This is a genomic window from Aeromonas sp. S18(2024), assembly GCF_041402525.1.
Classification (GTDB): Bacteria; Pseudomonadota; Gammaproteobacteria; order Enterobacterales; family Aeromonadaceae; genus Aeromonas; species Aeromonas enteropelogenes.
This window is the reverse complement of sequence record NZ_JBGLQV010000007.1, coordinates 170,597-227,391: the sequence shown is the minus strand read 5'-3', so window position 1 is coordinate 227,391 and position 56,795 is coordinate 170,597. Positions and strand designations below refer to the sequence as shown.

General features: G+C 61.1%; 53 protein-coding genes (2 of these 53 running past the window's edge). 23 read left to right on the top strand and 30 right to left on the bottom strand.

What is annotated here, in order from left to right; genetic code table 11:
• Positions 1–107, bottom strand: partial view of an arylesterase gene (locus ACB034_RS13945; protein WP_342017560.1) — the start only. 493 nt of this gene lie to the left of the window's left edge; only the first 107 of its 600 coding nucleotides appear in the window; it begins with the start codon at positions 105–107; its stop codon lies off the left edge, out of view.
• Between the two features lie 110 nt (positions 108–217).
• Here ACB034_RS13945 and ACB034_RS13940 point away from each other — a divergent pair, with 110 nt between their 5' ends.
• Both ACB034_RS13940 and ACB034_RS13935 read left to right on the top strand, forming a co-directional pair.
• Positions 218–913 (top strand): ABC transporter ATP-binding protein, encoded by a 696-nt coding sequence (locus ACB034_RS13940; protein ID WP_042025769.1) that lies wholly within the window; start codon positions 218–220, stop codon positions 911–913.
• Between the two features lie 55 nt (positions 914–968).
• Complete coding sequence (locus tag ACB034_RS13935; protein ID WP_371173065.1) at positions 969–3,416, top strand: ABC transporter permease; 2,448 nt, start codon at positions 969–971, stop codon at positions 3,414–3,416.
• A 77-nt stretch (positions 3,417–3,493) separates the two neighbouring features.
• Here the strand turns inward: ACB034_RS13935 and ACB034_RS13930 are convergent, their stop codons facing one another.
• On the bottom strand, positions 3,494–4,399 hold the full coding sequence (locus ACB034_RS13930) for a TIGR01777 family oxidoreductase (protein WP_371173064.1): 906 nt from the start codon (positions 4,397–4,399) through the stop codon (positions 3,494–3,496).
• Between the two features lie 173 nt (positions 4,400–4,572).
• Positions 4,573–5,754 carry a PLP-dependent aminotransferase family protein gene (locus tag ACB034_RS13925; RefSeq protein WP_371173063.1) on the bottom strand — a complete coding sequence of 394 codons (1,182 nt, stop codon included), beginning with the start codon at positions 5,752–5,754 and terminating at the stop codon, positions 4,573–4,575.
• A 327-nt stretch (positions 5,755–6,081) separates the two neighbouring features.
• Between ACB034_RS13925 and trmB the strand changes: the two genes are divergently transcribed.
• The 7 genes from trmB (at position 6,082) to ACB034_RS13890 (ending at position 11,682) form a co-directional block, all read left to right on the top strand.
• Entirely contained in the window at positions 6,082–6,795 is a 714-nt protein-coding gene (gene trmB, locus ACB034_RS13920) for a tRNA (guanosine(46)-N7)-methyltransferase TrmB (RefSeq protein WP_371173062.1), read from the top strand.
• Positions 6,796–6,808: 13 nt separating this feature from the next.
• Positions 6,809–7,141, top strand: coding sequence for a YggL family protein (locus ACB034_RS13915; protein WP_042025764.1), 333 nt, complete (start codon positions 6,809–6,811; stop codon positions 7,139–7,141).
• Positions 7,142–7,244: 103 nt separating this feature from the next.
• Positions 7,245–8,165: a glutaminase B gene (glsB, locus tag ACB034_RS13910; RefSeq protein ID WP_042025762.1), complete on the top strand. Its 921-nt coding sequence runs from the start codon at positions 7,245–7,247 to the stop codon at positions 8,163–8,165.
• Positions 8,166–8,192: 27 nt separating this feature from the next.
• Entirely contained in the window at positions 8,193–9,485 is a 1,293-nt protein-coding gene (locus tag ACB034_RS13905) for a rhodanese-like domain-containing protein (protein ID WP_371173061.1), read from the top strand.
• 118 nt (positions 9,486–9,603) lie between these two features.
• On the top strand, positions 9,604–10,785 hold the full coding sequence (locus ACB034_RS13900) for a S8 family peptidase (RefSeq protein WP_371173060.1): 1,182 nt from the start codon (positions 9,604–9,606) through the stop codon (positions 10,783–10,785).
• Between the two features lie 99 nt (positions 10,786–10,884).
• A complete protein-coding gene (locus ACB034_RS13895; RefSeq protein ID WP_026456840.1) occupies positions 10,885–11,094 on the top strand; it encodes a YgdI/YgdR family lipoprotein in 210 nt (69 codons plus the stop codon).
• Between the two features lie 186 nt (positions 11,095–11,280).
• Entirely contained in the window at positions 11,281–11,682 is a 402-nt protein-coding gene (locus tag ACB034_RS13890; protein WP_061475635.1) for a DUF2541 family protein, read from the top strand.
• Between the two features lie 71 nt (positions 11,683–11,753).
• Here the strand turns inward: ACB034_RS13890 and mog are convergent, their stop codons facing one another.
• Entirely contained in the window at positions 11,754–12,284 is a 531-nt protein-coding gene (gene mog / locus ACB034_RS13885; protein WP_061475634.1) for a molybdopterin adenylyltransferase, read from the bottom strand.
• A gap of 396 nt (positions 12,285–12,680) precedes the next feature.
• On the opposite strand from mog, the gene ACB034_RS13880 reads away from it, so the two are divergent.
• From ACB034_RS13880 to proX, 7 genes are all read left to right on the top strand, one after another.
• Positions 12,681–13,013 carry a DUF3135 domain-containing protein gene (locus ACB034_RS13880; protein ID WP_026458495.1) on the top strand — a complete coding sequence of 111 codons (333 nt, stop codon included), beginning with the start codon at positions 12,681–12,683 and terminating at the stop codon, positions 13,011–13,013.
• 224 nt (positions 13,014–13,237) lie between these two features.
• Positions 13,238–14,035, top strand: a complete 798-nt coding sequence (locus ACB034_RS13875) for a threonine/serine exporter family protein (protein WP_042025757.1) — start codon at positions 13,238–13,240, stop codon at positions 14,033–14,035.
• Entirely contained in the window at positions 14,032–14,499 is a 468-nt protein-coding gene (locus ACB034_RS13870; protein WP_026456638.1) for a threonine/serine exporter family protein, read from the top strand. Before ACB034_RS13875 ends, ACB034_RS13870 begins: the two co-directional genes overlap by 4 nt.
• Positions 14,500–14,523: 24 nt before the next feature.
• Complete coding sequence (folA, locus tag ACB034_RS13865) at positions 14,524–15,021, top strand: type 3 dihydrofolate reductase (RefSeq protein ID WP_371143469.1); 498 nt, start codon at positions 14,524–14,526, stop codon at positions 15,019–15,021.
• Between the two features lie 681 nt (positions 15,022–15,702).
• Complete coding sequence (proV, locus tag ACB034_RS13860; RefSeq protein WP_371173059.1) at positions 15,703–16,899, top strand: glycine betaine/L-proline ABC transporter ATP-binding protein ProV; 1,197 nt, start codon at positions 15,703–15,705, stop codon at positions 16,897–16,899.
• On the top strand, positions 16,896–18,050 hold the full coding sequence (gene proW, locus ACB034_RS13855) for a glycine betaine/L-proline ABC transporter permease ProW (protein WP_371173058.1): 1,155 nt from the start codon (positions 16,896–16,898) through the stop codon (positions 18,048–18,050). The genes proV and proW overlap by 4 nt, the downstream gene beginning before the upstream one ends.
• Positions 18,047–19,018: a glycine betaine/L-proline ABC transporter substrate-binding protein ProX gene (gene proX / locus ACB034_RS13850; protein WP_342013484.1), complete on the top strand. Its 972-nt coding sequence runs from the start codon at positions 18,047–18,049 to the stop codon at positions 19,016–19,018. Before proW ends, proX begins: the two co-directional genes overlap by 4 nt.
• A gap of 129 nt (positions 19,019–19,147) precedes the next feature.
• Here the strand turns inward: proX and ACB034_RS13845 are convergent, their stop codons facing one another.
• Genes ACB034_RS13845 through ACB034_RS13835 form a run of 3 tightly spaced genes read right to left on the bottom strand, consistent with a single transcriptional unit; the run spans position 19,148 to position 23,458 of the window.
• Complete coding sequence (locus ACB034_RS13845) at positions 19,148–19,954, bottom strand: phosphoadenylyl-sulfate reductase (protein WP_371173057.1); 807 nt, start codon at positions 19,952–19,954, stop codon at positions 19,148–19,150.
• On the bottom strand, positions 19,944–21,668 hold the full coding sequence (gene cysI, locus ACB034_RS13840) for an assimilatory sulfite reductase (NADPH) hemoprotein subunit (RefSeq protein WP_371173056.1): 1,725 nt from the start codon (positions 21,666–21,668) through the stop codon (positions 19,944–19,946). Before cysI ends, ACB034_RS13845 begins: the two co-directional genes overlap by 11 nt.
• Positions 21,668–23,458 carry an assimilatory sulfite reductase (NADPH) flavoprotein subunit gene (locus ACB034_RS13835; protein WP_371173077.1) on the bottom strand — a complete coding sequence of 597 codons (1,791 nt, stop codon included), beginning with the start codon at positions 23,456–23,458 and terminating at the stop codon, positions 21,668–21,670. Before ACB034_RS13835 ends, cysI begins: the two co-directional genes overlap by 1 nt.
• Positions 23,459–23,656: 198 nt before the next feature.
• Here ACB034_RS13835 and ACB034_RS13830 point away from each other — a divergent pair, with 198 nt between their 5' ends.
• Positions 23,657–24,463, top strand: coding sequence for a PhzF family phenazine biosynthesis protein (locus ACB034_RS13830; protein WP_371173055.1), 807 nt, complete (start codon positions 23,657–23,659; stop codon positions 24,461–24,463).
• Positions 24,464–24,593: 130 nt separating this feature from the next.
• On the opposite strand, the gene lysS is transcribed toward ACB034_RS13830, so the two are convergent.
• Positions 24,594–26,129, bottom strand: coding sequence for a lysine--tRNA ligase (gene lysS / locus ACB034_RS13825; RefSeq protein ID WP_268855137.1), 1,536 nt, complete (start codon positions 26,127–26,129; stop codon positions 24,594–24,596).
• A gap of 16 nt (positions 26,130–26,145) precedes the next feature.
• A protein-coding gene (prfB, locus tag ACB034_RS13820; RefSeq protein WP_124239217.1) for a peptide chain release factor 2 occupies positions 26,146–27,244 on the bottom strand; the annotation gives its coding sequence in 2 pieces (ribosomal slippage) (positions 26,146–27,168 and positions 27,170–27,244; 1,098 coding nt in all).
• Positions 27,245–27,495: 251 nt separating this feature from the next.
• On the opposite strand from prfB, the gene ACB034_RS13815 reads away from it, so the two are divergent.
• Positions 27,496–29,367: a methyl-accepting chemotaxis protein gene (locus tag ACB034_RS13815; RefSeq protein WP_042072348.1), complete on the top strand. Its 1,872-nt coding sequence runs from the start codon at positions 27,496–27,498 to the stop codon at positions 29,365–29,367.
• A 246-nt stretch (positions 29,368–29,613) separates the two neighbouring features.
• Here the strand turns inward: ACB034_RS13815 and gltS are convergent, their stop codons facing one another.
• Entirely contained in the window at positions 29,614–30,813 is a 1,200-nt protein-coding gene (gltS, locus tag ACB034_RS13810) for a sodium/glutamate symporter (protein ID WP_026457592.1), read from the bottom strand.
• A gap of 508 nt (positions 30,814–31,321) precedes the next feature.
• Between gltS and ansA the strand changes: the two genes are divergently transcribed.
• On the top strand, positions 31,322–32,329 hold the full coding sequence (gene ansA / locus ACB034_RS13805; RefSeq protein WP_042025741.1) for an asparaginase: 1,008 nt from the start codon (positions 31,322–31,324) through the stop codon (positions 32,327–32,329).
• 91 nt (positions 32,330–32,420) lie between these two features.
• Here the strand turns inward: ansA and ACB034_RS13800 are convergent, their stop codons facing one another.
• On the bottom strand, positions 32,421–32,714 hold the full coding sequence (locus tag ACB034_RS13800; RefSeq protein ID WP_026457591.1) for a YeaC family protein: 294 nt from the start codon (positions 32,712–32,714) through the stop codon (positions 32,421–32,423).
• 59 nt (positions 32,715–32,773) lie between these two features.
• Complete coding sequence (locus ACB034_RS13795) at positions 32,774–34,207, bottom strand: glyceraldehyde-3-phosphate dehydrogenase (protein ID WP_042072347.1); 1,434 nt, start codon at positions 34,205–34,207, stop codon at positions 32,774–32,776.
• Between the two features lie 197 nt (positions 34,208–34,404).
• Between ACB034_RS13795 and ACB034_RS13790 the strand changes: the two genes are divergently transcribed.
• Positions 34,405–35,205 carry a DUF2989 domain-containing protein gene (locus ACB034_RS13790; RefSeq protein WP_371173054.1) on the top strand — a complete coding sequence of 267 codons (801 nt, stop codon included), beginning with the start codon at positions 34,405–34,407 and terminating at the stop codon, positions 35,203–35,205.
• 7 nt (positions 35,206–35,212) lie between these two features.
• Complete coding sequence (locus ACB034_RS13785) at positions 35,213–35,773, top strand: NUDIX domain-containing protein (protein ID WP_371173053.1); 561 nt, start codon at positions 35,213–35,215, stop codon at positions 35,771–35,773.
• Between the two features lie 62 nt (positions 35,774–35,835).
• On the opposite strand, the gene lipA is transcribed toward ACB034_RS13785, so the two are convergent.
• The 14 genes from lipA to leuS all read right to left on the bottom strand — a co-directional run bounded on the left by lipA (position 35,836) and on the right by leuS (position 50,199).
• Complete coding sequence (gene lipA, locus ACB034_RS13780) at positions 35,836–36,801, bottom strand: lipoyl synthase (RefSeq protein WP_042025734.1); 966 nt, start codon at positions 36,799–36,801, stop codon at positions 35,836–35,838.
• Complete coding sequence (gene lipB, locus ACB034_RS13775) at positions 36,798–37,475, bottom strand: lipoyl(octanoyl) transferase LipB (RefSeq protein WP_026457355.1); 678 nt, start codon at positions 37,473–37,475, stop codon at positions 36,798–36,800. The genes lipA and lipB overlap by 4 nt, the downstream gene beginning before the upstream one ends.
• Before the next feature lie 62 nt (positions 37,476–37,537).
• A complete protein-coding gene (ybeD, locus tag ACB034_RS13770) occupies positions 37,538–37,801 on the bottom strand; it encodes a DUF493 family protein YbeD (RefSeq protein WP_026457356.1) in 264 nt (87 codons plus the stop codon).
• Between the two features lie 270 nt (positions 37,802–38,071).
• A complete protein-coding gene (locus tag ACB034_RS13765) occupies positions 38,072–39,262 on the bottom strand; it encodes a D-alanyl-D-alanine carboxypeptidase family protein (RefSeq protein WP_042025733.1) in 1,191 nt (396 codons plus the stop codon).
• A gap of 182 nt (positions 39,263–39,444) precedes the next feature.
• Positions 39,445–40,377 (bottom strand): septal ring lytic transglycosylase RlpA family protein, encoded by a 933-nt coding sequence (locus tag ACB034_RS13760; protein WP_371173052.1) that lies wholly within the window; start codon positions 40,375–40,377, stop codon positions 39,445–39,447.
• A complete protein-coding gene (gene mltB / locus ACB034_RS13755; RefSeq protein ID WP_371173051.1) occupies positions 40,319–41,317 on the bottom strand; it encodes a lytic murein transglycosylase B in 999 nt (332 codons plus the stop codon). Before mltB ends, ACB034_RS13760 begins: the two co-directional genes overlap by 59 nt.
• Positions 41,317–42,420, bottom strand: coding sequence for a rod shape-determining protein RodA (rodA, locus tag ACB034_RS13750; RefSeq protein WP_371173050.1), 1,104 nt, complete (start codon positions 42,418–42,420; stop codon positions 41,317–41,319). Before rodA ends, mltB begins: the two co-directional genes overlap by 1 nt.
• Entirely contained in the window at positions 42,413–44,335 is a 1,923-nt protein-coding gene (mrdA, locus tag ACB034_RS13745; protein WP_026456716.1) for a penicillin-binding protein 2, read from the bottom strand. The genes rodA and mrdA overlap by 8 nt, the downstream gene beginning before the upstream one ends.
• Positions 44,336–44,438: 103 nt before the next feature.
• Complete coding sequence (rlmH, locus tag ACB034_RS13740; protein WP_026456715.1) at positions 44,439–44,906, bottom strand: 23S rRNA (pseudouridine(1915)-N(3))-methyltransferase RlmH; 468 nt, start codon at positions 44,904–44,906, stop codon at positions 44,439–44,441.
• A gap of 5 nt (positions 44,907–44,911) precedes the next feature.
• Positions 44,912–45,247 carry a ribosome silencing factor gene (rsfS, locus tag ACB034_RS13735; RefSeq protein WP_026456714.1) on the bottom strand — a complete coding sequence of 112 codons (336 nt, stop codon included), beginning with the start codon at positions 45,245–45,247 and terminating at the stop codon, positions 44,912–44,914.
• A 106-nt stretch (positions 45,248–45,353) separates the two neighbouring features.
• The gene (gene nadD, locus ACB034_RS13730; protein WP_234924530.1) at positions 45,354–46,022 is read right to left on the bottom strand and encodes a nicotinate-nucleotide adenylyltransferase; all 669 of its coding nucleotides are present in this window, start codon (positions 46,020–46,022) and stop codon (positions 45,354–45,356) included.
• A complete protein-coding gene (gene holA / locus ACB034_RS13725; protein ID WP_201940449.1) occupies positions 46,019–47,056 on the bottom strand; it encodes a DNA polymerase III subunit delta in 1,038 nt (345 codons plus the stop codon). Before holA ends, nadD begins: the two co-directional genes overlap by 4 nt.
• The gene (lptE, locus tag ACB034_RS13720; RefSeq protein WP_042025723.1) at positions 47,056–47,538 is read right to left on the bottom strand and encodes an LPS assembly lipoprotein LptE; all 483 of its coding nucleotides are present in this window, start codon (positions 47,536–47,538) and stop codon (positions 47,056–47,058) included. Before lptE ends, holA begins: the two co-directional genes overlap by 1 nt.
• A gap of 84 nt (positions 47,539–47,622) precedes the next feature.
• The gene (leuS, locus tag ACB034_RS13715) at positions 47,623–50,199 is read right to left on the bottom strand and encodes a leucine--tRNA ligase (RefSeq protein ID WP_371173049.1); all 2,577 of its coding nucleotides are present in this window, start codon (positions 50,197–50,199) and stop codon (positions 47,623–47,625) included.
• Positions 50,200–50,344: 145 nt separating this feature from the next.
• Between leuS and ACB034_RS13710 the strand changes: the two genes are divergently transcribed.
• Entirely contained in the window at positions 50,345–50,833 is a 489-nt protein-coding gene (locus tag ACB034_RS13710; RefSeq protein WP_371173048.1) for a zinc ribbon-containing protein, read from the top strand.
• 69 nt (positions 50,834–50,902) lie between these two features.
• Here the strand turns inward: ACB034_RS13710 and ACB034_RS13705 are convergent, their stop codons facing one another.
• The 3 genes from ACB034_RS13705 to fldB all read right to left on the bottom strand — a co-directional run bounded on the left by ACB034_RS13705 (position 50,903) and on the right by fldB (position 54,409).
• Complete coding sequence (locus tag ACB034_RS13705) at positions 50,903–52,243, bottom strand: TldD/PmbA family protein (RefSeq protein ID WP_371173047.1); 1,341 nt, start codon at positions 52,241–52,243, stop codon at positions 50,903–50,905.
• 58 nt (positions 52,244–52,301) lie between these two features.
• Positions 52,302–53,702: a TldD/PmbA family protein gene (locus ACB034_RS13700; protein ID WP_061475622.1), complete on the bottom strand. Its 1,401-nt coding sequence runs from the start codon at positions 53,700–53,702 to the stop codon at positions 52,302–52,304.
• Positions 53,703–53,890: 188 nt separating this feature from the next.
• Positions 53,891–54,409, bottom strand: a complete 519-nt coding sequence (gene fldB / locus ACB034_RS13695) for a flavodoxin FldB (RefSeq protein ID WP_042025718.1) — start codon at positions 54,407–54,409, stop codon at positions 53,891–53,893.
• A 181-nt stretch (positions 54,410–54,590) separates the two neighbouring features.
• Between fldB and xerD the strand changes: the two genes are divergently transcribed.
• A complete protein-coding gene (gene xerD / locus ACB034_RS13690) occupies positions 54,591–55,490 on the top strand; it encodes a site-specific tyrosine recombinase XerD (protein ID WP_371173046.1) in 900 nt (299 codons plus the stop codon).
• Here xerD and ACB034_RS13685 read toward each other — a convergent pair.
• Positions 55,487–56,795, bottom strand: partial view of a diguanylate cyclase gene (locus ACB034_RS13685; protein WP_371173045.1) — the 3' portion only. The gene runs 230 nt beyond the window's last position; the window shows 1,309 of its 1,539 coding nt (coding positions 231–1,539); its start codon lies off the right edge, out of view; it ends in the stop codon at positions 55,487–55,489. The two genes, xerD and ACB034_RS13685, sit on opposite strands and share 4 nt — an antisense overlap.

Genomic DNA, 56,795 nt, shown 5'->3' with positions numbered 1-56,795 from the left:
TGGGCCTGCATCTGATAACCGGCACTCAGGCTGTCCCCCAGCACCAGCAGGGTCTGGGCCTGAACGGATGAAATCAGGAAACAGAGGGCAAACAGAATACGCGCCATAACATCAACTCCCTTCAGTGATTGGCATTAAAAAAGGACAAGGGCCTGCACAGGGTGCCGACACCCGATGGTGGCGGTCACCAAGGCCCTGAATAAACAGGATACGAAGCATGAGTTCAACACCCATTATCGTCGTCAGGAGCCTGGGCAAATCGGTTCGCCTCGGCCAGGAAAGCCTCACCATCCTTGAAGGGATCGATCTGCAAGTCAATAGCGGCGAGACGGTGGCCCTGGTGGGGGCGTCCGGATCGGGCAAATCCACCCTGCTGGGGCTGCTGGCCGGCCTCGATCTGCCGAGCCAGGGGGAGATAGAGATCCTCGGCAAATCCCTCGGCGAGCTTGATGAGGAGGGGCGGGCGCGGCTGCGGGCCGAGCAGATCGGTTTCGTATTCCAATCCTTCCTACTGCTGCCCACCATGACAGCCCTTGAAAACGTGATGCTGCCGGCCGAGCTGCGCGGCGAGCGGGAGTGCGAGCAGAGGGCCCGCGAGCTGCTGGCGGCGGTGGGCTTGAGTGAACGGCTGCACCATCTGCCGCCCCGCCTCTCCGGTGGCGAGCAGCAGAGGGTCGCCATCGCACGAGCCTTCATGACCCGGCCCAGCCTGCTGCTGGCCGACGAGCCGACCGGCAACCTCGACAGCAAGACGGGCGAGAAGGTGATAGAGCTGTTGTTCGAGCTCAACCGCAAGCACGGCACGACTCTGGTGGTGGTGACCCACGACCACGAGCTGGCCCGGCGCTGCCAGCGCCAGATAGTGATGGCGGCCGGACGGCTGGATGGGGCAGCCGAAGGAGTGGAGGCATGAGACGATCCGGGATGGCATGCCTGCCTGTTTGGCCAGTAAATGGAGGTCAGGGGGAATGATGCAGTGGCGACTGGGATGGCGACTGCTTCGCCGGGAGGGATTCAACGGCGAGCTGCGCTGGTTTGTGCTGGCGCTGGCCCTGAGCGTGGCCTGCGTGCTGAGCGTGGCGCTGGTGGCCGATCGACTTGATGCCGGCCTCAAGGCATCGGGCCGCGACTTTATCGGGGCGGATCGGGTGCTGCGCACCGCCACAGCCATGCCGGATGGCTGGTTGCAGCAGGCCAAAAATGACGGATTGGCGGTGCAGACCACGGTCAGCTTCAACAGCATGCTGTTCCACGGCGAGGCGTTGCAGCTGGCCTCCATTCGGGCGGTGCCGGACGGTTTTCCCTTCTACGGCAAGCTGGAGTTGACCCCGCAGCGTTCTCCCGCGCCTGGGGAGATCTGGCTGTCGGCCCGGGTGATGCAGCTGCTGGCGGCCAAACCGGGGGATGAGCTGGAGGTCGGCAATACGGTGCTGAAGGTGGCCGGGCTGCTGGGTGAGGAGCCGGATCAGGGCTTCAGCCCCTTCCTGCTGGCGCCCAGGGCCCTCATTCACAGTGCCGATATCGAGGCGACCGGTGCCCTGTTGCCCGGCTCGCGCCAGCAGTGGCGCTATCTGTTCCAGGGCTCGCGGGAGTCACTGGCCCGCTACGAGCGCTGGCTGGAACCAAAACTGCAGCCGGGCCAGAAGTGGATCAAGCCGGATGACGGCGAGTCCCGGGTGGGGCGCTCGCTCGCTAATGCGGAGCGTTTCTTCCGTCTGGCCTCCTTAAGCGGCGTACTGCTGGGGGCGCTGGCCATGGGGATCGCCGTGCGCCACTTTGCCGAGCGCCAGACCAATATGGTGGCGCTGCTCAAGACCCTGGGGGCCTCCCGTGCCAGCCTGTGGCAATTGATGAGCGTGCTGCTGCTCTCCCTGACCCTGATTGGCGCCCTGCTTGGCCTGCTGGCGGGCACTGTGATGCAGTGGTTCACCTTGCAGCTGCTGGGGGAGTTGCTGCCCCCGGATCTGCCGCCTCCCTCCTGGCGCCCCTTCGCCCTCGGGGTGGCGGTCGCCTTCTTCATCACCCTGTTGCTCGCCTTCGTACCCTTCCTGCGCCTGCTCAAGGTGCCGCCCCTGCGGGTATTGCGCCGCGAGCTGGAGGCGAGCGTGCCCCCCTGGCTGGCGTTGCCGGTAGGGTTGCTCGGCCTGTTTGCCCTGGTGTGGGGCTTTACCGCCGACGTGCGTCTGGCGTTCTGGCTGGTCGGGGGCATGGGATTGCTGATGGGGTTGCTGGCGCTGCTGGCCGCCGGCTTGCTGCGGCTGGGGGCCAGGGTCAATGGCCCTCACGCCCTGCGTCTGGCACTGGCCCATCTCTCCCGCGAGCGCAGCAGCGGCCTGTTCCAGCTGGCGGGCTTTGCCCTGGCACTCATGCTGTTTGGCCTCTTGTGGGCGGCGCGCGTCGATCTGCTGGACGAGTTCTCGGCCCGTTTGCCCGCCGATGCCCCCAACCGGTTTCTGGTCAATGTGGCGGAACATGAGCGCGAGGGGATCCTGGCCGATCTGGCGGCGGCGGGCGCGGTCACTTCGGACTTCTACCCCATGGTGCGCGGTCGCCTGACCCACATCGCCGGCGAGGCGGTGGGTGAGGGTGCTGCCAGCGGCCGTGAGGGGGTCGATCGGGAGCTCAATTTCACCACTACCAGCACCCTGCCGGTCGACAACCAGCTGGTGGCGGGGCGCTGGTTTGACGGGCCCGGGGAGGTGTCGGTGGACAGTGAACTGGCCGGCAGGCTCGGCATCAAGCTGGGGGACATGCTCGGTTTCACTATTGACGGGCGCAGCTTCGGGGCCCGAGTGACCAGCCTTCGCAGCATCAAGTGGGACAACATGCGCCCCAACTTCTACATGATCTTCTCGGAGGATCTGCTCTCCTCCTTCTCCCGTACCTGGCTTGGCAGCTACCGACTGCCCACCAGTGGCCGCGCCGCCGAGGTGGAGATCATCCGCCGCCATCCCACGGTCAGCCTCATCGACGTAGATGACTTGATCGCCCGCCTGAGTCAGGTTTCCGAACAGGTGAGCCGGGCGCTGGCCCTGATGCTGGGGCTGGTGACGGTGGCGGCGTTGCTGGTGCTGCTGACCCAGACCCAGGCCAGCATGGCCCACCGGCGCCGCGAGCTGCTGCTGATGCGCACCCTGGGAGCCGGCAGCGCGCTGCTCAAGAGGATGCTGCGCTGGGAGCTGGTGGCGAGCGGCGCTCTGGCGGGGCTGTGCGCCGCCATGGTGGTGGAGCTCTGCTCCTTCGGCCTGCAGTGGTGGTGGTTCGAGGGGCAGTGGCAGTTTCACTGGGCCATCTGGCTGACCTTGCCGGCCCTGGGGGCCGTGCTGGTGACGCTGGCCGGGCAGGGGATGCGCCGTCAGCTGCTGGCGGGCACCTTGAGCGATCGCTTGCGCGGCCTGGGGCAAGGCTTGCTGTAAGCGGCGGTAGGCATATTTACAGTCAATAAAAACAACCCGGCCAATTGGCCGGGTTGTTTTTATTGGAATCTGGCGTGCTAGCGGGGAGATCTCAGCAGATTGGTGAGGGCCTGGGGGAGTTCAGGGTAAGTGAAGTGAAAACCGGCCTGCTGCAGGCGGGTGGGTAGCACGTGTTGCCCGGTCAGCAGCAGATCCGATGCCTCTCCCATCATCAGGCGCAGCAAGGTTGCGGGCACGAAAAAGAGATGGGGGCGGTGAAGGGTGTGCGCCAGAGTCTGGCTGAACTCCCTGTTGCTGACCGGATGGGGGGCTGTGCCGTTGAAGATGCCGTCGCACTCGCCGTGCTCCAGCAAAAACAGGATGGCGCGCACCAGATCCTGCACATGGATCCAGCTCATCACCTGGTTGCCGGCGCCCATGGGACCGCCGAGACCAAACCGGTAGGTGGGCAACATTTTGGGCAGGGCGCCGCCATCGGTGCCAAGCACCAGCCCGATCCGCACGATGCAGACCCGGGTCAGGCGGCTGCGGGCCTCCTGAGCCAGGGTTTCCCACTGCTGGCAGAGCTGGTGGGTGAACTCGTCGTGGGGCGTCTGACACTGCTCATCCAGCGGCGCATCGTCTTGCCTGCCATACCAGCCGATGGCGGAGGCGTTGATCAGCACTTTAGGGGGCGTGGTCGAGAGCTTGATGAGATCCACCAGCTGTTCGGTCAGCAGCCAGCGGCTGTCGCAGAGCAGCTGCTTGCGCTGCTCGCTCCAGCGCCCGGCGGCGATGGGCTCCCCCGCCAGGTTGATGACCGCATCCACGTCATTGAGATCGTCGAGCCTGTCCAGGCTGTCGAGCACCTTGATGTCGTGACCCAGCAGGGTATAGGCGCGACTGCCCTGGCGGCTCAATACCACCACCTCGTGGTTTACCTTGAGATGGGCCACCAGTCGACGGCCGATAAAGCCGGTGCCCCCCGTGATCAGAATCTTCATCGCTGCGCTCCCTAATTCGTTGTTTTCACTCTAATCAGCTCTTGGGCATTGAACAAGTGGCCGCAGGTTCATCATTCTCTGCCTGCTCTGTTACCGCAGTTGGATGCGGGCGAAAAAAAACCAGCGGATCACTCGCTGGTTTCAGGAACGTACTCGCCAGCATGGCGGCGCTATCAGAGCATGCGGGTGAGAGCGCGGCAGAGGCGTTTGACCCCCTCTTCGATGGTTGCCTCATCCACGCAGGAGAAGCTCAGGCGCAGGGTGTTCTGGATCTCGGGGCGCACGTAGAAGGGGGCGCCGGGCACGAAGGCCACTTTTTCCTTGATTGCCTCGTCAAACAGCGCCATGGCGCTGACGCTCGGCGGCAGGGTCAGCCAGAGGAACATGCCCCCTTCCGGTCGGGTGTAGCTGACGCCGGGCGGGCAGTGACGGGCCAGGGCAGCCTCCATGGCGGCGCGCTGGCGGCCATAGACCTCCTTGATCTTTTCCAGATGGGCATCCAGCGAGTTGTCGCAGAGGAAGCGGTGCAGCACCTGCTGGCTGAAGGCATTGCTGTGCAGATCGGTGGCCTGCTTGGCGATGGTCACCTTCTTGCGCAGCCAGTCCGGCACCAGCATCCAGCCGAGGCGGAAGGCCGGGACGACGGTCTTGGAGAAGGAGCCGAGCAGCACGGTATTGTTCGGCGCCAGCTTGGCGATAGGGGGCAGGTGCTCGCCCTCGAAACGCAGCTCGCCGTAGGGGTCGTCTTCCACCATCAGCAGCTCGTGGCGCACCAGCCGCTCGGCCAGCGCCTCGCGGTTGGCGCGGTTGTAGGAGACGCCGCTCGGGTTCTGGAAGTTGGGCACGCCGTAGAGCAGCTTTGCGTTGGAGCCGCTGGCCAGCAGCGCATCCAGCGCCGCCAGATCCAGCCCCTCCTCGCCGAGGGTGATGGGCTTGAAGGTGGGCTGATAGACGGAAAACGCCTGGATGGCGCCAAGATAGCCAGGCTCCTCGATGATGAGGTCTTGTCCTTCGTCGATCAGTACCTTGCCCAGCAGATCCAGCGCCTGCTGGGAGCCGCTGGTGATGAGGATGTTGTCCGGGTTGACCTGCATGCCGTGGCGGCTCAGATAGCGGTCGGCAATGTATTGGCGCAGCGGAGCGAAGCCCTCGGTGGCGGCATACTGCAGGGCGGCGGCACCCTGCTCGCGCAGCACGTCCTGGCAGGCCTGGTCGATGGCCTTGACTGGGAACAGGTGCGGGTTAGGCAGACCGCCGGCGAAGGAGATGATCTCCGGATTGGCGGCAACTTTCAGGATTTCGCGGATAAAGGAAGGCTCGACTTTTTCGAAACGCTGGGCAAAAAACGGCTGCATAGGACTCTCTCTGGCATGATGAGCGGTCACTCCATTCGACCGCCAAGTTATCCGGTTGTATCAGATTTAAAAAATGAGGCAATGGCTGTAACAATATTCGCCAAAAAAGAGCCGGTTTGGCGCCGTGGCGGCGGCCACTGCCCATGACTGCGAGACCCGCGGGCGTGGATGGAAGATTTGTTGTGCGAAACACTTGCGCCCAGTGGCTATCTTGGGATAATTCGCTCCCCTGTTTTCGCCAGGCGATGAAATAACGAGCGTCGAGCCGTCCTTGCGCTGAGCGGATCCAAGACGTATTACCCGGATTGATGAAATAACGAGACAATTATGCCTGTGACCCAAGATGTATTTAACGAAGACGGCAAGTTCATGCGCAAGATCCGCAGCTTTGTCCGTCGCGAAGGCCGCCTGACCAAAGGGCAGGAGAAGGCCCTGGAAGAACTCTGGCCGGTCATGGGTATCGATTTCGCGCCAGAGCCGCTCGATCTGGTCGCCCTGTTTGGCCGCGAAGCGCCGGTAGTGCTGGAGATCGGTTTCGGCATGGGCGCCTCCCTGGTGGAGATGGCCAAGAACGCCCCCGAGAAAAACTTCATCGGCATCGAGGTACACACCCCGGGTGTGGGGGCTTGCCTGGGTACCGCCCAGGAAGCGGGCGTCACCAATCTCAGGGTCATTTGCCACGACGCGGTCGAGGTGCTGGAGCACATGATCCCGAACGACTCTCTCGCCTGCCTGCAGCTCTTCTTCCCTGACCCCTGGCACAAGAGCCGCCACCACAAGCGCCGCATCGTGCAGCCGGCGTTCGCCCAGGCCATTCGTCAGAAGCTGGCCATCGGTGGTGTCTTCCACATGGCCACCGACTGGGAAAACTATGCCGAGCACATGCTGGAGGTGATGAGCGCCGCCGAGGGGTACGAAAACACCTCTGCCACCGGCAACTGGGTGCCGCGCCCCGACTGGCGTCCGCTGACCAAATTCGAACAACGGGGCCATCGTCTTGGTCACGGGGTTTGGGATCTGATTTTCAAACGTGTCAACTAACTAAGGAGCTATCATGGCCAATCGTAGCCGCCGCCTGCGTAAGAAACTGCGCGTCGATGAATTCCAGGAAATGGGGTTCGACATCGGTTTCAACTTCCCGGTCGGCACTGCCGAAGAGACCATCGATGCGGTAGTCGATGCGATGATCGATGAAGTGATTGAACCTCGCAAACTGGCCTTCGCCGGTTCCGGCCACCTGGCCTGGGAAGGGATGATCTGCACCCAGCAGCTCGGCAAGTGCACCGAAGAAGATCGCGCCGCCGTCAAAGCCTGGCTGGAAGCCAAGGGGATGGAAGCTGTGGTGGTCAGCGAGCTGTTTGACCTCTGGTACGGTGAACCGGCCTAATCATCTCTTGCCCATGGTGGGCAGATAGACAAATCCCGCCGCTGGCGGGATTTTTGTCAGTGGACCCGGGTTCTTCGCGGCCGTTTTAGTCATGGAATCGCTTATGGTGTTGTCATCCGAATTACTGGCCAGCATTCTGGAAGAGGTGCGCCCGCTGCTGGGGCAAGGCAAGGTAGCCGACTACATTCCCGCCCTGGCCCAGGTGCCTGCCGATCGGCTCGGTATGGCGGTCTGTACCGTGGAGGGAGAACTGTTCACCGCAGGTGATGCCTTCGAGCCCTTCTCCATCCAGAGTATCTCCAAGGCCCTGAGCCTCACGCTGGCCCTCACCCTCTATCAGGAGGAGGAGATCTGGGCCCGGGTGGGCAAGGAGCCGTCCGGTCAGCCATTCAACTCTCTGGTCCAGTTGGAATTCGAACAGGGTATTCCCCGCAACCCCTTCATCAATGCCGGTGCCCTGGTGGTGAGCGATCTGCTGGAGACCCGCCTGACCGCCCCGCGCCAGCGTACCCTGGAGCTGGCCCGTCGTCTTTCCGGCAATCCGGCCATCATGGCGGATCAGATAGTGGCCCGCTCCGAATACCAGCACTCCGCCCGCAACGCCGCCATCGCCTACCTGATGAAGGCTTATGGCAACTTCGAAAATGAAGTGGACAAGGTGCTGCAAAGCTACTTCAATGCCTGCGCGATCCGTATGAGTTGCGTCGATCTGGCGCGGGCCTTCATCTATCTGGCCAACCGGGGTGTGCCGCTCGGTGAGACGACGCCGCTGCTGCCGGCCCGTACCACCAAGCAGGTCAATGCCCTGCTTGCCACCTGCGGCCTCTATGACGAGGCCGGTGATTTTGCCTATCGGGTGGGGATGCCGGGCAAATCCGGGGTCGGCGGCGGCATTATTGCCCTCATCCCGGGTGAGTTGTGCGTCTGTGTCTGGTCGCCCGAGCTCAACAAGGCCGGCAATTCGCTGGCGGGCACGGCGGCGCTGGAGTTGCTGGCCGAGCGCCTGGGCCGCTCCATTTTTTAACCTTGTTCAATGAATCGAGAGATCATCATGAAACGATATCTTCGCTCTCTGCAGGCCGCACTGGCGACCTTGCTGCTCTGGTGTGCCTGGCCTGTCCTCGCCGCCGAATTGCCGTCGCTCACCCTGACCGATGCCAAGGCCAAGCAGGCGGTCATCCTGGATACCCGTGCCAGCTACTTCTATCAGGGGTGGCCAATGGAGGGCGAGCAGCAGGGGGGCCATGTGGCCGGGGCCGAACTCCTCTCCGCTGACTGGAAATACAGCGATGAAGAGTGGCCCAAGGCGCTTGCCGCCAAGGGGTTGAAAGCCGATCGTCCGGTCGTTCTCTACGGTGCGCCGCGCGAGGTGGCCGAAGTGGCCCGCCTGTTGCGCCAGCAGGGCATCAAGCAGCTGTTCGAGCTGCAGGATTGGCAGAGTGTCCCGCGCGAGCATCTGGTTCGCTGGCAGCAGCTGGTCTATCCGCAGTGGCTGGCCGATCTGCAGGCCGGCAAGCCGGTAGTTGCCGCGCCGAAAGGGGAGTGGAAGTTGTTCGAGGTGGATTGGGGGGCACCCAAGGCCTACCTCATCAGCCACATTCCGGGGGCGGGGTATATCGACACCAACCGGCTGGAGGAGGAGCCGCTGTGGAACAAGGTCTCTGACGAGGTGCTCAAGAAGCTGCTGCTGGAAAATGGCATCCGTCACGATACCACCGTCATCCTCTATGGTCGCAACACCATGGCGGCGGCCCGGGCGGCCCACCTGATGATGTATGCCGGAGTGGAAGACGTGCGGCTGCTGGACGGCGGCCTGGAGGCCTGGTTTGGCCAGCATCTGCGCACTGAAACCGGCCTGCCCAACACCTTTGCACCGGTCAAAGAGTTCGGAGCCACCATTCCTGTGCATCCCGAGTACCTCACCACCCTGGCCCAGGCCAAGGAGCTGCTCAAACAGCCCGATGGCGCCCTGGTCAGCGTGCGTACCTGGGACGAGTTTGTCGGCAACACCTCGGGTTACAGCTACATCAAGCCGAAAGGGGACATCCCGGGTGCCAAGTGGGGGCGTGGTGGCGTGGATGCCAACAGCATGAGCGACTTCCACAACCCGGACGGCACCATGAAACCGGCCGGCGAGATCCTCGCCATGTGGGATGAGTGGAACATAGAGCCGACCCAGCAGGCCGCCTTCTATTGCGGTACCGGCTGGCGCGCTTCCGAGGCCTTCTTCTACGCCTGGCTGATGGACTGGAAGCGGATCAGCGTCTATGACGGTGGCTGGTACGAGTGGAGCATGGATCCCAGGAATCCCACGGTGACCGGTGAGCGTCAGCCCGCCAAGTAATTGATAATCATGAAAAGGCCGGACATCTGTCCGGCTTTTTTTATCCCGGTTCGTGTCAGCGGCCACGGAACACTACACTTTTTGCGAAGAGATATCAGATCGACGTGAGGAGTGACTGATGAAACGGATATGGATAAGTCTGCTGGTGGCAGGGATGTTGGGGCAGGGGGCCATGGCCGCAGAGCGGGCCCGCTATCTGGTGCAGATCAAACCGGGTGCCAGCGACTCCGTGCTGGCTCAGAGCCGGGGGATGGGGGGCGAGCTGGCACTGGTGCTGAAGGAGCAAAATGCCCTTGCACTCTGGTTGCCGTCGACGGCAGTCACAGCCTTGGCGCGTAATCCCAACGTGCTCTGGGTTGAACCGGATGCCAAACGTTATGCCAGTGCCGAAACGCTGCCTTACGGCATTCCCATGGTGCAGGCGCCGCAGCTGAGCGATGCGGCGGCCGGGGAGGTGCTGGTATGCATCATCGACTCGGGTTACAGCGGCAATCATCCCGACTTGCCGCATGGGGCTCAGGTACAGGGCAGTGACAATGCCGGTACCGGCAGCTGGAGCAGCGACGAAAATGGCCACGGCACCCATGTGGCGGGCACCATAGCCGCAGTGGGTGGCAACGACATGGGCGTGGTCGGGGTGCTGCCGAACCAGAGCGTGCCGCTGCACATCATCAAGGTGTTTGGCGCTAATGGCTGGGCCTATACCTCCAACCTGGTGGGAGCACTCAACGCCTGCCAGCAGGCAATGTCCAGCCGTGGTTTTACCCGCATGGTCATCAATATGAGTCTGGGGGGGAGTGTCCCCAGCAAGACCGAAGAGAGAGCCTTCAACCAGGCATACAGCCAGAATGTGCTGAGCGTGGCGGCGGCAGGCAATGCCGGCAATACCAGCAAGTCCTATCCTGCCTCCTACAGCAGTGTGGTGAGCGTGGCAGCCATCGATGCCAACAAGCAGCTTGCCTATTTCTCCCAACGCAACGATCAGGTGGAGCTGGCGGCACCCGGCGTCTCGGTGATGTCGACCGTGCCGGGCGGTTACGCCTACTACAGTGGCACTTCGATGGCGACCCCCCACGTGGTCGGGGTGGCCGCTCTGGCCTGGTCGCAGCGGCTGGAGTGCAGCAACGATCAATTGCGCCAGACCTTGCGCCTCAGCGCTCAGGATCTGGGCTCGGCCGGACGGGACAACAGCTATGGCTACGGCCTGGTGCAGGCCAGGGCGGCGGCGGATCGGCTGGCGCTCGGGTGTGACGGCAGCACTAGCAGCACGGGCGGTGGCAAGCAAGGTGGACGCAAGTAGCTGATAGTTGGCTAAAATCCCTCAGGCTTGGCGATTCTGGACTAGGCTTCAAACACCGCCCTCGGTGTTGAGGGAGAACACAGGGAGATGAGACTGGTGATGAAACAACTGATGATTATCCTGGTATGTGCATTCGGGTTGGTGGCGTGCAGTTCCCAATACATCATGAGTACCAAAGACGGGAAAATGATCACCACCGACAGCAAGCCCAGGCTGGACGAGAGCACCGGCATGTATCGTTATTACGATGAAGAAGGGCGTGAGGTGATGATCAAGAAGGATGACGTCACCCAGATCATGGAGCGCTGATCGCCATCCGTGGTCCCAGGGGCTGCCCATGGGCGGCCCCTGTCATTTTCGGGCCTCTCCCCCGAAATGATTAATTCGCTCACACTTTGTTATTAGTGGATGATTTTTCAGCAATATTTATTAATCGGGTACAGCTGCCGTTATGGTTTCGCCGCTATCATGACGCTCCGTTTTATTGGAGGTGTTATGTCCCTGATGTCTGTCCTTAAATCACGTCTTTCCGTCCGAGCCCTGCTGGGGGGCGCCTTGCTGGCCGTTGCATCGAGCAGCTATGCAGGCGATGACCAATTTACCCTGGGACGGACCATACTGCTGGGGGCCGGGGATCATGGGGCGACCATCCCTTTGGTGATCTGCCGTCAGACCAAATATATCAAGGTGAAGGCCGAGCGGGATTTGACCCTGGAGCGTGTGGTGGTGACCTATGGTGGTGATCGCACCAAAACCATCTATTTTGATCGGGAAATGCGTGGCGAGAAAGAAACGGAGTGGCGCTCACTGGGTTCACGTCGCTGCGTGAAGAAAATTGAAGTCTATGGTAATTCCGAGCGTAGCAAGGCAGGCGTAAAAGTATTTGGTCGCAAGTAAACGAATACTGCCTGGATATTAATTTTCTTGTTCCGTGAATATGGCGAGCCAGATGGCTCGCCATTTTTTTATTATTTTTTCGGACGGAAGGGTTTGATGACACTTTCATCGCATTCGAGATAAGGCCCTTCCATCAGATCGATGCAGTAGGGGATGGCGGGGAAGACGGCGTCCAGGCACTCACGGATGGACTTTGGCTTGCCCGGCAAGTTGACGATCAGGGTGTCATCCCGCAAGCCGGCGGTCTGGCGGGAGAGAATGGCGGTTGGCACAAACTTGAGAGATTCGGCCCGCATCAGCTCGCCAAAGCCGGGCATCATGCGATCGCATACCGCTTCGGTGGCTTCCGGGGTGACATCTCGCTTGGCCGGGCCGGTACCGCCGGTGGTGACCACAAGGCAGCACTCCTCTTCATCCGCCAGGCGGATCAGGGTTGCCTCGATCTGATCCTGCTCATCCGGGATCACCTGGTAAACAGGCTCCCACTCCGAAGTCAGGTAGGCGTTTAGGGTGTCGATGATGGCCTTGCCGGAGAGGTCTTCATAGATGCCGGCACTGGCACGATCGCTGACAGTAACGATACCGATTTTTGCCTTGCTCATGGTCTGCTCTTGGTTGCGCTGAATAAGTGGAAAATAAAATAGCATAATCAGCAAGATAAGTTAAACGATGGTAGCTTGGGCAGCGATGCTTGATTGAAATATAAGTGTCGAATGAAGCAAAAATAATGAGGCTGGTTCGTTTGGTCGCACTAAAAGAGGAGCGGGATAATACAAAATTGTATAAGTGGAACCGAGTTCAGGATTGAATTAATAATTTATTGAAATGTATCGATAATTACAGGCTTTGCTGTCAGTTTGAGTCTTATTGTTTCTGGCAAGGCGCACTTTTGGGAGTGAACCCGGGATTGTTCAGGAGTATATAAAAACGAGAGAGGCCGATGATGAGCCGTCGTCTTTTCTCAGTCCATATTGCGGTGCATGATGGAGGGCATATTTATGGAATTGCCTGATTTCGATACCCTGAAAGAGCTTGCCGCCACTGAGCCGGCCCAACTCGAGACGATACTGCAGCAACAGATAGATGAGTTGATGGCCCGGGCGGGGCCTGAGCAGCAGCGTCGTCTGTTGGGCCTGCAATTCCAGATTGATGGCCAGCGCCGTCTGGCAAAAAACAATCTCGACAGTTGCATCCGGATTGCCAATATGATGAAAGACTCCTTTTATCTGATGCAAACCGAAATGATGCAATTCAAGGAGGAGGAGCTGCCAGATGAAAACGATAGCAGCAGCAAAATAGTCCGGCTGGCAGATTATCAATATCTTAAATAATCTCCTGTAGTTTATTTTTACCTGATTAAATCCAGCAAGCCTGACAGGAATATAGTCGGAGAGGGGATTCTGTTGTTATTTATAAGATGACTTGTAATGAAGTTGTGATTTGTGGGGAGTTATTTAATAAATAATGACGATATGTCGTTGCTGTCAATGGATGAATGGCAGCAAGAAGTAAGCTAATATGGCCAAAGTTTTAATTGCTACGACTCGAAGGGATTATGAGAAGTATCACGCCAAGGCGGGTGTTGTCGCGGGAGCAGCAGACCGAGATCACCCGCATTATCGTCAAGGTGGGGCAAATGCTGGCCCAGTTTGGCGCAGAAAGCCGCATCATAGAGCAGACCACGGTTCGGTTGGGGTTGGCGCTGGGGCTGGAGAGCGTCGAGATGGCCATCTCCTCCAGCGCTATCGTGCTTACCAGCCTCTATCAGGGAGGATGCGTCACCACCACCCGCAGAGTACGGGAGCATGGCATCAATATGCAGGTGGTGTGCGAAATCCAGCGTATCTGCATCATGGCGGAAAAAGAATTGATTGGTGCCCGAGAAGTGCGCCAACGGCTCGAGGCCATAGTGCCGTTTCACTACCATCCCTGGTTGGTGGTGCCCATGGTCGGGCTATCCTGCGGCGCGTTCAGCCTGCTGTTTGGCGGTGACTGGCCCATCTTCCTGGTCACCTGTTTCTCCTCCGCCGTGGCGATGCGGGTGCGCCAGCTGATGGCACGCCATCACCACAGCCCCTTGATCAACTTCGCCGTAACCGGCTTTATCGCGACCCTGCTCTCCTCTAGTGCCACCTTCTTCCATTGGGGTGAGCAACCCTATCTGGCCATGGCGGCCAGCGTGCTGCTGCTGGTGCCGGGCTTCCCGCTCATCAATGCGGTCTCCGATATGGTGAAGGGCTACTTCAATATGGGGCTGGCCCGCTGGGGCACAGCGACCCTGCTTACTATCAGCGCAGCCATCGGTATTATCCTGGCGATGACGGTGACCGGAATCTGGGGGTGGAAGGTATGATGGATCTGCTCTGGCTGCTGGCCAAGGATGCCTTCTGGTCGGCCATACCGGCGGTGGGTTTTGCCATGATCTTCAACGTGCCGCCGCGCATGCTCAAATATTGCGCCATGGGCGGGGCGCTGGCCCACAGCCTGCGTACCTTGCTCATCCATTACGGCATGACCATCGAATGGGCTACCCTGGCGGCGGCGACCACGGTCGGGTTTGTCTGCGTCTACTGGTCACGCCGCCTGCTGGCGCCCCGCCCCGTATTCAGCGTCGCTTCCATCATTCCAATGATCCCGGGCAGCTATGCGTTCAAGACCATGATTGCGGTGGTTGAGCTCAATATCTCGGGGGTGAGCATGGAGCTCATCCAGAGCGCGGTGGAGAACGGGTTAAAGTCTATCTTTATCGTAGGGGCCTTAAGTTTTGGGTTGGCGATCCCTTCCTTGGTCGTATATCGTAACCGGCCCATAATTTAGATGGTTTTGTGAGAGGCTGACACCATGAAGATTTCCATGATCGCCGCCATGGCCCAGGATCGGGTGATCGGCAAGGACAACCAGATGCCTTGGCATCTGCCGGCCGATCTAGCCCACTTCAAGCGGGTCACGCTCGGCAAGCCGGTACTGATGGGGCGCAAGACCTTCGAGTCCATTGGTCGCCCCTTGCCCGGGCGCCGCAATTTGATCATTAGCCGCAACGCCGCTTATACAGCTCCTGAAGGAACCGAGGTGTTTCCATCCATTGAGGCCGTGTTGGCAACGTTGGCAGAGGTGGGGGAAGTGGACGAGCTGATGGTGATCGGTGGTGGTCACCTCTATGGCCAGCTGCTGGCCAAGGCCGATTGCCTCTATCTGACCCGCATCGAGCTGGCGGTGGAGGGGGATACCCGCTTTCCTGCGTTTGATGACGGCCAGTGGCAGCTTGTTGAAAGCGAAGCCTATCCCGCCGACGAGAAGAACCCGCATCCCTATCGTTTCGAGACCTGGCAGCGCTGCTGAACCTCATTGCATCATCGTTGAAGCCAAAAAGCCCCTGGTGCCGTACAAGGGGCTTTTTCTTGCTATGAAGCTTCTGTCTGGCAGACAAGATCTCTGCCATTGCTGCACCAAACCGCGCTACTTCATTCGCTCCTTTTTCGGCTTGATATCGTTAGGGTTGTAATGATTTTCACAGCTCTGATGACTGTTCGGGAGCGTGTCCCGGCGCCACCACCGAACAGCCTGATCTTTCTCCCGCTCTTCATGACTTGTCAAAACGCAACAATGATGAGTTACCTGACCAAATAATTCATGCCGGCATGACCCATGCTTTTTTGACGCTCAAGCTTTCCTGTTTTTCATCCCGGCTATGGCGTCGCCAACCTTGTTAATACGGGTGATTCTGAACCTGCTGACGACTCCCATTTTCTTGCCAGCGTTCCCTCTGTCACTGACTGTTCAATAAAAATATCAATTATTTAAATGGCGAAGCATTTTTCATCCTGTCATCTGAATAATGTTCAACTTAATGTATTTTTATTGTTCAAATAAACCCTTTTCAATCAATGAATTGGCTGATTCCGTTCTTTTCTAGTGGCATATAAACCTTTTTTTCTAGATATAAATTGCTTAGTGTTAAAAGTAATTGGCTCGCGTTCGGCAGGCAAATTGTCAAGATGCCGACCATGAAAAAAGGACAGTATGACAGTCAAAATCGAAGTCAAATCACTCTATAAAATCTTCGGAGAACAGCCGGAAAAGGCGTTCAAATTACTGGCGAAAGGGCACGACCGCGCCAGCATTCTAAAAAAAACCGGACAGACCCTGGGTGTGCAGGGGGTCGATCTGGCCATCCACGAGGGGGAGATCTTCGTCGTGATGGGCTTGTCCGGCTCGGGTAAATCTACTCTGGTGCGGCTCTTCAACCGGCTGATCGAGCCGACCCGTGGTCAGGTACTGATCGATGGTGAAGACATTGCCACCATCTCGGACAGAGAACTGCGTCAGGTGCGGCGCAAGAAGATCAGCATGGTGTTTCAGTCTTTTGCTCTTATGCCTCATCTGACCGTGCTGGAAAATACCGCCTTTGGCCTGGAGCTGGCTGGCGTGCCGCTTCTCGAGCGCCAGCAAAGTGCCCGTCAGGCTCTCGATCAGGTGGGGCTGGGGCCCTGGATGAATGCCTTCCCCGACGCCCTCTCCGGTGGCATGAAGCAGCGGGTTGGCCTGGCCCGGGCACTGGCCAATGACCCCGACATTCTATTGATGGATGAGGCCTTCTCCGCGCTGGATCCGCTGATCCGCACCGAGATGCAGGATGAGTTGCTCAAGCTGCAGGCCAGTCATCAACGCACCATCGTCTTCATCTCTCACGATCTGGACGAGGCGATGCGCATCGGTGATCGCATCGCCATCATGCAGGATGGGCAGGTGATCCAGGTCGGGACGCCCGACGAGATCCTGAGTCAGCCTGCCAACGACTATGTGCGTGCCTTCTTTCGCGGCGTGGACCTGGCCAACGTGTTCAGTGCCCGCGATATCGTCAGCCGCAAGCAGATGCCACTTATCAAGAAGCACACCACGGACGGGCCGGCCAACGCCCTGCGCCAACTCAAGCAGCAGGATCGTGAGTTTGGTTATGTGGTTGATCGTGCTCGTCGTTTTGTGGGCGTTGTCTCTCTCGCATCGCTGGCGCGCACTGTGGATAGCAAGGGTAGCCTGGAACAGGCCTTGCTGGATGAGGTGGTGCCGCTATTGGCCGATACCCCGCTGCATGAGCTGATCAGCCAGGTAGCGGCGGCTCCCTGCCAGGTGCCGGTTATTGAGGAAGATGGTACTTACCTGGGCCTCATTTCAAAGGCGAATCTACTCAACACCCTGGACAGGAGTACCCCGGCATGAAGCAATTATTCTCCCTCTGCCTGGCACTCCTGTTGCTGGCAAGCTACCCCGCATGGGCTGAAGAGGCGACGGCCAATCATCAAGATGATGCGGTCAGCAGTGAGACTAAGGACGCGGCCGAGGATCCCTGGGGCAGTTCAACCGAGACGGCGGTGGCCAGCAATGACTGGCAGGCCGAGCTTGCTGCGAAAGCGGAAGAGCCGGCTTTCGACCCCCTGGATCCTTTCCAGCATGCCTGGGTGCCACTCGATAGCTGGGTCGAACAGGGCATTGGCGTGCTGGTGAGCAACTTCAGACCCCTGTTCCAGATCATACGTGCACCCGTCGAAGTGACACTCAATGCGCTGACCAGTGCGCTGCAGAGCATTCCTTCTTCCATCATGGTGGTGCTATTGACCCTGGTTGCCTGGCAACTGGTCAGTGGGCGGATGGCGTTGGGGACGTTGGTCTCGCTGATCGGCATAGGTCTTATCGGTGCCTGGGCTGATGCCATGGTGACCCTGTCGCTGGTGCTGACTTCACTCTTCTTCTGCATCCTGATTGGCTTGCCAGCCGGTATTCTGCTGGCCCGTAGCGAGAAAGCAACCACCTGGACCCGGCCGTTGCTGGATGCCATGCAGACGACCCCGGCCTTTGTCTATCTCATCCCCATCGTCATGTTGTTTGGCATAGGGAATGTGCCCGGGGTGGTGGTGACCATCATCTTTGCATTGCCGCCCATGATCAGACTGACCATCCTCGGCATTCGTCAGGTACCGGAGGATCTCATCGAGGCCGGTAATTCATTTGGTGCCAGCCCCTCCCAGCTGCTGTTCAAGGTGCAGCTGCCGCTCGCCATGCCCACCATCATGGCCGGGGTCAATCAGTCGCTGATGCTTTCCCTCTCCATGGTGGTGATCGCCTCCATGATAGCCGTGGGGGGGCTTGGCCAGATGGTATTGCGCGGTATCGGTCGTCTCGACATGGGGATGGCCTCGGTAGGGGGGCTTGGCATTGTGTTGCTGGCCATAGTGCTGGATCGCATGACCCAGGCGATGGGCCAGTCCAAATCAGGGCATGTCGGCCGCTGGTATCGGCGTGGTCCCATTGCCCTGTTGCTTGCCCCGTTCGAACATCGCCACAAGACTCACACCAAAGGAGGACAAGTATGAAAGCCATTACCCAAGGAATGACGCTGGGGTGCCTGCTGCTGAGCACGGCCGCCATGGCCGGTGTAACGGTTCAACCCATCCAGAGTACGTTGCCGGAGGAAGCCTTTCAGACCCTGCTGGTGAGCAAGCTGCTGGGTGAGCTGGGTTATGATGTCAAACCAGCCAAAGAGGCGGACTACAACGTAGGATATGCCTCGGTCGCCAGTGGCGATGCCACTTTTCTCGCTTTCAACTGGGATCCGCTCCATAAGGACAAGTATGAAAAGGCCGGGGGCGATACCAGGTTCTACCGCAAGGGTACCTATGTGACCGGGGCGGCCCAGGGTTATCTCATCGACAAGGCCACTGCCGACAAATACGGCATCACCAACATAGCCCAGTTGAAGGATCCCAAGCTGGCTGCCTTGTTTGACAGCGATGGCGATGGCAAGGCAGATCTGGCCGGCTGCAATCCGGGTTGGGGCTGCGAGATGGTGATCAATCATCAGCTCAAGACATACGGTCTGGCGCAGACAGTGACGCATCAACAGGGCAATTATGCGGCCATCATTGCCGACACCATTACCCGCTTCAAGGAACAAAAACCCGTGCTCTACTACACCTGGACCCCGTACTGGGTGAGTGGTGAGCTGGTGCCCGGCAAGGATGTGGTATGGCTGGAAGTGCCTTATACCGCCTTGCCAGAGGGACGTGAGGGGGATACCCAATTGGCGAATGGCAAAAACTATGGCTTTGAAATGAATACCATGCACATAGTGGCCAACAAGGGGTTTGCCGAGGCCAACCCCTCTGCCGCCAAGCTGTTTGCCGAGATGAAGCTGCCCATCAATGACATCAACGTACAAAATGGGCTGATGAAGCAGGGTCAGAACAAGCCGGCGGATATCGAGCGTCACGCAGATGCCTGGCTCAAGGGGCACAAGGATTTGGTCAACGACTGGCTGACTCGGGCTCGCGCCGCGAAGTAAGCGGGGGCAGGGAACAAGAAAATGCAGCCATACCACTCAGGCATCCAAGTTCTTTGAGTGTCACTTATAAAAGCGCCCGGCAGTTGCCGGGCGCTTTTTGTGGTCGGAATGGTGCGTTGTCGGACGGGATCAGATGCCTGAACCGTCGCTCTCGCCGCTCTCCTCGTGCAGGCCGCATTCACGCTTGAGGCCGAAGAAGCGGGTCTGCTCCTCGCTCATGCCGGGCTCCCACTTGGTGGTTGTGTGCACGTCGCCGACCGAGAGGTAACCTTGCTCCCACAGGGGGTGGTAGGGGAGGTCAAACTCCTTGAAGTAGTAGAAGACGTCCTTGTTGCTCCAGTCGATCACCGGCAGGAACTTGAAGCGACCGCGCTGGATCGCCAGCACTGGCAGCTTGCCCCGGCTGCCGGACTGCTCACGGCGCAGGCCCGAGAACCAGGTGCGGGCACCCAGCTCGTTCAGGGCGCGGTCCATAGGCTCGACCTTGTTGAGCTGGTTGTAGCGGGTGATCCCCTCCCCCCCCAGCTCCCACAGGAGGCCGAAGCGGGCCTCCTGCCAGGCCGGACTGAGCTTGGCCCGGTAGATCTTGAGGTTGAGGGTGAGCCGCTCGGTCAGCTCGTCGATGAAGCGGTAGGTCTCGGGAAAGAGATAACCGGTATCGGTCAGCACCACCGGCACGTCGGCCCGCTCGCGGCTTACCAGGTGCAGCATCAGTGCAGCCTGGATGCCGAAGCTCGACGACAGCACGTGCTCCCCCGGCAGGTTGGCCAGGGCCCAGCGCACCCGCTCGGGGGCGCTCATGGCATCCAGCGCCTGGTTGAGGGGGGCCAGCGCTTCAACCTGCTCCTCGCGACTCAAGGCCAGCAGGGCGTCGAGGTCGAGCCGGCCGTCGGCGGTGCGCGCCAGCCGGGCTGTATCAGTCTGTTCAGGCTGCATAGAAGTCCCTCGCGGAGTCGATGACCGGGGCTATGATCCCGGCGCGAATGACGAAGTCGCCGAAGCACTCGCCCGGGTTGCGATCCTTGGCCCAACGGCCGATCAGGGCGTCCAGCTCGGCCAGGATCTGCGGCTCGGTGATGTTCTCCTGATAGAGGCGCGGGATGCGGGTCCCCTCCAGGTTGCCACCCAGATGCAGGTTGTAGCGGCCGGGTGCCTTGCCCACCAGACCCACCTCCGCCAGCATGGCGCGGCCGCAGCCGTTGGGGCAGCCGGTGACTCGGAAGATGATGGCGTCATCGGCGAGATCGTGCTTGGCCAGCAGCCCCTCGATGTCGGTGACAAACGCCGGCAGCATACGCTCGGCCTCGGCCATCGCCAGTGGGCAGGTGGGCAGTGCCACGCAGGCCATGGACTGCTTGCGCTGCTCACTCACGCCGTCATCCAGCAGGCCGTACTGGCGCGCCAGCGCCTCGATGCGGGCCTTCTCGCTGGCGGGAACCCCGGCGATGATCAGGTTCTGGTTGGCGGTCAGGCGAAAATCCCCCTGATGCACCTTGGCGATCTCCAGCATGCCGGTTTTGAGGGGTTTGCCCGGGAAGTCCAGCAGGCGGCCGTTCTCGATGAACAGGGTCAGGTGGTGCTTGCCGTCGATCCCCTCGACCCAGCCGAAGCGATCGCCACGGCTGGTGAATTCGTAGGGGCGAACCGGTCCGAACTGGATGCCGGCACGGCTCTCCACCTCGGCCTTGAAGGCCTCGACCCCCACCCGCTCCAGGGTGTACTTGGTCTTGGCGTTCTTGCGGTTGACCCGGTTGCCCCAGTCGCGCTGGGTGCTGACCACGGCGGCCGCCACCTCCAGCACGTGGGAGAGCGGCACGAAACCGAAGTCGCTCGCCTTGCGCGGATAGGTGGTAGTGTCACCGTGAGTCATGGCCAGACCCCCGCCCACCAGCACGTTGAAGCCCACCAGCTTGCCACCTTCGGCGATGGCCACGAAGTTGAGATCGTTGGCGTGGATGTCCACGTCGTTGTGGGGGGGGATCACCACGGTGGTCTTGAATTTGCGCGGCAGGTAGTTGGAACCCAGGATCGGCTCCTCGTCACCCCCCAGCTTCTCGCCGTCCAGCCAGATCTCCACGTAGGCGCGGGTCTTGGGCAGCAGGTGCTCGGAGATTTTCTTGGCCCACTCGTAGGCCTCCTGGTGCAGCTCGGACTCCACCGGGTTGCTGGTGCACAGCACGTTGCGGTTCACGTCGCCGGCGGTGGCGATGGAATCGATGCCGGTGCTGTTGAGGGTCTGGTGCATCAGCTTGATGTCGCGCTTCAGTACCCCGTGGAACTGGAAGGTCTGGCGGGTGGTCAGGCGGATGCTGCCGTACAGGCTGTGTTCCTCGGCGAACTTGTCGATCACCAGCCACTGGGCCGGGGTGATGATGCCGCCGGGCAGACGGGCGCGCAGCATGACGTTGTGCAGCGGCTCCAGCTTCTGGGCGGCGCGCTCGGGGCGAATGTCGCGGTCATCCTGCTGATACATGCCGTGAAAGCGGATCAGCTGGAAGTTGTCGCCGTTGAAGCCGCCGGTGAGCGGGTCCTTGAGATCCTGCTCTATGGTGCCGCGCAGAAAGTTGCTCTCGCGTTTCAGACGTTCGTTGTCGGCCAGCGGTCCTTCCACCGGTCCTGCTTTTTGGTGAGAGAGAGGTTGTTTGCTCATCAATAGACATCCCTTTGATAACGTTTGGCACGACGCAATTCGCTCAGATACTCTTCTGCTTCCTCACGGCTCTTCTGGCCATGTTCGGCAATCACATCCAGCAGGGCTTCCTGCACATCCTTCGCCATGTGGTTGGCGTCGCCGCACACATAGAAGTGAGCGCCTGCTTCCAGCCACTGGTAGAGCTCGAGCCCTGCCTCGCGCAGGCGGTCCTGCACATAAATCTTGTTGGCCTGATCCCGGCTGAAGGCCAGGGAGATCTTCGACAGCAGGCCCGACTTCACATAACGCTGCCACTCCACCTGATAGAGGAAATCCTGGGTAAAGTGCGGATTGCCGAAGAAGAGCCAGTTCTTGCCGTCGGCCCCTTGCGCTTCCCGCTCCTGCAAGAAGGCGCGGAAGGGGGAGATGCCGGTGCCCGGGCCCACCATGATGACGGGGGTATCGGGGTTAGCAGGCAAGCGGAAGTTGTCGTTGTGCTCCACGAATACCCGCACCTCGGCATCTTCCGGCAGGCGGTCCGCCAGATAGGAGGAGGCGGCGCCGCTACGCACTGTGCCGTCTTCCTGCGGGTAGCGCACCACGCCGACGGTCAGGTGCACCTCTTCCTCCACCTCGCTCTGGCTGGAAGCGATGGAGTAGAGGCGCGGAGTGAGCGGGCGCAGCAGGCCCAGCAGCTGTTCGGCTGTGAGCGCGGTCGGGAAGCGCTTGAGCACATCCACTACCTGGGCGCTGGCCACCAGCGCGTTGACCTGGGCCTTGTCACCGGCCAGATCCTTGAGCGCCGCGTTGTCCGAGATCTCTGCCAAGCCGGTGATAAAGCCGCCGTGCAAGCGAGTCAGCTCCAGCTCGCGGCTGAGCACCTCGCGCAGGCTGCCGCGGGCGGTGGCCTCGTCGCCGGAGAGATGAGCCAGCGCCAAGACCTCACCGACCAGGTCGGCATCGTTGTCAAACCAGATGCCCAGCGCATCCCCCGGCTGGTAGCGGATGCCGGACTCTTCGAGGCTGATCTCGATATGGCGGATATCCTTGGTCGAGTCGCGGCCGGTGATCTTCTGGTTGACCGAGAGCCTGGCCGGGAAGGGGTTCTCCTTGCTGTACTGGCTGTGGCCGACCGCCTGTTGGACCGCGCTGGCCACGCTGCTGCCGGCAGGGCCGGCAGAGAGGGTGGCGGCGATGGCGTTGAGCGCCTGTTCGCCCCATGCCTTGGCGGCATCCTGATAATCCACGTCCAGGCTGGCGAGTTCATGCACCCGATCGGCGCCGGCCTTGGTCAGCAGGCTGTCAAAGTCCTTGCCGGTCTGGCAGAAAAATTCATAGGAACTGTCACCCAGCCCCAGCACGGCGAACTTGAGCCCTTCCAGCTTGCCGACCTTGCCCTTCTTGAGCTGCTCGTACAGATCGACCGCGCTCTCCGGCGGTTCACCCTCCCCGTAAGTGCTCACTACCACCAGCAGGTGGGTCTCTTTCTTGAGCTGCTTGGGTTTGTAGTCCGCCATGGAGGTGAGGGTCACCGGCAGGCCACGGGCTTCGGCCTGCGCCTTGATGGCGCTGGCCACGCCCTTGGCGTTGCCGGTCTGGGAGCCGTAGAGAATGGTCAGGCTGCCGCTGGGGGTGGCGGCTGCTGCCCCGGTCACGGCAGGCTGGCTGCCCGCCTGGGAGAGACCGTAGAGATAACCGCTCACCCAGGCCAGTTGCTGGGTATTGAGGGTCGATAGCGCCTGGCTCAGTTGTCGCTGCTGCTCGTCAGAGAGGGGAGTCAGGTTGGTCAGGGAGTCCTTCAATTGCATCACACACGTCTTCCATGGTCTGATTTTTGGTCAGGTTAAGGGGTGTGATGGATAACAACAAAGAATAAAAATGTCTTTTTTATTCTATTACTGCATTAAAAAGGCGATGGAGAGAGTTGCAAGGCGACGCAGGTCGACAGGGTTCTCATGGTATAAAGGGCGATGAATGAGCCCGTATTAGCCACACAGGAAGCGTGAATGTCGATCATCAGCTTGTTTCATGTCAATGCCTTCAGCCAGCACCCCTTTGGCGGCAACCCGGCGGTGGTGGCGCTGGGGCCGAGTCAGCCGGATGCCACCCTGCTGGCCATGGCGGCCGAGTTCAACCAGTCGGAGACCGCCTTTCTGGTGCCTTTGGGCCGGGCCCGCTACCAGCTGCGCTGGTTCACCCCCGAGCTGGAAGTGGATCTCTGCGGTCACGGCACCCTGGCGGCCGCCCATGTGTTGTGGCAGACGGGGGCGGTGGCTGAGGATGAGGTCATTGGCTTCGAGACCCGCAGCGGCGAGCTGCTGGCCCGGCGCGAAGGGGCGTGGATCTGGCTCGATTTCCCGCGCATTGCCCCGGCGCCGCTCGAGCTGGATCCGGCCTATGCGGCGGCGGTCGGTTGCCAGCCGCTGCAAACCCTGGCGGCTGGCGCCAAGTTCTTGCTGGCGCTCGCCAGCGAGGAGGAGGTTCGTGCGCTTACCCCAGATTTTCAGACCCTGCGCGCGCTGCCCGGCCGCGGCCTGATGGTGACGGCACCCTCGCGCGACCCGGACCATGACTTCGTCTCTCGCTACTTCGCCCCCTGGGTCGGGGTGGATGAGGATCCGGTGACCGGCTCCAACCACTGCGCCTTGGTGCCCTTCTGGGCCGAGCGGCTCGGCAAACGGCAGCTGTGGGCCCGCCAGATCTCGGCCCGGGGTGGTGAGCTGCGGCTTGAATTGCAGGGAGAGCGGGTGCTGATGGCGGGTCAGGCCGTCACCTTGTGGCAGGGGGAGTGGCTGCTGCCAGTGGCCTCATAAGCGCGAGACTGACGGCGGCTTGAGCGTTCGCCACCGGTTTGTGTCCGCCATAAAAAACGCCCCGCAGTTGCGGGGCGTTTTGATTGCCATGGACGGCAGCAGTGCTGCTACGGCCTTATTTCTGCGGTTCTTACTTTTGTGGACGCAAGGCCGGGAACAGGATGACGTCGCGGATGGTGTGGCTGTTGGTGAACAGCATCACCAGACGGTCGATACCGATACCCTGACCGGCAGTCGGCGGCAGACCGTGTTCCAGCGCAGTCACGAAGTCGGCGTCGTAGAACATGGCTTCGTCATCGCCTGCGGCTTTCTGGTCAACCTGAGCCTGGAAGCGCTCGGCCTGATCTTCTGCATCGTTCAGCTCGGAGAAGCCGTTGGCCAGCTCGCGGCCACCGATGAAGAATTCGAAACGGTCGGTCACGTCCGGGTTCTGGTCGTTGCGACGGGCCAGCGGAGAAACGGCGGCCGGGTACTCGGTGATGAAGGTCGGTTGCAGCAGCATGTGCTCCACGGTCTCTTCGAAGATCGCGGTGATCACGTGGCCCAGCTCCCAGCTCTTCATCAGCTCGATCTTCAGGCCCTTGGCGACGGCGGTGGCCTTCTCCAGGGTGGCCAGATCATCGCGGGTCACAGCCGGGTTGTACTTCAGGATGGAGTCCACCATGGAGAGGCGCTGGAACGGCTGACCAAAGTCGATGGTCAGGCCCTCTTCGCCCTCTTTGGCGTAGCGGATTTTGGTGTCGCCCAGGATGTCCTGCGCCAGGGTGCGCAGCATCTCTTCGGTGAGATCCATCAGATCTATGTAGTCGGCGTAGGCCATATAGAACTCGAGCATGGTGAACTCGGGGTTATGGCGAACGGAGATACCTTCGTTACGGAAGTTGCGGTTGATCTCGTAGACACGCTCGAATCCACCGACCACCAGACGCTTCAGATAGAGTTCCGGAGCGATACGCAGGTACATGTCGATGTCCAGCGCATTGTGGTGGGTGATGAAGGGACGGGCAGAGGCGCCACCCGGGATGACCTGCATCATGGGGGTTTCCACTTCCATGAAGCGCTTGTCGTTCAGGAATTTGCGGATACCGGCCACGACCTTGGTACGGGTCACGAAGGTCTTGCGGGACTCTTCGTTGGCGATCAGATCCAGGTAACGCTGACGGCAGCGGGCTTCCTGGTCGGTCAGACCCTTGTGCTTCTCGGGCAGCGGGCGCAGTGCCTTGGTCAGCAGGCGGATGTCGGAGACGTGCACGGACAGCTCGCCGGTCTGGGTCTTGAACAGGGTGCCTTCGACACCGACGATGTCACCCAGATCCCACTTCTTGAACTGCTCGTTGTAGAAGCCTTCCGGCAGGTCGTCACGAGTCACATAGACCTGGATCTTGCCAGCCATGTCCTGCAGGGTCGCGAAGGATGCCTTGCCCATGATCCGGCGGGTCATGATACGACCGGCAATCTTCACCCGTTTACCCAGGGCAGTCAGCTCCTCGGCGCTTTTGTCGCCAAACTCTGCCTGCAGATCGCCGGAGAGGCTGTCACGACGAAAGTCGTTGGGGAAGGGATTGCCCTGGGCGCGCAGGGCGGCCAGCTTGGAACGACGCTCTGTCATCTCATTGTTGAGTTCGAGAGTTTGGTCGACTTCCGGAGTAGTGGTTTGTTCAGACATGGTGATTCCTGCTTGTTTACAGACCTGATTTCAGGCTGGCTTCGATAAACTTGTCCAAGTCACCGTCGAGCACCGATTGGGTATTACGGGTTTCGACGCCGGTGCGCAGATCCTTGATACGGGAGTCATCCAGCACGTAAGAGCGGATCTGGCTGCCCCAACCGATATCGGACTTGGTCTCTTCCAGGGCTTGTTTCTCAGCGTTTTGCTTCTGAATTTCCAGCTCGTAGAGCTTGGCTTTCAGCTGCTTCATACACTGATCTTTGTTTTTGTGCTGGGAACGGTCGTTCTGGCACTGTACCACGACACCGGTCGGGACGTGGGTGATACGCACCGCGGATTCAGTCCGGTTAACGTGCTGACCGCCGGCACCGGAGGCGCGGTATACGTCGATACGCAGATCGGCCGGGTTGATATCGATTTCGATATCGTCGTCGATTTCGGGATAGACGAACACGGAGCAGAACGAGGTGTGGCGACGGCCGCCGGAATCGAACGGGGATTTGCGAACCAGACGGTGCACGCCGGTTTCGGTGCGCAGCCAGCCGAAGGCGTATTCGCCGGTGAACTTGATGGTGGCGGACTTGATGCCGGCCACGTCACCCTCGGAGCATTCGATGAGCTCCGGCTTGTAGCCGTGAGCATCGCCCCAGCGCAGGTACATGCGCAGCACCATGTTGGCCCAATCCTGTGCTTCGGTACCACCGGAGCCGGATTGAATGTCGATATAGCAGTCGGAACCGTCGTGCTGGCCGGAGAACATGCGGCGGAACTCCAGCTCCACCAGCTTGGCTTCCAGCTGCTCGGCTTCGGCGATGGCTTCGTTGAAGGTCTCTTCATCTTCCCCTTCCACGGCCAAGCTGACCAGCATCTCGACATCTTCCACGCCCTGAGTCAGGGTATCGATGGTGCCAACCACGTTTTCCAGCGCGACGCGCTCTTTGCCGAGCGCCTGTGCGCGCTCCGGCTCATTCCAGACGTCGGGCTGTTCCAGCTCGGCGTTTACCTCTTCCAGACGCTCTTTCTTGGCGTCATAGTCAAAGGTACCCCCTAAGAAGCTCGGTCCGCTCAGACAGCTCCTTAAGTTTGTTCAATACAGGATTAACTTCGAACATCGTGAAAACTCTCAGGATCGATGTGATTTGAAAACGGGTCATTCTAGCCAATTGTGGAAGGAATAAACAGGGCCGCCTGTCCTTGTGCGTGCCCTGTAGGCAATTTCTGGTGCAGTTTTCCCCACTCCAGTAGAAAATACCGCCCGCAACCCGGAATAAGGGTTCAGTTCTGGCTAATAACGTCGCTATAACATACGGGTGCCATGCACTTTTTGGGAAATCCTGTTCCTGATCTCATAAGAAGAACCATGATGAAAAATCTATCACTCAAGCAAAAGATACTGTTATCGGTGGTGATCGCCCTCTCGCTGGTGATCACCTTGCTCTCCTGGCAAGGCTACAGCAGCCAGAAGTCGCTGCTGTTGCAAGGCAGTCAGGAGCAGGTACAGCGTCTGGGTAACCAGCAGGCTGAACGGATCAGCGACTGGCTGGCTGCCCGTCGTGATGTAGTGCAGGCCCTTGGCAACAAGGCTGGCGCCGAGCCCCTCAATGCCCTGCAGCAGGCACAGGTCTCCGGCCGCTTCCAGCTCACCTATTTTGGCGAGAGCAGCGGCAAGATGAATGACTCTGACCCATCCATCAACCGTGACGGTTATGACCCCCGCTCCCGTGGCTGGTATCAGGAAGCCATGGCCAAGGGGGGCATGATCGTCACCAAACCCTATCTGGACGTGGCCTACAACATCCTGGTTGTGACCCTGGCCCAACCTGCCCAGGGCGGTGTGGTTGGCGGCGATCTCTCCATCGCCTCCCTGGTGGAAGACGTCACCAAGATGACTCTGCCGGCGGACGGTTTCGCCGTCATGATGCACAAGGATGGCACCGTCATCGCCTACAAGGATGCCGCCAAGGCGATGAAGCCGGCCACCGAGATCGACAACGATCTGACCAACGCCCTGATTGAGCAGAGCAAGGCCAGCCACGAGCTGGTGCCGGCCTACTTCGACGGCGAAGGACGCGACAAGCTGCTGTGGGCGGTAGACATTCCGGACACCGACTGGGAGCTGGTACTGGTACTGGACAAGGCGACCCTGGAGGCGCCGCTCTCCTCCCTGCTGATGACCCAGCTTGGCCTGGCCCTGCTGGTGCTGGTGGGCAGCATCCTCGCCATCTCCTGGCTGGTCAGCCTGCTGCTCGGCCCGCTCACCAAGGTCTCCCAGGCCCTGGCCCGCATCGCCGACGGCAACGGCGATCTGACCCAGCGCATCAAGATTGACACCAATGACGAGGTCGGTCAGCTGGCCAACAGCTTCAACCGTTTCGTCGGCAGCCAGCACCAGCTGATCGGCAATATCCGCAAGCTGGCCAGCGAGCTGGACGCCGATGCCGAGCGCAGTCTGGTGACCAACCAGGCGGCGGTCGAAGAGCTGCAGCGCCAGCAGCAGGAGGTGACCATGGTCGCCACCGCGGTGACCGAGATGGCGAGCGCCACCCAGGAGATCGCCAATAACGCCGAGAGCACCGCTGCCGCGGCCCAACAGTCGGCCCAGAGCAGCGAGCAGGGCAAGATGCTGGTCAACAAGACTCGTCAATCCATCAACGGTCTGGCCGATGAAGTGGGTCAGGCGACCGAGGTGATCGGCGAGCTGAGCCGTCACGCCCAGGCCATCTCCGGCATTCTCTCCACCATCCAGGGCATCGCCGAGCAGACCAACCTGCTGGCCCTGAACGCGGCCATCGAAGCGGCCCGTGCCGGTGAACAGGGTCGCGGCTTCGCCGTGGTGGCTGACGAGGTGCGGGTGCTGTCGCGCCGTACCCAGGACTCCACTCAGGAGATCCAGTCCACCATAGAGACGCTGCAGCAGACCACCTCCCGTGCCGTGAGCCTGATGCAGACCAGCCAGGGGCTGGCCGACAACAGCGTGCAGGATGCCGATGCCGCCGCTGCCGCGCTCGAAGAGATCACCCAGGCTGTCTCCCTCATCTCCGACATGGCGGGCCAGATTGCCACTGCCGCCGAGGAGCAGACCCAGGTGACCGGCGAGATCACCCAGAACACCACCGCCATCAAGGATGTGAGCGACGAGATCACCGCCGCCGCCATGCGGGATCTAGATCAGGCCGCCGGACTCAAGGGACGGGCAACCGACCTGAACCAGCAGGTCGCGACCTTTATCCTGTAATCAGGCAAACCCGTTGCAACCGAGCCCCGCGATCGATGATCGCGGGGCTTTTTATTGGTCGTTATCGTGGTCGCAGCGGTTGGGAAAGGGGAAGTAGGGGGGAAACGGCAACCTGCGCTTAACGCCCATGTGCCAGGTGACAGCATAGCTGGCCTTTGGTCAGCACTTTGCCAAGCAGATTGATGCCCAAAACAGAGAGCCCACCTTGTGGTGGGCTCTTGTCATCATGGTTCTGTCTGGTCGGGCTTACAGGAAGGGCAGCGCCATAAACAGCTTGATCACCATGGCGTTGATGATGTCGATGAAGAAGGCCCCCACCATGGGCACCACCAGAAACGCCAGGTGAGAAGGGCCGAAGCGCAGGGTGATGGCCTGCATGTTGGCAATGGCCGTCGGAGTCGCCCCCAGGCCAAAGCCGCAGTGACCCGCCGCCAGCACGGCCGCATCGTAGTTTTTGCCCATGACCCGGAAGGTGACGAAGACGGCGTAGAGCGCCATCGCCACTGTCTGGGCGGCCAGCAGGATGAAGATGGGCAGCGCCAGGCTGGCCAGATCCCACAGCTTCAGGCTCATCAGCGCCATCGCCAGGAACAGCGACAGGCTGATGTTGCCGAGCAGGGAGACTTCGCGGTCACTCACCTCATGCCAGTTGAGCAGGGTCAGGGCGTTGCGCAGCAGTACGCCGACGAACAGCACGCAGACGAAGATCGGCAGCTCGAGGACACTGCCCTTGAGGTAGAGGGAGAGCAGCTCGCCCCCTTTCAAGCTAATGGCGATGAGCGCCAGGGTCTCAATCACGCTAAACGGGGTGAGCGGGCGCTCCATGTCGGGCATCTCGAAGCCCTGGGGCGCGTCATCCTGGTTGTGCTCTTCGCCCGGCACCTGCACCTTCTTCACCAGATAGCGGGCCACCGGGCCGCCGATCAGGCCACCCAGCACCAGACCGAAGGTGGCGCAGGCGATGGCGAGTTCGGCAGCAGACTGCACGCCGTACTTGTCGGAGAAGGTAGCGCTCCAGGCCGCTCCGGTGCCGTGGCCGCCGGAGAGGGTGATGGAGCCGGCCAGCAGCCCCATGTGGGGATCCAGACCGAGCAGAGTGGCCAGGCCCACCCCCAGGCTGTTTTGTACCAGCAGCAGGCCGGTGACCACCATCAGGAAGGTGACCACCGCCTTGCCGCCGCGCTTGAGGCTGCCCAGATCGGCGGAGAGGCCGATGGAGGCGAAGAAGGCCAGCATCAGCGGGGTTTGCAGGCTGGTGTCGAATTGCAACTCCATCTGCAGGGTGGAGCGCAGCAACAGCAGTACCAGGGCGACCACCAGGCCGCCGGCAACCGGTTTGGGGATGTTGAAGGTGCGCAGCAGCCCGACGCGGGTAACCAGCAGACGACCAAGCAGCAACACCAGGGTGGCGGCGACAAGAGTGGCGTAGGAATCAAGTTGTAGCATTCAGTACTCCCATGTTGATTGGCTGTGTCTTTCGGTGGTGAAGACTCACAGATTCAGCCGGGATAAAAACAGTGCGGCGAACGTGCCAGCAAAGAAGGGGAAAGGTTCCCCGCTCCATGAAGATGGAGCCAGTGCGGGCCTGACATGCTCAGGCATCCAGATGAGATTTTGGTAAAATCCGGCGGACTGTAGCAAAAAACACCTATTAATTCCATATTTCATGCCTTATTGACCATTATTTGTTCTTTTTTCGAGATTTAATACCTATGGGGTAGGGCGTGTTGAGGTTCGAAATGGTTGGCTCCTGCTGCCCGTCAAACCCAGCCCGGGCGTGGGAAAAACAGTGTGTTTGACTGAGGGATAACAATGGATATGGCACACCTTGCCGCCCCATCGTGCTTGGGCAGGTATCACAAGATGCGACGGATGGGGTGTGAAGAAGAGGGGCTATCCCTATATAATCCGCCGGTTTCCGGCCCACTGATCCGGCCAACCAAGAGGAGAGGGTGTGAAGAAGTCCATCTACATCGCCTACACAGGCGGCACCATTGGGATGCAGCGTTCCGACCACGGCTATGTGCCGATGGCGGGCTTTATGGAAGATTGTCTGGCGCGGATGCCCGAGTTTCATCGGCCCGAGATGCCCGATTACCATATTCACGAATATGATCCCCTCATCGACTCCTCCGACATGACCCCGGCGGACTGGCAGCGCATCGCCGAGGACATTCGCGACAACTACGAGAAATACGACGGTTTCGTCATCCTGCACGGTACCGACACCATGTCGTTCACCGCCTCGGCGCTCTCCTTCATGCTCGAAGATCTGCACAAGCCGGTCATCATCACCGGCTCCCAGATCCCGCTCGCCGAGCTGCGCTCCGACGGCCAGCAGAACCTGCTCAATGCCCTCTATATCGCGGCCAACTACCCGATCCACGAGGTGACGCTCTTTTTCAACAACCAGCTCTATCGCGGCAATCGCAGCAAGAAGGTGCATGCGGACGGCTTCCACGCCTTCGACTCGCCGAATTATCCGCCGCTGCTCAATGCCGGTATCGCCATCTCCCTGGAGGCGGGCGAGCTGGGGGTGCCGTCCGATCAGCCTCTGGTGCTGCACGACATCACCCCCCAGCCTATCGGGGTGGTGACCCTCTACCCGGGTATCTCCAGCGAGGTGATCGCCAATATCCTGCAGCAGCCGGTGAAGGCGCTGATCCTGCTCTCCTTCGGGGTCGGCAATGCACCGCAGAATCCGACCATGCTGGCGCTGCTCTCCGAGGCCTCGGCCCGCGGCGTCATCATCGTCAACCTTAGCCAGTGTCTGCACGGCAAGGTCAACATGGGGGGCTATGCCACCGGCAACGCCCTCTCCCGCGCCGGGGTCATCTCGGGCTTCGACATGACCGCCGAGGCGGCACTGACCAAGCTGCACTTCCTGCTGAGCCAGGGCTTGCCCTCCCACCGCATTCGCGAGCTGATGCAGCAATCCCTGCGTGGCGAACTGACCCCCTGATGAGCGGGTAAGGTGCGGATAAAACAAGAGGGGAGCCATGATGGCTCCCCTCTTTGTTGTGCGCTGCCAGCAGCGACTTGTCGGGTCAGTCTCAGTGGCTGAGGTCGACCCGCACTATCTCTTCTTCGTCGCGGTACTGGCGCTTGAGCTCGCTCTTGCTCTTCATCACGATCTCGCCGTCACGGCCAATATTCATGTGCTCGGGATTTTCAAGGTGCATCGCCTGCCAGGCCATCACGGCCTGCAGGGAGGTGGCCTTCTGTTCGTCGGTGAGCGGCTTGCCATCTGGCCACTTGCCAAGCTCGACCGCGGTCTTGAGCCGCTCGTACACCTCTTTGGGCATCTGCCTGATTGCTTGTTGAAACTCACCTTGTTGATACGACATCCGGCCTCTCCTTGAAATTGAGCCATGAACCCGGGCTTGGGCGGGCAGATCCTGGCGGGTTATGCAGGTAGATCCTGACGGACTACGCCGGCCATCTGCTCCATCACCCGCACTACCTGACAACTGTATCCGAACTCGTTGTCATACCACACGTAGAGCACGCAGTGATCCCCTTCGGCGATGGTGGCCTGGGAGTCCACGATGCCGGCGAAGCGGGAACCCACCATGTCGGAGGAGACCAGCTCGGTGCTGGCACTGAAGTCAATCTGGCGATGCAGGGCCGAGCTCAGCGACATCTGCTGCAGATAGGCGTTGAGGCTCTCCCGATCGGTGGCCTGCTCCAGGGACAGGTTGATGATGGCCAGAGACACGTTGGGGGTGGGCACCCGGATGGCGTTGCCGGTCAGCTTGCCCTTGAGCTCGGGCAGCGCTTTGGCCACCGCCTTGGCGGCGCCGGTGCTGGTCATCACCATGTTGAGGGCCGCGCTGCGACCGCGGCGCTCGCCCTTGTGATAGTTGTCGATCAGGTTCTGATCGTTGGTGTAGGAGTGCACCGTCTCGACGTGGCCGTGACGGATGCCGTATTTCTCCTGCATCACCTTGAGCACAGGGGTGATGGCGTTGGTAGTGCAGGAAGCGGCGGAGATGATGCGATCTTCCGGGGTGATCACCTCGTGGTTGACCCCGAATACCACATTCTTCATCTCGCCCTTGCCGGGAGCGGTCAGCAGTACCTTGCCGGCGCCGCGCGCCTTGAGGTGTTCACTGAGGCCGGCCTCGTCGCGCCAGACGCCGGTGTTGTCGATGATCAGGGCGTTCTGGATGCCGTAGGCGGTGTAATCGATATCGGCCGGGCTGTTGGCGTAGATCACCTGGATGTAGGTGCCGTTGGCGATGATTGCGCTGCGCTCCACGTCCACTTCGATGGAACCGTTGAAGGGGCCGTGGACGGAGTCGCGGCGCAGCAGGCTGGCGCGTTTTTCCAGATCTCCGTCACGACCGCCACGTACCACGATGGCGCGCAGGCGCAGGGAGTTGGCGGCGCCGGTACGCTCGATCAGCAGGCGGGCCAGCAGGCGGCCGATACGACCAAAACCGTAGAGCACTACATCAGTCGGCTGGGGAACCTCACCACGGCCCAGGGCCGGTGCCAGTTTGGCTTTCAGATAGTCCTCGATGCCCGCCTCATCCTGATGTTCCTGCCAGTAACCAACGGCCAGTTTACCCAGATCGATCTCGGCAACGGTCGGTTTCAGGGCCACGATGGCCTGCAGCAGGGGAAAGCTCTGTTGGATGGGGAGGGGGGCGCCCTGGTGGCGGCGTACGACCCTGTGGGCCTTGAGGATATCGATGGTGGAGGCGTTTTGCAGCGGACGTCCGTAGACGGTGATCTCGACCCCTTGCTGGCGATAGAGACGACCAATCAGGGGTTGCATGGCTTCGGCGAGCTCCTGGCTCTCCTGCCACGCTTGCAAGTAGTGCTCGTGGGTCATTAACCAGATCCTTTATTTCACGTTGTTGGTGCAAATAGAAAATCGTCGAATGCAGATCACTGTAGGGGTGTATATTTCGTTATATTATTCTGCAGTCGCGGCCTTGAGTGGCGCGCGCATTGTAATGGATATGTAACCGGTTTGCTAGCCGGAGGTGGCCGCATCAGGCTCCTATTGTAATTAATCAGATGTGAGTCATGACAGATCTGCCTATGCGCCCAACACTCATCCTGCTCCCGATCATGTTTGCCGCCGCCGGCTGCAATGACGATCGGCTGCACAACATTTGCAACAACCATCCCGAGTTGTGTCAGGATCTGGTGGACGATGGCTGGTGCCGCTACGAGCGCACCGACATCATCCGCAGCCGTTTCTACCTCAAGGAGGAGGAGACGGATCGCCGCAAATACGAGCTGATTCGCAACCTTGAGCGCTACCTCAAGTGCGCGGAGCGCTCCACCAACATCGAATACAAGAATGCCAAGGAGCTCAAGAGTCCGCGGGTGGAAGGCATGCTGGCCGCCGGCGAACAGCTGGCCCAGCTGGATGTGGCGACCCGCAACTCCCAGGATCCCTACCTGCTGCTCTGGCACTGGACCAACAACACCAACGAGCTGGCTCGCCAGCAGTTCATGGCGCTCGAGGGCAAGCCGGTGCTCGAGGAGCCCGAATTGCAGCTGGCGCTGGGGGGCATCTATGCCAAGAGCGATCCGGCCAAGGCGATCGACACCCTGCAGCACGGTCTCTCCCTCTACCGGCAGGGGGACACGGTCAACAGCCGCCTGCTGACCTCCCTCAGCACCCTCTACATGGGTCAGAAGCAGTATGGGCTGGCCTACCTGTGGGGCAAGGTGAGCGAATCGTTCAAAGGCTCTCCCGAGGTCTCCACCGCGCGCTTTGGCATCTATCACACCCTGAGCAAGACCGATCTCGAAGCCTACGACAAGCGGGCCGCCGAGCTGGTCGAGCAGATCCGGCAAGGCAACTACCGGCCTTGAGACAATGATGACGTTACAGACACAAACTTCCTGTTGGCCCGACCCCTTTGCCATCGACTTTGTCCATGGTCAGGTGCCGACCGATGGCAGCAACCTGGAGCGCCTGACGGTGCGCGCCGTGGTGGCGCGAGATGACGAACTGCTGCTGGTGCACTCCCGGGTCAATGGCGACTTCATGTTCCCGGGCGGCGGCGTCGAGGCAGGTGAGAGCCATGCCGTGGCGCTGGCCCGCGAATTGCGAGAGGAGTGCGGCGCCGAGCTGCTGGAGGTGGGGCCCCTGCTCGGCGAGACCCGCGAGTACCGGCCGGCCCGGGAGCAGGGCGTCGATGCCTACTGTATCCGTTCCCTCTATTACCTCTGCCGGATCGGGGAGACGCTGGTGGCCCCGCAGCCCCAGCCCTACGAGATCCGGCTCGGTTTCGTACCCGGCTGGATCGCCATCGAAGAGGCGCTGCAGACCAACAAGACCCAGCTGGCGGGCCCCTGTCCGCAGTGGACTGTGCGCGAGACCCGGGTGCTGGCCCAGCTGCAGCGCTGGTGGCAGCGCGGCGTGTTCGATGAGTGGTAATGCCGAGAAACAGATACAAAAAGAGCGCCTTGTGGCGCTCTTTTTGATGGCAAGGGATGAGGTTACTTGACCTCTTCGCCCTTGGCCTGCAGATCGGCGTGATAGGAGGAACGCACGAAGGGACCGCAGGCGGCGTGGCTGAAGCCGAGCTCCATCGCCACGTCTTTCAGCTCGTCGAACTCTGCGGGCGGCACGTAGCGCTTCACCGGCAGGTGGTGGCGGCTCGGCTGCAGATACTGGCCCAGAGTCAGCATGTTGACGCCGTGCTCGCGCAGATCCTTGAGCACCTCGACTATCTCTTCGTTGGTTTCGCCAAGGCCCATCATCAGACCGGACTTGGTCGGTACGTGCGGGTGCATCTCCTTGATGCGGCGCAGCAGCTCCAGCGACCACTTGTAGTCGGCGCCCGGACGGGCCACCCGGTACATGCGCGGGGCGGTTTCCAGGTTGTGGTTGAAGACATCCGGCGGGGTCTCGCGGAACACCTCGAGGGCCTGCTCCATGCGACCGCGGAAATCCGGGGTCAGGATCTCGATGCGGGTCTGCGGGCTGTGCTCGCGGATCTGCTTGATGCAGTCGGCGAAGTGCTGGGCACCGCCGTCGCGCAGATCATCGCGATCCACCGAGGTGATCACCACGTACTTGAGGTTCATCTCCTTGATGGTGAGCGCCAGCTTCTTCGGCTCTTCCGGATCCAGCGGGAGCGGACGGCCGTGGGCCACGTCGCAGAAGGGGCAGCGACGAGTACAGATGGCGCCCATGATCATGAAGGTCGCCGTGCCGTGGTTGAAGCACTCCGCCAGGTTGGGGCAGGAGGCCTCTTCACAGACCGAGTGCAGCTTGTTCTTGCGCAGGGTGCTCTTGATGTGCTCGATCTTCTGGCTGGAGGGGGGCAGTTTGATCCGCATCCAGTCCGGTTTGCGAAGGAGTTCTTCGTTGGGATCCGGCATGAATTTCACCGGGATCAGGGCCATCTTGTCGCCATCGCGCAGCTTGACGCCCGGCTCCATACGAACGGGTTTGCTCATGATTCACTCTCGGTGTTTGTTATTGTCTGATAGCCAATCAGGCTGGCCAGTTCGGCCACCAGAATGGATTGCGCCTCGGCCACGCTTTGCGGGCCGCCCAGGGCGCTGGTCTGGGTCATGGCCATGCCCGCGTAGCCGCACGGATTGATGTGCAGGAAGGGGGTCATGTCCATGTTGATGTTGAGGGCCAGCCCGTGAAACGAGCACCCCTTGCGGATGCGCAGGCCGAGGGAAGCCAGTTTGGCCTCCATGCCGAGCTCGTTTTTCACGTAGACACCGGGGGCGTCCGCTTTGGCATAGGCCGTGATGTCGCTTTTCGCCAGGGTATTGATGATGGCGGTCTCCAGCGCGGTGACCAGTTCGCGCACCGTCAGCTTGCAACGGCGCACATCCACCAGCACATAGAGCACCAGCTGGCCGGGACCGTGATAGGTTATCTGGCCGCCGCGATCGCTCTGTACCACCGGGATATTGCCCGGGTTCAGCAGATGTTCGGCCTTGCCGGCTTGCCCCTGGGTGTAGACGGGATCGTGCTCCACCACCCAGAACTCGTCCGGGGTCTCGCCGGTGCGGCTGTCGGTGAAGGCTTTCATGGCGTCCCATACCGGTTGGTAGGGACGACGGCCCAGATGTCTGACGATAAGCGTGGGCTGGGCGGGGATCCGGGATGACATGGCTTCCTCACGGCAGGCTGCTGCCAAAAACAGTCGCCCCGCAGAACGGGGCGAGAGAGACGTTACAGTACGTATTTCACCAGCTCGATCTTGCCGAGGGCGGTATACATCGCCTCGATGTGCTCCTTGCTCTGGGCGGTGACAGTCACTCGAACCGAGTGATAGTTACCCTTGGAGCTGGGCTGGACGGTCGGGCTGTAAGTACCGGGGGCGTGCTGCTGCAGCACTTCCACCACCATGTCCGGCAGCGCCGGATCGGCGACGCCGAGTACCTTGAACGGGAATTTGCAGGGAAACTCCAGCAGTTCATCAAACTTGGTATTCATTTACTCACCTTTTGCATCGTCACGGGGACGACTTCATCTTGGATGGCTAGTTGCCGGTGGCCCCTAGGGGCCGCCATTGCTGTCTATATGGGCACGCTCCTAGCCAGGATCAAGGCCCGGAGCGGTCAGACAAGAATGGGAGTGCTGCTTTTTACCACAAATCGGGGTGTGGCGGAACCTGCAGTTTGCAGGGTTATTCACTGCCCTGACGGCCAGAGACAGCAGCGGCGCCTGTTGGCGCCGCTGTTGGGTGAGGATTGTGCGTCCCTGTTACTTGAACCAGCTGGAAACCAGCAGTACCAGATAGTCCCACAGACGGCTCATCAGACCGCCTTCCTGCACCTCTTCCAAGGCAACCAGCGGAACCTGCTTGATCTCCTTGTCGCCCTGCTTGAGGAACACGGTACCGACTCGCTGACCCTTGGCCAGCGGAGCTTTGAGCTCGCTGTCGAGCTGGAAGTCAGCTTTGAGGTTGTTGCCCTGACCGCGGGTCACCAGCACGGAGACATCCTGGTCGACGCCCAGTTTTACCTCGGACTTGTCACCCATCCAGATCTTCTGGGTGACCAGCTCGGTGCCAGCCTTGTACGGGGTCAGGCTCTGGAAGAAACGGAAACCGTAGGTGAGCAGCTTTTTGCTCTCGGCCGCGCGGGTAGCTTCGCTGTTGGCACCCAGCACCACGGCGATCAGGCGCATGCCTTCGTTGTTGGTGGCGGAGGAGACCAAGTTATAGCCCACCTGGCTGACGTGACCTGTCTTGATGCCATCCACCTGCAGGGACTGGTCCCACAGCAGGCGGTTACGGTTGTGCTGGGTGATGCCGTTGAACACGAAGGATTTTTGGGAGTAGATCTTGTACTCCTCCGGCAGATCGCGGATCAGTGCCTGACCCAGACGGGCCATGTCGTGAGCGGTACTGTAGTGGCCTTCCGCATCCAGACCGTGGGGGTTCACGAAGTGGCTGTCATTCATGCCGAGCTTGGCTGCCCAGCTGTTCATCAGGCTGGCGAAGGAGTCGGTGCTGCCCGCCAGGAATTCGGCCATGGCGACGCAGGCGTCGTTGCCGGACTGGATGATGATGCCCTTGTTGAGGTCATCAACGGAGACCTGTTTGCCCACCTCGATGAACATCTTGGAGGAGTCGGCGTAGTTCTTGGACCAGGCGTTCTGGCTGATGGTCACCATGTCGGTGCGCTTGATGTTCCCCTTGGCCAGCTCCTGGCCAATGATGTAGGAAGTCATCATCTTGGTCAGACTGGCGGGCGGCAGACGCTCTTCGGCGTTCTGCTCGGCCAGCACCTGACCCGAGTAGTAATCGATCAGAATATGGGCCTTGGCGGAGATCTCCGGCGCGGCGGGAACGACCACAGGGTTGGCGTTCGGCGTAGGGACAGGCGTGTTGGCCTGAGCGGTGGCGCTTATCAGAGAGGCCAGAATAACGGAACGGGCAAATTTGGACATCTTGAAATTCCTGCGAGCCAGATGGGGAATGAATGCGGGCCTAACTATACCAGATGCACCCGCCGGTCATAGTCCGACGTGGCGATCAACTCTGGTTTTTTATCCATCGGCTCCGTTCACCACGCCACAAAGCGACGTGATGAGCGGGTTTTACGGCAGATAGACCCACAATCTGGAGGGGATCAGGGCACGATGAATGCCTGTTCCAGTCCACCCTGGCGAACTTTTTCCAGTGTGCTCAGTTGTTGGTCGGCCGGGATCGGGCCTATCAGCACCCGGAAGATGGCGCCATGGGTGTCGATCCGGTAGGGCACGCCGTAGCGCTGGGTCATTACCTTGCCCATCGCCTCGGCTCGCTCCCGGGAGCCGCTTGCCAGCACCTGGATCATCTTGCCCTGACCACTGGCCGCCTGGGGCTGAGCCTGTTTGGCCGCAACCGGCTTGCTGGTGCTGCTGGCGCTGCTGGCGCTGCTGGCCGGTGTGGCCGGTGTGGCCGGCTTGGGCGAGGGGGCAACCTGGGTGTCTGCCGGTGTCTCGGCCGGCAGCATCGGGGCCATCGGCTCCATGATCACCCGCTGATCCGGCGTGTCGCTGATGAGTTCAAGCCGCACACGGGCCTCGCCGGTGTGGACCATGTCCAGCTGCTCGGCGGCGGCGTAGGAGAGGTCGATGAGGCGGCTGCTGTCAAACGGACCGCGGTCATTGACCCGCACTATGGTCTCCAGACCGTTGTCCAGATTGGTGACCCGCACATAGCTCGGGATCGGCAGGTTGCGGTGGGCGGCGCTGAACAGCTTGCTGTCCAGCACGTCGCCGTTGGCGGTCTTGTTGCCGTCCAGATCCTTGGCCAGCCAGCTGGCGGTGCCCTCCTCGGTGTAGTGCTTGATGTCGCGCCATACCTCGTATTTCTGCTTGCCAATCCAGTAGTTCCGGTTGCCGCTGGTACTCAGGGGCTCGGGGCGCGGAATGGCGCCGGTGGCCTGCGGTATCTCGATAACGGGCGGTTTGCTGACCGGTGCTTGCGGTTCGACCGGGGCGCTCTGTTCCGGCTGGCTGCTACAGGCGGCCAGCAACAAGCTCAGGCTGAGCGGGAGGAGTTTGTGACGAAGTTGCATACGCTTCCTGAATGGCTTGGCTAAGTTGATACACCGCCATCGCATAGAGGGGGCTGCGATTGTAGCGGGTGATCACATAAAAATTATGCCGTGCGACCCAGTATTCCGGTCCATCGGCTTGTTCGAACGCCAGCAACTTGACCGGCGTCTGCGGGGCCGGCGGGGTGGCAAGCTCGATGCCTGCCGCCGCCAGTTCCGCCCACTGTTGTGTCAGCTCGGGCTCGGATCTCAGCAGGGGCTCGATCGCCAGCAAACCGGTCTGGGCCGGTTCGACCACCGACTCGCCCCAGCGCCACTGATGTTCGGCAAAGTAGTTGGCTACGCTGCCGATGGCATCGGCCGGATTGGCAAACAGATCCCGTTTGCCGTCACCGTCGAAATCGACGCCGTAGTGACGATAGCTGGAGGGCATGAACTGCCCCATCCCCATGGCCCCGGCGTAGGAGCCCTTGAGGCGCGCCAGCGGCCAGCCCTCTTCCCGGGCCAGCAGCACCAGCTGGGCAAACTCCTTGGCGAAGAAGTCGGCCCGCGCCGGATAGTGAAAACCCAGGGTATAGAGACTGTCCAGTACCGGATGACGCCCCATCTGTCGGCCGTAGAAGGTCTCGACCCCTATGATGGCCACGATGAGCGCCGCAGGCACCTTGTAGGTCTGCTCGGCCCGGCTCAGGGTGGCGGCATGGCGCTGCCAGAAGCGCAGTCCGTCGGCAATCCGCTCCTGAGTCACGAACAGCGGCCGGTAGCGATACCAGGGTTTGGCCTCCCAGGGACGGTTGATGGTGTCGAGCACCTCTTGGCGCAGCTTGGCCTCCTTGGCGGCAGCCTGCAGCGCCGCCAGCGGTACCTGTTGCTGCTCGGCGAGCTGCGCCAGACGCTCCTGCGGCACACCGGCCTGGGCCGTCATGGCCCAGAGGGAGAGCAGTGCCCAACCCCATCTCATCAGGCGAGTAGCCTTCTATGAGTCTGGATTGACATCAGTATGCCAAAACCGGCCATCAGGGTCACCATGGAGGTGCCACCGTAACTCACCAGCGGCAGAGGTACTCCCACCACCGGCAGTATGCCGCTCACCATGCCCATGTTGACGAACACATAGACGAAGAAGGTGAGGGTCAGGGCGCCGCCAAGCAGACGCTCGAAGCTGCTCTGGGCCTGCATCGAGATAAACAGGCAGCGGCTGATGACATAGAGGTAGAGCACCAGCAGCAGGGCGACCCCTACCAGGCCGAACTCTTCGCTGAATACAGCGAAGATAAAGTCGGTGTGGCGTTCGGGCAGAAATTCGAGCTGGGACTGGGTGCCCTGCAGCCACCCCTTGCCGAAGACGCCGCCGGAGCCGATGGCGATCTTGGACTGGATGATGTGATAGCCACGCCCGAGGGGATCTTTTTCCGGGTCGAGCAGCATCAGTACCCGCTGGCGCTGGTATTCGTGCATCAGGAAGAACCAGAGCACCGGCATGAAGGCCAGTGCCATCACCACCGCCAGCCCGATCAGCCACCAGCTCAGTCCCGCCAGGAAGATGACGAAGAAACCGGAGGCGGCCACCAGGATCGAGGTGCCGAGATCGGGCTGGGCCGCGATCAGCAGGGTCGGCAACAGCACCATGACCAAGGCGATCGCCACGTGGCTGAGCTTGGGGGGCAGCGAGTGGCGGCTGAGCCAGGCGGCCACCATGATGGGCATGGAGAGCTTCATCACCTCTGACGGCTGGAACTTCATAAAACCGAGATCCAGCCAGCGCTGGGCCCCCTTGCCGATGTGGCCGAACACGTCCACCGCGATGAGCAGCAGCACCACCACAGCAAACAGGGGCACCGACCAGCGGGCGTAGAGGGAAGGGGGCAGCTGGGCCATACCGATCATCAGGGCGAAGGCGATCCCGCCGCGTACCAGCTGGCGCACGATGGAGTCCATGTCCTGACCTGAGGCGGAGTAGAGCACCACCATGGAGAGGGCCATCACGGCCAGCAGGCCGAGAAACAGCGGCAGGTCGATATGCAGCTTGTACCAGATGCTCTGCTGGCGAGCAGAATTACTCATGAGGGGTGACCTCTTCGGATTGGGGCTGCTTGACCGGTGATGGCGGCAGCTGGGGGTCTGGCGGCAGTAGATAGGCATCCAGCATCTGGCGTGCGATAGGCGCACCGGCTCGACCACCGCCGCCACCAATCGAGTTCTCCAGCACCAGGGCGACTACCGCCTTGGGCGCTTCAAACGGCGCATAGGCGACGAACAGCGCGTTGTCGCGATGCTCGGCCTTGACGGTTTTGATGTTATAGACCTGGTTCTCCTTGAGGCCGACCACCTGGGCGGTACCCGACTTGCCACCCGAGGAGTAGGGGGCTTTGGCAAACGAGAGGCGACCACTGCCCTCGCGGCCATGGTTGACGCGCCACATGCCGTCCTGGGCCACTTTCCAGTAGCTGTCGTTTTTCACCTGCAGTGCCATCTTCTGGTTGACCGGGGCGTCTTCGTTGCCTGTGGCTGAAGTCAGGCGCTTCAACAGGTGAGGCGTCACGTCGTGACCGTTCTGGGTCAGGATGCTGATCGCCTTGGCCAGCTGGATTGGCGTAGCGCTCCAGTAGCCCTGACCGATGCCGACGGAGATGGTGTCACCCTGATACCAGGGCTGGCGCCAGCGAGCCATCTTCCAGTCGCGGGACGGCATGACACCCTTGGTCTCTTCATAGAGATCGACGCCACTGTAGCGGCCGAAGCCGAACTTGGTCATGTAGTCGTGGATCTTGTCGATGCCGACCCGGTAGGCGAGATCGTAGAAGTAGGTATCCGCCGACACCTCGATGGCGCGGTAGACGTCGAGCCAACCATGGCCCCAGCGGCGCCAGTCGCGAAACTTCTTGGTGGTGCCCGGAATGGAGAAGCTGGGGCCGCCGAAGTAGCGATAGTTGGGGGTAATGGCCCCCTCGTTGAGCCCCATCACCGCCATCATGGGCTTGACGGTGGAGGCGGGGGCATAGATGCCCTGGGTGGTACGGTTTACCAGGGGACGGGCCGGATCGTTGAGCAGCGCCGAGTAGTTGGCGCTGGAGATGCCGGTCACGAACAGGTTGGGGTCATAGCTCGGGCTCGACTCCATGGCGATGATGGCACCGGTGGAAGGATCCATCATGACGATGGCTCCCCGCTGGCCTCCCAGCAGCTGCTGGGCCTTGAGTTGCATCCGGATGTCGATGTTGAGGTAGATGTCCTTGCCCGGGATCGGCGGCTGGAACTTGAGGGTGCGCACCACCCGGCCGCGGTTATTGACCTCGACTTCCTGATAGCCGGCCACCCCGTGTAGATCGTCCTCGTAGTATTTCTCCACCCCCTGCTTGCCGATGTCTTTGGTGGCGGCATAGTTGGCGAGCTTCTCCTCCTTTTCGAGGCGTTCCACGTCGCGGGTGTTGATCTTGGCCACATAGCCGAGGGCATGGGTGAGGGTATCGCCAAACGGGTAGTAGCGCTTGAGGTAGGCCTCGATGCTGGCGCCTGGGTAGTTGTGCTGGTTGACCGAGAAGAGGGCTACCTGATACTCGGTCAGCTTCTCGTACAGCGCCACCGGCTTGAAGCGGCGCTGACGTTTCACCTCGGCCAGGAACTTCTCCTTGGTTCCCTCCGGCAGCTTCAGCAGGGCGATGAGGTCGTCGGCGGTCTTCGCCAGATCCTTGGTCTCTTCCGGCACGATTTCCAGGCTGTAGACGGGGCGGTTCTCCGCCAGCAACACGCCGTTGGCGTCATAAATGAGGCCGCGGGGCGGCGCCACCGGCACGACCCGGATCCGGTTGTCATTGGAGCGGGTCTGATAGGTGTCGTAGGACTCGACCTGCAGGTAATAGAGATTGCCCAGCAGCACCAGCATCAGCACTATGATGCCGATGTAGGCTACCAGGGTGCGCCGGAAGAACAGATTGCCCTCGGCACTGTGATCGCGCATCTCGATGCGTTGTTTCAGCATGCCTCTACCTCAACTCCATGGGGGGCAATAACAGCAAGAACGGCATGGTTCACTCTCTGTGGTACGCAAATGCAGCAGGGACGATCGGCCACGACATCATGGATCACTCCCTGTGATACGGGTGATTGGTGGTGATGCTCCAGGCCCGGTAGAGGCTCTCGGCTACAAGAACTCGCACCAACGGGTGGGGCAGAGTCAGCGGTGACAGGGACCAGCTCTGCTCAGCCGCGGCCTTGCATTCGGGCGACAATCCCTCGGGCCCGCCCACCAGCAGGGCCACGTCGCGACCGTCCAGTTTCCACGCCTCGAGCTGGCTGGCCAGTTGCTCTGTGGTCCAGGGTTTGCCCGGGATATCCAGGGTGACGATGCGCGAGCGACCGGCGGCCGCCAGCATGGCCTCCCCCTCTTTTTGCAGGATGCGGGGAATGTCGGCATTCTTGCCGCGCTTGCCGGCGCCAATTTCCACCAGCTCGAACGGCATGTCTTTCGGGAAACGGCGACGGTACTCTTCGAAGCCATGTTCTACCCAGGCAGGCATCTTGGTGCCCACCGCAATCAACTGGATCTTCATGGTCTTTACGCCTGGATCGGGGCGCCGCCCCACAGTTTTTCCAGTTGGTAGAAGTCGCGATATTCGTCCTGCATCACGTGCACGATCACCGACCCCATGTCTACCAGAACCCATTCGCCGCTCAGCTGGCCTTCCACGCTCAGCAGATCGAGTCCGGCATGGCGGGCTTCGCTGGCCAGATGACTGGCGATGGCGCAAACGTGACGGTTGGAGTTGCCAGAGCAGATGATCATGGTATCAGTGATGCTGGATTTGCCGCGCACATCGATGGTGATGATATCGCGGCCTTTCATGTCATCGATCTTGTCGATGATAAAGGCGTGCAGTTCTTGGCCTTGCAATGAGTCTCTCCTGTATTCCGGCGCGCTCGTACGGCGTGAGGGCGGCGGATTATATCATGGTCAATCCCGTTTCCCCATTGGGCTGAGACGGGATTACGACAGGGTCTTACTGGCCGGTGGCGCGGTAGAGCCCCTGTTGATCAATATAGTGTGCAACCGACTCGGGCAGGAGGTAGCGGACATCCTGCCCCGCTTCCAGCAGTGCCCGCAGCCGGGTGGACGACAGCTCGACGGGCTGGTTGTCCGCCAGCCAGATATGGCCGGCCAGACGCTGATGCAGTGCCTGCACCCGGGTGGTCTGGTGGCGAGCCAGTAAGTCGGCGATCTCTGCGGGATAGTCGGGCTGCCAGCCGGGGCGTGAACTCACCACCAGATGGGCATAATCGAGCAGCTCCTGCCAGCGATGCCAGCTTGCCAGGCTCAGCAGCGAATCCATCCCCATCAGAAAGCAGAGCGGTGTGTCGGGCAGCTCGTTCCTCAGCTCGACCAGTGTATCAATGGTCCAGGAGGGGGTGTCGCGCTTGAGCTCCCGTTCATCCACCACGAAACTGCGATTCTCCGCCGCCGCCAGCTTGACCATGGCCAGACGCTGTTCGCTCGAGCAGAGGGGATGGGCCCTGTGGGGCGGAATATGGTTCGGGATCAGGCGGATCTCTTCGAGCCGCAAGGCATCGCGCGCCTCGATGGCGGGTCTCAGGTGGCCGATGTGAATGGGATCGAAGGTCCCCCCCAGCAGGCCGACAGGAGCCTTCAGCGGGCCGATTGAAGCCTTCAGCACGGACTCTCCTCCATCGCCAGCGGCAACGGGGTGCCATCGCGAAAGCCGAGAGCCAGGGTCTGCAGCATCAGCCAAGCTTGCTCGGTGTCGAAGCGGCGCTGGGCGTCATCGAGCCGTGCCATCAGTTGCCACAGCTGCTGCAGCTTGGCGAAGGGGAGCCGGGTCAGCGCCTGCTGGATCAGCTGCTGACGGCTCTGCCAGATACGCAGACGGCTGAAATGCTCCCCCAGTGGCTGGCCACTGCGCATGGCCAGCGACAGCTCGGTGAGCTGCTCCAGCTCGCGGCACAGGGTCCAGGCCAGCATGCCGGGTTCGGTGCCCTCGGCACGCAGGGCCGCCAGGATCCGCTGGGCCCGGTTCACCTTGCCCTCCAGCAGGGTATCGACCAGCTGGAACGGGGTAAAGTGGGCGTGGCGGATGATGGTCTCCTGCAGATAGGCGACGCTGATGGGCTGGGGCGGCGAGAGCAGGGTCAGCTTCTCTATCTCCTGGCTCGCGGCCAGCAGGTTGCCCTCATAGCTGTGACACATGAAGTTGATGGCATCCGGCAGCGCCTTGAGACCGAAACGCTGGAAGCGGGCATTCATCCAGCGCGGGAAAAACTTGGGCTCGGGATGGTTGACCGGCACATAGGTGCCGATCTGGTAGAGCTTGTCGAACCAGGCAGCCTTCATCTGGGTCTGGTTGAGACGACCACCGCTCAACACCAGCAACAGGTCGGGGTGGAGCTGTTTGCCGATCTCGCTGATGCGGGCGGCGAGATCCTTGTCGACCTTGGCGGGCAGCTCCAGCTCGATGATCTGGCGGGCGGAGAAGAGGCTCATGGCCTGGCAGGCGTCGTAGACCTGATTCCAGTCCAGTCCCTGCTCGACCACGAAGCTGTGGCGTTCATCGAATCCCTGCTTGCGGGCGATCTGGCGGATGGCGTCGAGCGCCTCCAGCCGCAGCAGTGGCTCGTCGCCAAAAACGAGATAGCAGGGCCGAAGCCCTGCTTTGAGGTGTTCACCAAACTGCTCGGGGTAGATCCGCATCAGAAGCTGACCTGGCTCAACTGACGGATCACCTGGCTGGCTGCCTGCTCCTGCATCTCGCGGTTGAGCTGCTCCTGCTCGCGGGAGGAGGCCAGCGCCGCATCCGGCTTGTTCAGGAAGCTGCGGTTGAAGTTGATGGGGAAGACTTGAGTCGGCTTGCCCGGTACCGCGACGGTGAAGCGGGTGCTAAAGCCCAGCACATACTCGGTATCGGCCCCCAGGGCGTTGACCGAGGCAACCTGGCTGGAGCTGCCGATGCCGCCCAGAGTCAGCACCGGGATGCCCTCCTTGTCGGCCAGAGTGACGCCCGCAGCCTTGAGACGGGTGGTGACCAGCCGGTAGAAGTCGCTCTTGTTGTCGCCCACGACCTTCATGGTCATCAACTCCGCCGGGATGCCGGTGCCGCGCATATGAAAACCGCAACCCTGCAGCAGCAGGGCTGCCAGCATGATGGCCATCCAGCGAGTGAAGATGGAGCCCATATGAAATCCTCTTTGCGTTAAGTGAAGAGCGGCGGGCGCAAGGCCCGCCGTTATCATCCGTTTACCGTCACCGCTTGGCAACGATCAGTTGGCAACGATGTTGAGCAGCTTGCCCGGCACATAGATCACCTTGCGCACGGTCAGGCCGTCGGTGAACTTCTGTACCGAGGCGTCGGCCATGGCCAGCTTCTCGACGTCGGCCTGGCTGATTTCGGCCGGCACGGTCAGTTTGCCGCGCATCTTGCCGTTGATCTGCACCACCACCAGCTTCTCGGTCTCGACCATGGCGGCCTCGTCGGCGACCGGCCAGGTGGCGTGGTCGATGTCATCGCCCTTGCCCAGCATCTTCCACAGCTCGAAGCCGATGTGCGGAGTGATGGGGTAGAGCATGACCACGACCGCTTCCATCGCTTCCTGCATCAGGGCGCGATCCTGAGGCTCGGAGCCCAGTTTGGCCAGGTTGTTCATCAGCTCCATGATGGCGGCGATGGCGGTGTTGAAGGTCTGGCGACGACCCACGTCATCGCTCACCTTGGCGATGGTCTTGTGCAGCTCGCGACGAATCGCCTTCTGCTCGCTGGAGAGGGCCGCCACATCCAGCGCCGGCACGGCGCCACCGGCAACGTGTTCGAAGGTGATGCGCCACAGGCGACGCAGGAAGCGCTGGGCACCTTCCACGCCGGAGTCGGACCACTCCAGGGTCATCTCGGCCGGGGAGGCGAACATCATGAACAGGCGGACGGTGTCGGCGCCGTAACGCTCCACCATCAGCTGCGGGTCGATGCCGTTGTTCTTGGACTTGGACATCTTGGTCATGCCGGAGTGGATGACTTCGCGGCCCTCAAGGTCCACCGCCTTGATGATGCGGCCTTTCTCGTCACGCTCCACCTTGACGTCGGTCGGGCTGACCCAGACGTTGCCACCCTTTTCGTCCTTGTAGTAGAAGGCGTCGGCCAGCACCATGCCCTGGCAGAGCAGGCGCTTGAACGGCTCGTCGCTGTTCACCAGGCCCGCGTCACGCAGCAGCTTGTGGAAGAAGCGGGCGTAGAGCAGGTGCATACAGGCGTGCTCGATGCCGCCAATGTACTGATCCACCGGCAGCCAGTGGTTGGCGGCCGCGGGATCCAGCATGCCCTTGTCGTAGTCCGGGGAGCAGTAGCGGGCGTAGTACCAGGAGGACTCCATAAAGGTGTCGAAGGTATCTGTCTCGCGGAACGCTTCCTGACCGTTGTAAGTGGTCTTGGCCCACTCGGCATCGGCCTTGATCGGGCTCTGGATGCCGTCCATCACTACGTCTTCCGGCAGCAGTACCGGCAGCTGGTCTTCCGGCGTCGGCACAACTGTGCCGTCAGCCAGGGTCAGCATGGGGATGGGGGCGCCCCAGTAGCGCTGACGGGAGACACCCCAGTCGCGCAGGCGGTAGTTGACGGTGCGTTTGCCCTTGCCAATTGCCTCCAGCTTGGTGGCGATGGCATCGAAGGCCGCCTGGAAGTCGAGACCGTCGAACTCGCCGGAGTTGAACAGCACCCCTTTCTCGGTGTAGGCCGCCTCGCTCACGTCTACTTCGCCATCGGCCGGCTTGATCACCGCCTTGATATCGAGGCCGTATTTGGTGGCGAATTCGAAGTCACGCTGGTCGTGACCCGGTACCGCCATCACGGCGCCGGTGCCGTAGTTCATCAGCACAAAGTTGGCGACCCAGACCGGGACCTTGCGACCATCCAGCGGATGAATGGCGTACAGGCCGGTGGCCATGCCCTTCTTCTCCATGGTGGCGAGCTCGGCTTCGGCCACCTTGGTGTTCTTGCACTCTTCGATAAAGGCGGCCAGCTCCGGATTGCTTTCGGCAGCCTGCAGCGCCAGCGGGTGGCCGGCGGCGATGCCGACATAGGTCACGCCCATGAAGGTGTCCGGACGGGTGGTGTAGACCTCGAGATGCTCAGTTTGACCGTCGATGGCGAAGCTGATGTTGACCCCTTCGGAGCGGCCAATCCAGTTGCGCTGCATGGTCTTGACCATCTCAGGCCAACCTTCCAGGTTGTCGATGTCGTTGAGCAGCTCTTCGGCGTAGTCGGTGATCTTGATGAACCACTGGGGGATCTCTTTCTGCTCCACCGGGGTATCGCAGCGCCAGCAGCAGTTGTCGACAACCTGCTCGTTGGCCAGCACCGTCATGTCGTTCGGGCACCAGTTGACGGAGGAGGTCTTCTTGTAGACCAGACCCTTCTCGTAGAGCTTGGTGAAGAACCACTGCTCCCAGCGGTAGTAGTCCGGCTTGCAGGTGGCCAGCTCGCGATCCCAGTCATAACCCAGACCCAGCATCTTCAGCTGGTTCTTCATGTATTCGATGTTTTCGTAGGTCCAGGGGGCCGGCGCCGTGTTGTTCTTGATTGCGGCGTTTTCCGCCGGCAGGCCGAATGCGTCCCAACCGATGGGTTGCAGCACGTTCTTGCCATTGAGGCGTTGATAACGGGAGATCACATCACCTATGGTGTAGTTGCGAACGTGCCCCATGTGTAGACGACCAGACGGATAGGGGAACATGGAGAGGCAGTAGAACTTTTCCTTGTCTACTTTCTCCACCGCCTTGAAGGTTTTCTTGGCATCCCAGTGCTTTTGCACTGCTGGTTCTATGGATTGGGGAACGTATTGCTCTTGCATTGGTGACATCCGGATCTGTGAAATGGATAGATAAATCAGCTGGGAAATCGCAATAGAATACCCATATCCTGCGGCGGCAACAACCGCCAGCGTCCCTCGGGCCTTAAGCCGGGCTCGATCAGGGTTCAGTAGAGGAGTAACGGCCATGGACAAACGTCAAAAAGGGTACGAAGCCTTCATTGCCGAACTGCAGAAGCAGTGGCAAGAGACAGAACAGTTCCAGGGGGAGCGCCTCAACCGGATGATCGCCAAGGTACAGGCCTATCTGGAGGCGGCCGGGGATCTGACCCAGGACGAGCTGGCGCTGATCGCCGAGTATGTGAAGCGGGATCTGGGCAACTATGACGAGGGGCGCAAGGATGAGCAGGTGGAAGAGTCCGCCTTCATGCTGGCGCTCAAAGACACCGCCTGGTCCTGGCTGGCGGACGTGACCGATCGGGCCCAGGTGGAGTGGCGCGAATTGGCAGACGAGCTGGAGCATAAGGGCGTGTACGAGGCGGGGGAGTGGGTCGGGCTGGGGGTCATGGAGTGCAACCAGTGTGGCTGGCGCCATAAGGTTCTTCGTCCCGAGCAGCTGGATACCTGTCCCGAATGCGGCGGCACCGAATATCACCGCGAACCCCTCTCGCCCTGATTGCCAATCTCTTGAACATCCAACGAAGAGAGGCGCCATCAGGCGCCTCTTTGTGATTATTCGGTGGTGTTACTTGCCCGCGACAGCGAGGCCGCCAAAGCGGATCAGCGGGGCATAGAAGCCATAGCCATCGTTGTGATGCAGGGTATCGCCGACTGCTTCAAGCTCTCCCAGCAGGTGATAGAAGTTGCCCGCCACCGTGACGCCGCGCACCGGCTGGATACGCACCCCGTCTCGGCAGAGGAACCCTGACGCGCCAAAGGAGAAGTCGCCGCTGACCGCATCGGCCCCCGAGTGCAGGCCGTCCAGCTTGACCAGCTCCAGATAGTCGCCGCTCTGCACCTCTGCCTCGCTATGAGGGCCGGTACCGAACACCAGGTGACGAGGGGTCACATCCAGTGCACTGCGGGCGCCGCGAGCCGCCGAGCCGTTGCTCGCCACGCCGAAGTGGCGGGCGGTGGCGCTGTTGTGCAGCAGGGTCTTGAGTGCCCCCTCGCCAATCAGCAGCAGATCCGAGGTGGGGGCACCCTCGCCGTCGAAGGCCTTGATGTTCATGCCACCCGGCATATGGACCCGGCTCTCCAGAGTGAGCCAGCGGGAGGCAACAGGTTGCCCCACCATGTCTCGCCAGGGGTTGATCCCCTGCTGGGCCCACTTGCCCGAGAGCGCCGCCTGGAAGCAGCCAAACAGGCTGGCGAAACAGTTGGTGCTGAAGATGACACTGTAGCGGCCGCTCGAGACCGCCTCACCCGGCAGCAAGCCCGCGGCCACGGTATGGATCTGTTGGGCAAGGGTCTGGCTGTCCAGCTCGTCGAAGCGACGGCCATATTGTCCCTGGGAGTGCATGGATTGTCGGCCATCCCGCTCGACCAGGGCCGAGGTGTAGCAGCCGACGGAAAATTCGCCGTGCTCGCAGAAGGTGCCCAAGCTGTTGGCGAGCCAGAGACGGCTCTCCCCTTCGAAGAAGCTGTTGTAGGGGGCGCCGGTCACATCCGGCAGGGCCAGCATGTCCGATTCGAGGCGCAAGGCCAGGGCGATCTTCTCCTCCACGGGCGTGGTATCGGGCTGATTGATCTCGGCGCAGTCGGTGGTGAGCCGGCTGTTGGCGACCGAGATGGTCTGATCCGCATCCACCTTGGCAAAGCGGCTGGCGTCACAGGCATCCTGCAGCATGGCATCGAGCGCGGCCTCATCGAGGGACTCGGAGTAGGCGATGCCGACCCGACCCTCTTTGATCAGGCGAATGCCGATCTGCTGGCTGCTGGTGACCTTGTATTCCCCAAGCTCCCCCTTGTCGGCCTTGAGGGAGAAGGCCCTGTCCTGATTGGCGATGATATCCGCCTCGGCATTGAGGCTGGCGACCTTGTCCAGCAGGCGGACAAGCAGTTGGTTCATATCGATGGTGCTCATCAGGCGTTCCCCCCGATCAGCATAAGGTCCACTTTCAGGAGCTTAATGGTGTCATTCATCAGGCATTACCCCCCACCAGAATATTGTCCACTTTCAGGGCGGGCTGGCCGACCGAGGTGGGCACAGAGCCGGAGACGGAGCCGCACATGCCGGCGGCCAGCGCCAGATTGCGGCCCACCATGGAGATCTCTTTAAGCACCTGAGGGCCGGTGCCGATCAGGGTCGCCGACTTGAGCGGTCTGGTCACCTTGCCGTGCTCGATGAGGTAGGCCTCCTGCACGTTGAAGTTGAACTCGCCGGTACCCGGTTGCACCGAGCCGCCACCCATTTTTTTGGCATAGATGCCGTGCTCTACCGTGGCCAGCATCTCGTCCAGGCTGTAGTTGCCCGGCTCGATATAGGTGTTGCGCATGCGCGAGGTGGGGGCGAATTTGTAGGATTCGCGCCGCCCCGAGCCGGTACGGGCGTAACCTGTCTTGAGGGCGCCCATCCTGTCCACCAGGAAACCGGTCAGCACGCCATCCTTGATGAGCTGGGTGTGCTGGGTCGCCATCCCTTCGTCATCGACGTTGATGGATCCCCAGGCGTTGCCCTGCAAGCCTTCGTCCACCGCACTGACTGCGGGATTGGCAATCAGCTGGCCCATCTTGTCGTGGAACACCGAGGCCTTCTTGGCCACCGAGGTGGTCTCCAGCAGGTGGCCGCACGCCTCGTGGAAGATGACGCCGCCAAAGCCGCTCTCCATGATGACCGGCAGGGTACCGCTCGGACAGGGGGCGGCGCCCAGCTTCACCAGGGCCTGACGAGTGGCGGTGAGGGCCAGCTCGCGCGGATCGATGCGCTCGGCGTGTTCCCAGCCCATCAAGGCGCCGGGGGCCTCGTAGCCCATGCTCTGCTCGCTCCCTTCCCGAGCGATGGTCTGGGCCATGATGCGGTTGTAGTGGCGGCGATCGCTGACCTGCAACCCTTCGCTGTTGAAGATCTCCACCTCCTGTTCCCAGCCCAGCACGTTGCCGGAAAACTGGCTCACCTTGTCGCTCTCGGCGCGGGCCGCAGCATCCATGGTGTGCAGATAGGCAATCTTCTGCTCCAGCAGCTTGTCCGCCGACAGGGGCAGGGCCACCGGATGGCGGTCGGTGAGACGGGTGAAATCGAAGGCGGTGGCGGTCACCACGGGGTCGCGTCTGTCCTTGGCCGCCAGCAGGGTGACGATGCGCAACAGCTCGTCACGGCTGGTCTGGTTGGTGTAACCGTAGAGCACCTTGTGGCCGTAGCACAGGCGCACGCCGATGCCGAAATCGAGGCCACCGCTGATGTTCTCTATCTGGCTGGAGAGCAGGCTGAGCTGGCTGCGGCGCTTGCGCTCCACAAACAGCTCGGCAAAGTCGGCACCCAGCGCCAGGGCGTGATCGAGCACGTCGCGGGCGATGGCAGGGGCCAACAGGGAGAATGAGGTCATAGAATTTCCTTTTCTGATCTGTCCGTTTGCTTCCGGCGCCCTGCTTTGCTTGTTATGGGGCGTCAGACTCATTGTTACAGACCAGCACAAAAAAGTCGCTATAGCGTCATACGATGATACCGATTGAGAAAATCGGCGCGAGATATGCGCCCAGGTGGTCAGCACTCGGGCTGACCGCCGGACATCAATCAGAGGAGTTCGTGGATTTCGGCCAGGATCTGGTCGACCCACTGCTCGATGCGGGAATCGGTCTGATCGTACTGGTTCGCATCGTCGAGGGCCAGGCCGACGAAGTGGCGACCATCGTCGATCAGCGCCTTGGAGGCATCGAACTCGTACCCCTCGTTAGGCCAGTAACCCACCAGTTTGACCCCCTTGGGCACCAGCTGATCGTGCAGCATGCCGAGGGCATCCTGATACCACTCGCCGTAACCGAGCTGATCGCCGAGGCCAAACAGGGCCACGATGCGCCCCTCCAGCTCCAGATCGGCGATATCTTCCCAGCGGGACTCCCAGTCCTCCTGCAGCTCGCCAAAGTCCCAGGTGGAGATGCCGAGGATCAGGATGTCGTAATCCTGCATGCGCACCAGGGGCACATCCTTGATGTTGTGGATGTCGACCAGCTCGGGGCCGATGAGGGCGCGGATCTTCTCGGCGGCCATCTCGGTGTAGCAGGTGGTGGAACCGTAAAACAGACCAATCTTCATCGCTCTTCTCTTGACTGCTGTGGGCTGCGCCATGTTGGCAACCTAAGGGGAGGGCGCCAGTCTAGCAGATTGCCGGGGCCCCTTCACTGCCCTCAGATATTGGCTGGCGGGCAAGCGGGCTTGCACGGGGGGCGAGCCCGCGCGCTACAATGGGCCATCTTTTTTCTGACTGCGGCGCACCATGAGCAAGCCTGACTCCCATCCCCTGATCGAACCTTTTCTCGACGCCCTCTGGCTCGAACGGGGGCTGTCTGACAACACGGTCAGCTCCTATCGCACCGACTTGGAAAAATTCGCCCTCTGGCTCGACGGGCAGGGCAGTTCCCTGCTGCTGGCGGGCATGGATGACATTCAGCACTACCTCGCCTGGCGGGTCGACAACCAGTTTGCGGCGAGCAGCACGGCTCGCTTTCTGTCGGCCCTGCGCCGTTTTTACCAGTATCTGAACCGGGAAAAATTGCGCAGCGACGATCCCACCGTGCTACTGGAGGGACCCAAGCTGCCCAAGAAACTGCCGGCCGATCTGAGTGAAGCCGAGGTGGAGGCCCTGCTGCAGGCCCCGCTGCTGGATGATCCGCTGGAGCTCAGAGACAAGGCGATGCTGGAGCTGCTCTATGCCACCGGGCTGCGGGTCTCCGAGCTGGTGGGGCTCACAGCCGAGCATGTCAGCCTGCGCCAGGGGCTGGTGCGGGTAGTGGGCAAGGGCAACAAGGAGCGGCTGGTGCCCATGGGGGAAGAGGCTGTCTACTGGCTGGAGCGCTATTACCGGGAAGGGCGCGGTCTGCTGCTTGGCAGCACCAGCTCGGACGTGGTGTTTCCCTCCAAACGGGCCCAGATGATGACCCGACAGACCTTCTGGCACCGTATCAAGCTCTACGCCCTGCGCGCCGGCATCAACGGGGAGCTCTCTCCCCATACCCTGCGCCACGCCTTCGCCACCCATCTGCTCAATCATGGCGCCGACCTGCGGGTGGTGCAGATGCTGCTGGGCCATGCCGATCTCTCCACTACCCAGATCTACACCCATGTGGCCAATGAGCGGCTCAAGGCGCTGCACGGCGAGCATCACCCGCGCGCCTAGGCCAGATAGAGGCGGTTTTTCCCCTCCTGCTTGGCGCGATAGAGGGCGGCATCCGCTTGCGCCAGCACCTGGGCCGGCGGCGCATCCAGCGCCTCGGCAAGGCCGCCGCTGAAACGCACTTCGAGGGGGGGCTCGCGCCACTCCTGATCCACCATGGCCTGGCGCCACGCCTCCATCAGCTGGTGGGCCTGGGCCAGCTCTCCCTGCTCGAAGATGGCCACCATCTCCTCGCCACCAAAGCGGCACAGGATTGCCTGTTCTTCCAGCAGTTGGCGGCCGATGGCGGCGGTGCGTCTCAACACGGCATCCCCGATGGGGTGGCCATATTCATCGTTGATCTGCTTGAAATTGTCGATGTCGATGATGGCAAGCACATAGGGAACGTGCTCCTGGTGCAGCCTGGCGAGCAGGCCGTCCATGTAGCGGCGGTTGTAGAGCCCGGTGAGGACATCGCGCTGGGCCTTCTCGCTCTCGGCCTGCATCTGGTCGGAAATCAAGGAGATCTCGTCCCCCAGCTCCTCGATACCCGGGATGCTGGGGATGGTGATGGGTTCCCCGGGCGGGGTGACCCGCAGTAAGCGCACCACCTGCACCAGCATGCTGATGGTATTTTCCAGGCGTTGGTGGAAGATGATGGCCACCAGTATGAACATGGCCAGGGAGAGGATCAGCCCCACCATCATGGTGGGCAGTAGCTCCTTGATAACGAAGGAGTTGCTGAACGGGAACACGGTAATGACCTGCCAATTGGGATTGTTGGTCAGGGTGTAGTAGGCGATAGTCTCGCTATCCGGGGTTTTCAGGGTGCCATTTCTCCCCTTGATCTGGGGCAACCAATCGTTATCAAGCGGGGTGGCATTCAGAAGCGGGTTGCTGTGGGCGATGATGAGCTGATGCTGGCGATCGTAGAGCAGATAAGCCATCTGTTTCCCGCCCTGCAATATGCGACCGATCCGGTCGGAAACCTTCGCCAGATCGACATCGATGCCGACCACGGCCACCACCTTGCCTTGCTGATTCAGTACTGCTCGCGACAGGGTGATCACCGGAATGTGCTGGACGCTGTCGAGATAGGGGGCACTCCAGATGTTCACCCCCGGAGTCTGGATGGCATCCCGATACCACTGCTGCCTGGCCATGGTTTGAGTCGAGGGGGTTACCAGCTGATTGAAGTTAACCAGGGAGTTGTCCCGCTGCACATAGTAGAGCCCCTTCAGTAGGCTGCCCGAGCGGCTGAGTTGTCGCCACACTTGGTTGTGGCGTGCCTTCATCTCCGGCGGGAGTATGCCTTCGTAGCTGGCAAGG

Coding starts and splice junctions, on each gene's coding strand:
- rodA (WP_371173050.1), bottom strand. CDS start 42,420: ATGAGTAATTCTGCTCGCCAGCAGAGCATCTGGTACAAGCTGCATATC.
- xerD (WP_371173046.1), top strand. CDS start 54,591: ATGAGCAAGCCTGACTCCCATCCCCTGATCGAACCTTTTCTCGACGCC.
- ACB034_RS13890 (WP_061475635.1), top strand. CDS start 11,281: ATGTCCCTGATGTCTGTCCTTAAATCACGTCTTTCCGTCCGAGCCCTG.
- trmB (WP_371173062.1), top strand. CDS start 6,082: ATGCCTGTGACCCAAGATGTATTTAACGAAGACGGCAAGTTCATGCGC.
- proW (WP_371173058.1), top strand. CDS start 16,896: ATGAAGCAATTATTCTCCCTCTGCCTGGCACTCCTGTTGCTGGCAAGC.
- ybeD (WP_026457356.1), bottom strand. CDS start 37,801: ATGAATACCAAGTTTGATGAACTGCTGGAGTTTCCCTGCAAATTCCCG.
- lptE (WP_042025723.1), bottom strand. CDS start 47,538: ATGGGCTCCATCTTCACTCGCTGGATGGCCATCATGCTGGCAGCCCTG.
- ACB034_RS13940 (WP_042025769.1), top strand. CDS start 218: ATGAGTTCAACACCCATTATCGTCGTCAGGAGCCTGGGCAAATCGGTT.
- rlmH (WP_026456715.1), bottom strand. CDS start 44,906: ATGAAGATCCAGTTGATTGCGGTGGGCACCAAGATGCCTGCCTGGGTA.
- lipB (WP_026457355.1), bottom strand. CDS start 37,475: ATGTCATCCCGGATCCCCGCCCAGCCCACGCTTATCGTCAGACATCTG.
- proX (WP_342013484.1), top strand. CDS start 18,047: ATGAAAGCCATTACCCAAGGAATGACGCTGGGGTGCCTGCTGCTGAGC.
- ACB034_RS13930 (WP_371173064.1), bottom strand. CDS start 4,399: ATGAAGATTCTGATCACGGGGGGCACCGGCTTTATCGGCCGTCGACTG.
- ACB034_RS13785 (WP_371173053.1), top strand. CDS start 35,213: ATGACGTTACAGACACAAACTTCCTGTTGGCCCGACCCCTTTGCCATC.
- holA (WP_201940449.1), bottom strand. CDS start 47,056: ATGCGGATCTACCCCGAGCAGTTTGGTGAACACCTCAAAGCAGGGCTT.
- ACB034_RS13870 (WP_026456638.1), top strand. CDS start 14,032: ATGATGGATCTGCTCTGGCTGCTGGCCAAGGATGCCTTCTGGTCGGCC.
- ACB034_RS13900 (WP_371173060.1), top strand. CDS start 9,604: ATGAAACGGATATGGATAAGTCTGCTGGTGGCAGGGATGTTGGGGCAG.
- proV (WP_371173059.1), top strand. CDS start 15,703: ATGACAGTCAAAATCGAAGTCAAATCACTCTATAAAATCTTCGGAGAA.
- ACB034_RS13925 (WP_371173063.1), bottom strand. CDS start 5,754: ATGCAGCCGTTTTTTGCCCAGCGTTTCGAAAAAGTCGAGCCTTCCTTT.
- mltB (WP_371173051.1), bottom strand. CDS start 41,317: ATGAGATGGGGTTGGGCACTGCTCTCCCTCTGGGCCATGACGGCCCAG.
- gltS (WP_026457592.1), bottom strand. CDS start 30,813: ATGCTACAACTTGATTCCTACGCCACTCTTGTCGCCGCCACCCTGGTG.
- mrdA (WP_026456716.1), bottom strand. CDS start 44,335: ATGCTGAAACAACGCATCGAGATGCGCGATCACAGTGCCGAGGGCAAT.
- ACB034_RS13765 (WP_042025733.1), bottom strand. CDS start 39,262: ATGTCCAAATTTGCCCGTTCCGTTATTCTGGCCTCTCTGATAAGCGCC.
- leuS (WP_371173049.1), bottom strand. CDS start 50,199: ATGCAAGAGCAATACGTTCCCCAATCCATAGAACCAGCAGTGCAAAAG.
- ACB034_RS13760 (WP_371173052.1), bottom strand. CDS start 40,377: ATGCAACTTCGTCACAAACTCCTCCCGCTCAGCCTGAGCTTGTTGCTG.
- ACB034_RS13830 (WP_371173055.1), top strand. CDS start 23,657: ATGTCGATCATCAGCTTGTTTCATGTCAATGCCTTCAGCCAGCACCCC.
- ACB034_RS13845 (WP_371173057.1), bottom strand. CDS start 19,954: ATGCAGCCTGAACAGACTGATACAGCCCGGCTGGCGCGCACCGCCGAC.
- ACB034_RS13880 (WP_026458495.1), top strand. CDS start 12,681: ATGGAATTGCCTGATTTCGATACCCTGAAAGAGCTTGCCGCCACTGAG.
- ACB034_RS13935 (WP_371173065.1), top strand. CDS start 969: ATGATGCAGTGGCGACTGGGATGGCGACTGCTTCGCCGGGAGGGATTC.
- ACB034_RS13815 (WP_042072348.1), top strand. CDS start 27,496: ATGAAAAATCTATCACTCAAGCAAAAGATACTGTTATCGGTGGTGATC.
- lipA (WP_042025734.1), bottom strand. CDS start 36,801: ATGAGCAAACCCGTTCGTATGGAGCCGGGCGTCAAGCTGCGCGATGGC.
- ACB034_RS13790 (WP_371173054.1), top strand. CDS start 34,405: ATGACAGATCTGCCTATGCGCCCAACACTCATCCTGCTCCCGATCATG.
- ACB034_RS13905 (WP_371173061.1), top strand. CDS start 8,193: ATGAAACGATATCTTCGCTCTCTGCAGGCCGCACTGGCGACCTTGCTG.
- glsB (WP_042025762.1), top strand. CDS start 7,245: ATGGTGTTGTCATCCGAATTACTGGCCAGCATTCTGGAAGAGGTGCGC.
- lysS (WP_268855137.1), bottom strand. CDS start 26,129: ATGTCTGAACAAACCACTACTCCGGAAGTCGACCAAACTCTCGAACTC.
- ACB034_RS13700 (WP_061475622.1), bottom strand. CDS start 53,702: ATGACCTCATTCTCCCTGTTGGCCCCTGCCATCGCCCGCGACGTGCTC.
- ACB034_RS13895 (WP_026456840.1), top strand. CDS start 10,885: ATGAAACAACTGATGATTATCCTGGTATGTGCATTCGGGTTGGTGGCG.
- ACB034_RS13705 (WP_371173047.1), bottom strand. CDS start 52,243: ATGAGCACCATCGATATGAACCAACTGCTTGTCCGCCTGCTGGACAAG.
- ACB034_RS13710 (WP_371173048.1), top strand. CDS start 50,345: ATGGACAAACGTCAAAAAGGGTACGAAGCCTTCATTGCCGAACTGCAG.
- mog (WP_061475634.1), bottom strand. CDS start 12,284: ATGAGCAAGGCAAAAATCGGTATCGTTACTGTCAGCGATCGTGCCAGT.
- ACB034_RS13795 (WP_042072347.1), bottom strand. CDS start 34,207: ATGACCCACGAGCACTACTTGCAAGCGTGGCAGGAGAGCCAGGAGCTC.
- ACB034_RS13800 (WP_026457591.1), bottom strand. CDS start 32,714: ATGTCGTATCAACAAGGTGAGTTTCAACAAGCAATCAGGCAGATGCCC.
- ACB034_RS13875 (WP_042025757.1), top strand. CDS start 13,238: ATGAGAAGTATCACGCCAAGGCGGGTGTTGTCGCGGGAGCAGCAGACC.
- folA (WP_371143469.1), top strand. CDS start 14,524: ATGAAGATTTCCATGATCGCCGCCATGGCCCAGGATCGGGTGATCGGC.
- ACB034_RS13915 (WP_042025764.1), top strand. CDS start 6,809: ATGGCCAATCGTAGCCGCCGCCTGCGTAAGAAACTGCGCGTCGATGAA.
- cysI (WP_371173056.1), bottom strand. CDS start 21,668: ATGAGCAAACAACCTCTCTCTCACCAAAAAGCAGGACCGGTGGAAGGA.
- fldB (WP_042025718.1), bottom strand. CDS start 54,409: ATGAAGATTGGTCTGTTTTACGGTTCCACCACCTGCTACACCGAGATG.
- ACB034_RS13835 (WP_371173077.1), bottom strand. CDS start 23,458: ATGCAATTGAAGGACTCCCTGACCAACCTGACTCCCCTCTCTGACGAG.